Annotated in this window: 51 protein-coding genes and 2 pseudogenes; 42 read left to right on the top strand and 11 right to left on the bottom strand. The window is 54.9% G+C overall.

Annotation, left to right across the window (positions count from 1 at the left end):
* Window positions 1-52 precede the first annotated feature (52 nt).
* Window positions 53-1,435, bottom strand: a complete 1,383-nt coding sequence (locus F7C11_RS03965; RefSeq protein ID WP_297091184.1) for an acetyl ornithine aminotransferase family protein — start codon at window positions 1,433-1,435, stop codon at window positions 53-55.
* Between the two features lie 40 nt (window positions 1,436-1,475).
* Window positions 1,476-3,029 carry a sodium:alanine symporter family protein gene (locus tag F7C11_RS03960; protein ID WP_297091182.1) on the bottom strand — a complete coding sequence of 518 codons (1,554 nt, stop codon included), beginning with the start codon at window positions 3,027-3,029 and terminating at the stop codon, window positions 1,476-1,478.
* Window positions 3,030-3,340: 311 nt separating this feature from the next.
* Between F7C11_RS03960 and F7C11_RS03955 the strand changes: the two genes are divergently transcribed.
* The 10 genes from F7C11_RS03955 (at window position 3,341) to F7C11_RS03910 (ending at window position 11,761) form a co-directional block, all read left to right on the top strand.
* Window positions 3,341-3,604: a hypothetical protein gene (locus F7C11_RS03955; protein ID WP_297091180.1), complete on the top strand. Its 264-nt coding sequence runs from the start codon at window positions 3,341-3,343 to the stop codon at window positions 3,602-3,604.
* A gap of 357 nt (window positions 3,605-3,961) precedes the next feature.
* On the top strand, window positions 3,962-4,237 hold the full coding sequence (locus F7C11_RS03950; RefSeq protein WP_297091178.1) for a winged helix-turn-helix domain-containing protein: 276 nt from the start codon (window positions 3,962-3,964) through the stop codon (window positions 4,235-4,237).
* 153 nt (window positions 4,238-4,390) lie between these two features.
* Window positions 4,391-4,930, top strand: a complete 540-nt coding sequence (locus tag F7C11_RS03945) for a TasA family protein (protein ID WP_297091176.1) — start codon at window positions 4,391-4,393, stop codon at window positions 4,928-4,930.
* Between the two features lie 32 nt (window positions 4,931-4,962).
* The gene (locus tag F7C11_RS03940; protein WP_297091174.1) at window positions 4,963-5,667 is read left to right on the top strand and encodes a hypothetical protein; all 705 of its coding nucleotides are present in this window, start codon (window positions 4,963-4,965) and stop codon (window positions 5,665-5,667) included.
* Between the two features lie 71 nt (window positions 5,668-5,738).
* On the top strand, window positions 5,739-6,032 hold the full coding sequence (locus tag F7C11_RS03935; protein ID WP_297091172.1) for a hypothetical protein: 294 nt from the start codon (window positions 5,739-5,741) through the stop codon (window positions 6,030-6,032).
* Window position 6,033: 1 nt separating this feature from the next.
* A complete protein-coding gene (locus F7C11_RS03930) occupies window positions 6,034-6,636 on the top strand; it encodes a hypothetical protein (protein ID WP_297091170.1) in 603 nt (200 codons plus the stop codon).
* A 4-nt stretch (window positions 6,637-6,640) separates the two neighbouring features.
* Entirely contained in the window at window positions 6,641-7,570 is a 930-nt protein-coding gene (locus F7C11_RS03925) for a signal peptidase I (protein WP_297091169.1), read from the top strand.
* Window positions 7,571-7,610: 40 nt separating this feature from the next.
* A complete protein-coding gene (locus tag F7C11_RS03920) occupies window positions 7,611-8,585 on the top strand; it encodes a DUF5305 family protein (protein WP_297091167.1) in 975 nt (324 codons plus the stop codon).
* Window positions 8,586-8,650: 65 nt separating this feature from the next.
* Complete coding sequence (alaS, locus tag F7C11_RS03915) at window positions 8,651-11,380, top strand: alanine--tRNA ligase (RefSeq protein ID WP_297091165.1); 2,730 nt, start codon at window positions 8,651-8,653, stop codon at window positions 11,378-11,380.
* A 30-nt stretch (window positions 11,381-11,410) separates the two neighbouring features.
* Window positions 11,411-11,761 carry a hypothetical protein gene (locus F7C11_RS03910; RefSeq protein WP_297091163.1) on the top strand — a complete coding sequence of 117 codons (351 nt, stop codon included), beginning with the start codon at window positions 11,411-11,413 and terminating at the stop codon, window positions 11,759-11,761.
* Here the strand turns inward: F7C11_RS03910 and F7C11_RS03905 are convergent.
* A complete protein-coding gene (locus tag F7C11_RS03905; protein WP_297091190.1) occupies window positions 11,748-12,500 on the bottom strand; it encodes a Nif3-like dinuclear metal center hexameric protein in 753 nt (250 codons plus the stop codon). The genes F7C11_RS03910 and F7C11_RS03905 overlap by 14 nt on opposite strands.
* A 98-nt stretch (window positions 12,501-12,598) precedes the next feature.
* Between F7C11_RS03905 and F7C11_RS03900 the strand changes: the two genes are divergently transcribed.
* The 3 genes from F7C11_RS03900 to F7C11_RS03890 all read left to right on the top strand — a co-directional run bounded on the left by F7C11_RS03900 (window position 12,599) and on the right by F7C11_RS03890 (window position 15,606).
* The gene (locus F7C11_RS03900) at window positions 12,599-14,374 is read left to right on the top strand and encodes a tRNA uridine(34) 5-carboxymethylaminomethyl modification radical SAM/GNAT enzyme Elp3 (protein WP_297091161.1); all 1,776 of its coding nucleotides are present in this window, start codon (window positions 12,599-12,601) and stop codon (window positions 14,372-14,374) included.
* Window positions 14,375-14,493: 119 nt separating this feature from the next.
* Window positions 14,494-15,069, top strand: a complete 576-nt coding sequence (locus F7C11_RS03895) for a hypothetical protein (protein ID WP_297091159.1) — start codon at window positions 14,494-14,496, stop codon at window positions 15,067-15,069.
* Between the two features lie 9 nt (window positions 15,070-15,078).
* Complete coding sequence (locus F7C11_RS03890; protein ID WP_297091157.1) at window positions 15,079-15,606, top strand: hypothetical protein; 528 nt, start codon at window positions 15,079-15,081, stop codon at window positions 15,604-15,606.
* On the opposite strand, the gene F7C11_RS03885 is transcribed toward F7C11_RS03890, so the two are convergent.
* The gene (locus F7C11_RS03885; protein WP_297091155.1) at window positions 15,603-15,887 is read right to left on the bottom strand and encodes a hypothetical protein; all 285 of its coding nucleotides are present in this window, start codon (window positions 15,885-15,887) and stop codon (window positions 15,603-15,605) included. The genes F7C11_RS03890 and F7C11_RS03885 overlap by 4 nt on opposite strands.
* Between F7C11_RS03885 and F7C11_RS03880 the strand changes: the two genes are divergently transcribed.
* The 3 genes from F7C11_RS03880 to F7C11_RS03870 are packed head-to-tail and all read left to right on the top strand — an operon-like array spanning window position 15,886 to window position 17,556.
* Window positions 15,886-16,401, top strand: coding sequence for a YkgJ family cysteine cluster protein (locus tag F7C11_RS03880; RefSeq protein WP_297091153.1), 516 nt, complete (start codon window positions 15,886-15,888; stop codon window positions 16,399-16,401). The genes F7C11_RS03885 and F7C11_RS03880 overlap by 2 nt on opposite strands.
* Window positions 16,402-16,428: 27 nt before the next feature.
* Window positions 16,429-17,010, top strand: a complete 582-nt coding sequence (locus F7C11_RS03875) for a hypothetical protein (RefSeq protein WP_297091151.1) — start codon at window positions 16,429-16,431, stop codon at window positions 17,008-17,010.
* A gap of 39 nt (window positions 17,011-17,049) precedes the next feature.
* On the top strand, window positions 17,050-17,556 hold the full coding sequence (locus F7C11_RS03870; protein WP_297091188.1) for a PUA domain-containing protein: 507 nt from the start codon (window positions 17,050-17,052) through the stop codon (window positions 17,554-17,556).
* Between the two features lie 35 nt (window positions 17,557-17,591).
* Here F7C11_RS03870 and speD read toward each other — a convergent pair whose 3' ends face one another.
* Window positions 17,592-18,023: an adenosylmethionine decarboxylase gene (gene speD / locus F7C11_RS03865; protein WP_297091149.1), complete on the bottom strand. Its 432-nt coding sequence runs from the start codon at window positions 18,021-18,023 to the stop codon at window positions 17,592-17,594.
* Window positions 18,024-18,354: 331 nt separating this feature from the next.
* Between speD and F7C11_RS03860 the strand changes: the two genes are divergently transcribed.
* The 15 genes from F7C11_RS03860 (at window position 18,355) to F7C11_RS03790 (ending at window position 33,941) form a co-directional block, all read left to right on the top strand.
* Window positions 18,355-19,272, top strand: a complete 918-nt coding sequence (locus F7C11_RS03860; RefSeq protein WP_297091147.1) for a protein translocase subunit SecF — start codon at window positions 18,355-18,357, stop codon at window positions 19,270-19,272.
* Window positions 19,269-20,792, top strand: coding sequence for a preprotein translocase subunit SecD (locus tag F7C11_RS03855; protein WP_297091145.1), 1,524 nt, complete (start codon window positions 19,269-19,271; stop codon window positions 20,790-20,792). Before F7C11_RS03860 ends, F7C11_RS03855 begins: the two co-directional genes overlap by 4 nt.
* Window positions 20,792-21,484, top strand: a complete 693-nt coding sequence (locus F7C11_RS03850; RefSeq protein WP_297091143.1) for a TrkA family potassium uptake protein — start codon at window positions 20,792-20,794, stop codon at window positions 21,482-21,484. Before F7C11_RS03855 ends, F7C11_RS03850 begins: the two co-directional genes overlap by 1 nt.
* A gap of 146 nt (window positions 21,485-21,630) precedes the next feature.
* Window positions 21,631-21,942 carry a V-type ATP synthase subunit H gene (locus tag F7C11_RS03845; RefSeq protein WP_297091141.1) on the top strand — a complete coding sequence of 104 codons (312 nt, stop codon included), beginning with the start codon at window positions 21,631-21,633 and terminating at the stop codon, window positions 21,940-21,942.
* Between the two features lies 1 nt (window position 21,943).
* Window positions 21,944-23,920, top strand: a complete 1,977-nt coding sequence (locus F7C11_RS03840) for a V-type ATP synthase subunit I (protein WP_297091139.1) — start codon at window positions 21,944-21,946, stop codon at window positions 23,918-23,920.
* Between the two features lie 15 nt (window positions 23,921-23,935).
* Entirely contained in the window at window positions 23,936-24,424 is a 489-nt protein-coding gene (locus F7C11_RS03835) for a V-type ATP synthase subunit K (protein WP_088181426.1), read from the top strand.
* A 40-nt stretch (window positions 24,425-24,464) separates the two neighbouring features.
* Window positions 24,465-25,076: a V-type ATP synthase subunit E gene (locus F7C11_RS03830; RefSeq protein WP_297091135.1), complete on the top strand. Its 612-nt coding sequence runs from the start codon at window positions 24,465-24,467 to the stop codon at window positions 25,074-25,076.
* A gap of 5 nt (window positions 25,077-25,081) precedes the next feature.
* Window positions 25,082-26,182, top strand: coding sequence for a V-type ATP synthase subunit C (locus F7C11_RS03825; RefSeq protein ID WP_297091133.1), 1,101 nt, complete (start codon window positions 25,082-25,084; stop codon window positions 26,180-26,182).
* Entirely contained in the window at window positions 26,179-26,487 is a 309-nt protein-coding gene (locus tag F7C11_RS03820) for a V-type ATP synthase subunit F (protein WP_297091131.1), read from the top strand. The genes F7C11_RS03825 and F7C11_RS03820 overlap by 4 nt, the downstream gene beginning before the upstream one ends.
* 6 nt (window positions 26,488-26,493) lie before the next feature.
* Window positions 26,494-28,251, top strand: a complete 1,758-nt coding sequence (locus tag F7C11_RS03815; RefSeq protein WP_297091129.1) for an ATP synthase subunit A — start codon at window positions 26,494-26,496, stop codon at window positions 28,249-28,251.
* Window positions 28,252-28,256: 5 nt separating this feature from the next.
* Window positions 28,257-29,648 (top strand): ATP synthase subunit B, encoded by a 1,392-nt coding sequence (locus F7C11_RS03810; RefSeq protein WP_297091186.1) that lies wholly within the window; start codon window positions 28,257-28,259, stop codon window positions 29,646-29,648.
* Between the two features lie 27 nt (window positions 29,649-29,675).
* Window positions 29,676-30,329 carry a V-type ATP synthase subunit D gene (locus tag F7C11_RS03805; protein WP_297091127.1) on the top strand — a complete coding sequence of 218 codons (654 nt, stop codon included), beginning with the start codon at window positions 29,676-29,678 and terminating at the stop codon, window positions 30,327-30,329.
* A 48-nt stretch (window positions 30,330-30,377) separates the two neighbouring features.
* Entirely contained in the window at window positions 30,378-31,601 is a 1,224-nt protein-coding gene (locus F7C11_RS03800; protein WP_297091125.1) for a DHHA1 domain-containing protein, read from the top strand.
* Between the two features lie 136 nt (window positions 31,602-31,737).
* Window positions 31,738-32,757, top strand: coding sequence for an ABC transporter permease subunit (locus F7C11_RS03795; RefSeq protein ID WP_297091123.1), 1,020 nt, complete (start codon window positions 31,738-31,740; stop codon window positions 32,755-32,757).
* Window positions 32,754-33,941 (top strand): ABC transporter permease, encoded by a 1,188-nt coding sequence (locus F7C11_RS03790; RefSeq protein WP_297091121.1) that lies wholly within the window; start codon window positions 32,754-32,756, stop codon window positions 33,939-33,941. The genes F7C11_RS03795 and F7C11_RS03790 overlap by 4 nt, the downstream gene beginning before the upstream one ends.
* Before the next feature lie 46 nt (window positions 33,942-33,987).
* Here the strand turns inward: F7C11_RS03790 and F7C11_RS03785 are convergent, their stop codons facing one another.
* From F7C11_RS03785 to F7C11_RS03765, 5 genes and pseudogenes are all read right to left on the bottom strand, one after another.
* Window positions 33,988-34,803, bottom strand: a complete 816-nt coding sequence (locus tag F7C11_RS03785; protein WP_297091118.1) for a 7-cyano-7-deazaguanine synthase — start codon at window positions 34,801-34,803, stop codon at window positions 33,988-33,990.
* 31 nt (window positions 34,804-34,834) lie between these two features.
* Window positions 34,835-35,533, bottom strand: a complete 699-nt coding sequence (locus F7C11_RS03780) for a hypothetical protein (protein WP_297091117.1) — start codon at window positions 35,531-35,533, stop codon at window positions 34,835-34,837.
* A gap of 338 nt (window positions 35,534-35,871) precedes the next feature.
* A pseudogene (locus tag F7C11_RS03775) lies at window positions 35,872-36,768 on the bottom strand (radical SAM protein); the annotation flags it as partial.
* Between the two features lie 47 nt (window positions 36,769-36,815).
* Complete coding sequence (locus F7C11_RS03770; protein WP_297091114.1) at window positions 36,816-37,517, bottom strand: dihydroorotate dehydrogenase electron transfer subunit; 702 nt, start codon at window positions 37,515-37,517, stop codon at window positions 36,816-36,818.
* Entirely contained in the window at window positions 37,501-38,727 is a 1,227-nt protein-coding gene (locus tag F7C11_RS03765; protein WP_297091112.1) for a dihydroorotase, read from the bottom strand. Before F7C11_RS03765 ends, F7C11_RS03770 begins: the two co-directional genes overlap by 17 nt.
* Window positions 38,728-39,121: 394 nt before the next feature.
* On the opposite strand from F7C11_RS03765, the gene F7C11_RS03760 reads away from it, so the two are divergent.
* The 8 genes from F7C11_RS03760 to F7C11_RS03725 all read left to right on the top strand — a co-directional run bounded on the left by F7C11_RS03760 (window position 39,122) and on the right by F7C11_RS03725 (window position 48,422).
* Window positions 39,122-41,566: an ABC transporter substrate-binding protein gene (locus tag F7C11_RS03760; protein ID WP_297091110.1), complete on the top strand. Its 2,445-nt coding sequence runs from the start codon at window positions 39,122-39,124 to the stop codon at window positions 41,564-41,566.
* 180 nt (window positions 41,567-41,746) lie between these two features.
* Window positions 41,747-42,802 carry an ABC transporter permease gene (locus tag F7C11_RS03755; protein WP_297091108.1) on the top strand — a complete coding sequence of 352 codons (1,056 nt, stop codon included), beginning with the start codon at window positions 41,747-41,749 and terminating at the stop codon, window positions 42,800-42,802.
* Window positions 42,803-42,813: 11 nt separating this feature from the next.
* Window positions 42,814-44,274 (top strand): ABC transporter permease, encoded by a 1,461-nt coding sequence (locus F7C11_RS03750; RefSeq protein ID WP_297091105.1) that lies wholly within the window; start codon window positions 42,814-42,816, stop codon window positions 44,272-44,274.
* Window positions 44,275-44,284: 10 nt separating this feature from the next.
* Window positions 44,285-45,244, top strand: a complete 960-nt coding sequence (locus tag F7C11_RS03745) for an ABC transporter ATP-binding protein (RefSeq protein WP_297091104.1) — start codon at window positions 44,285-44,287, stop codon at window positions 45,242-45,244.
* A gap of 10 nt (window positions 45,245-45,254) precedes the next feature.
* Complete coding sequence (locus F7C11_RS03740) at window positions 45,255-46,262, top strand: ABC transporter ATP-binding protein (protein WP_055429941.1); 1,008 nt, start codon at window positions 45,255-45,257, stop codon at window positions 46,260-46,262.
* 25 nt (window positions 46,263-46,287) lie between these two features.
* Window positions 46,288-46,770: a hypothetical protein gene (locus F7C11_RS03735; RefSeq protein ID WP_297091099.1), complete on the top strand. Its 483-nt coding sequence runs from the start codon at window positions 46,288-46,290 to the stop codon at window positions 46,768-46,770.
* Window positions 46,767-47,528, top strand: coding sequence for an NAD+ synthase (locus F7C11_RS03730; RefSeq protein WP_297091096.1), 762 nt, complete (start codon window positions 46,767-46,769; stop codon window positions 47,526-47,528). The genes F7C11_RS03735 and F7C11_RS03730 overlap by 4 nt, the downstream gene beginning before the upstream one ends.
* A 9-nt stretch (window positions 47,529-47,537) precedes the next feature.
* Entirely contained in the window at window positions 47,538-48,422 is an 885-nt protein-coding gene (locus tag F7C11_RS03725; protein WP_297091094.1) for an EamA family transporter, read from the top strand.
* Here the strand turns inward: F7C11_RS03725 and glnA are convergent.
* Entirely contained in the window at window positions 48,419-49,750 is a 1,332-nt protein-coding gene (gene glnA / locus F7C11_RS03720) for a type I glutamate--ammonia ligase (protein ID WP_297091092.1), read from the bottom strand. The two genes, F7C11_RS03725 and glnA, sit on opposite strands and share 4 nt — an antisense overlap.
* A gap of 220 nt (window positions 49,751-49,970) precedes the next feature.
* Here glnA and F7C11_RS03715 point away from each other — a divergent pair, with 220 nt between their 5' ends.
* From F7C11_RS03715 to F7C11_RS03705, 3 genes and pseudogenes are all read left to right on the top strand, one after another.
* Window positions 49,971-50,378, top strand: coding sequence for a DUF61 family protein (locus F7C11_RS03715; RefSeq protein ID WP_297091090.1), 408 nt, complete (start codon window positions 49,971-49,973; stop codon window positions 50,376-50,378).
* The gene (locus F7C11_RS03710; protein ID WP_297091088.1) at window positions 50,378-50,659 is read left to right on the top strand and encodes a hypothetical protein; all 282 of its coding nucleotides are present in this window, start codon (window positions 50,378-50,380) and stop codon (window positions 50,657-50,659) included. Before F7C11_RS03715 ends, F7C11_RS03710 begins: the two co-directional genes overlap by 1 nt.
* Window positions 50,660-50,701: 42 nt before the next feature.
* Window positions 50,702-51,561: pseudogene (locus F7C11_RS03705) on the top strand (hypothetical protein); the annotation flags it as partial.

Here is a 51,561-nt window from a genome sequence, read left to right as displayed (position 1 = left end):
TTAGCTTAAATGGTTAGCGGATGAAGAAATATTGAAAAGAATCCCGAGGTACTCAATGCCACGTCACGACCCTGTGGGTCACCCTGCCAGCCAGCGCGTCCTTCAGTGCGGTCTCCATTATCTCTAAGCCCCTCTCTGCCAGCTCCTCGGTTATCACGAGCGGCGGCGTTATCCTGATAACGTTCCCGAACATTCCGTAGCTCGGCAGGATGAGGCCCAGCTCGAAGGCGCGCCAGCAGATTTTACCCGTCAGCTCGGGGTCAGGCTTTCCGTCCGGCTTGACTATCTCCGCTCCTATCATTAGACCCCTGCCGCGGACGTCTCCAATTATCCTGTACTCCTCCTGCATCTCCCTCAGGCGCTTCCGGATGAGGGAACCGACGCGCAGGGCGTTTTCTAGCAGGTTCTCCTCTTCGATTATCTTCAGCGTGGCGTAGGCGGCCGCAGAAACCACGGGGTTTGCAGCAGGCGTGAGGAGCGCCGACCCGCTTGTAAGCCCTTCCATCAGTTCCCTTCTCCCGATGACACCGCTGAGGCCCATCCCACTGGCCACCCCCTTGCCAAACGCCAGCAGGTCCGGCTCGACTCCAAACCACTCGCTCGCGAACCACTTCCCGGTTCTTCCGATTCCGGTCTGCACCTCATCCATAGCCAGAAGTATTCCGTGCTCATCGAGGAGTTTTTTGAGCTCAATGAAGAAGTCATCTGGGGGCACCACTATCCCCGCATCGCCCTGTATTGGCTCGGCTATTAGAACTGCAGTTTCCTCCGGGGGGAGGACGTGGGCAAAGATGTAGCTCTCAAGATAGTCTAGGAAGCGGTTTATCAGCTCGTCTGGCTCTTCGTAGCCGTTTATTCCCCAGACGTTCCGGTAGGGGTTCGGGTAGGGCACCCACACGACGTTTGGGACGAGCGGGGAGAGCCCCCTCTTCTGAGAGCTCTGGAATGCCGCTATCGAGGTGGCACCGTAGGTCTGTCCGTGGTAGGCTCCGATAAACGCTATCATCCACGGTTTTTTCGTGGCAAACCTTGCGGTCTGCATGGTCAAATCCATCGCGTCGCTCCCGCTCAGTCCGAACAGGATCAGGGGGTCTTCGATTGGGGCCCTCTTCGCAAGTATCTCTGCCACTTCGATCGCCCTTTTGCTGTACGTGTAGCCTATCATCGAGTGCTGTATCCTCGCGACCTGCTCCTGGACTTCCTTTACGAGTTTTGGGTGGGCGTAGCCGGTTGAAGCCGCCGCCGCTCCGGCAAGGAAGTCTATGAAGACGTTGCCATCGACATCCTCTATCAGTGCCCCGTAGCCCCTTTCAGGGACAACGGGGAAGAGCTTGACGCCGAGACCCGGCGAGATGACCCCTTTTTCCCTCTCTATCAGTTCTCTGGCCTTTGGGCCGGGTGAAGTGACAACTATTCGCGGATACTCAGAAGACATAGCTATCGCCCCGGGATGCTAAAGAGAAAAAACGAAAAGGTCACGGGTTGGCCGCGACGAACTCGTCCGTCTTTTCTCTGACGAACCAGAACAGCACGAGCAGGCCTATGAGGTTCGGTATCGCCATCAGTCCGTTCATCATGTCTGAGAACGTCCAGACGGTCTCCAGCTTCGTTACGGCACCGACGTAGATGAAGACGACGAAGAGCAGGTTGTAAACGAGGTGCAGCTTCGGATAGAGCCTTGCGAACTTCTCAGGATCCTGCTCAAGCCACTTGGCGAGGTACATGACGTTCTGCCTGCCGTAGAACGACCAGGCGAGTATTGTCGAGTAGGCGAAGAGTATGATGCCTATGGCGACCATTATCTCTCCCGCGTGTCCAAAGGCGGCGGCGAAGGCTGCCTGGGTCAGCGGTGCACCGTTGAGGTCGGGGTACATGCTGTAGGCCTCCGTAACAACTATGGAGACACCGGTTAGGGTACAGATTATCAGGGTGTCGATGAACGGGCCGAGCATTGCGACGTGGGCCTGCCTTGATGGGTGGTCAGTCTTGGCCGCGGCGTGGGCGAGGGTTGCCGTACCGAGACCAGCTTCGTTGGAGAACAGTCCCCTCTTGACACCCCAGAGGATTACCTGGCCTATTGCCCCACCGGCGACGGCCTTTCCTGTGAACGCGTCCTGGAATATCAACGCGAACGCTGACGGCAGCTTTCCTGCAAACTTGATCCAGACGCCTATGGCGAAGAGGAAGTAGACTATTGCCATGAATGGCACGAGCATCTCGGCGACTTCACCGATCCTCTTGATACCTCCTATGACGACTATGAAAGTCAGTATTGCCAGTATGGCGCCGGATACCCATGGTGGGACGTTGAATGCGGTGTTTACTGCATCCGCGACCGAGTTGGACTGGGTCATGTTACCTATACCGAAGGCCGCTATGGCTGCAAATATTGCAAACAGCACCGCGAGAACCTTTCCAAGCGTTGGATATGCGTCGTCCTTGAGCAGGAACAGCCCGAGTATCGCAAAGAGAATTGCCACGATTATTGCACCGATCTGAAGCGCACCGCTGAAGCCCGTAGCTGAGTATCCTATGAACACTGCAAAGAGGAGCGTGAATATCGAGGCTATGTACTTGCCGGTCTTGGGGATATTCTCCATGGCGAAGCCCTTCTCAAGGAAGTTGAAGGTTCCTCCTATCATCGTGCCGTCGGGCAGTTTGTCCCTGAACGCGACACCGAGAAGGCCCTCGGAGTACCTGGTGGCCATGCCGACCAGGGCAGTGACCCACATCCAGAAAAGGGCTCCGGGACCACCGTAGTGGATTGCAGTTGCGACACCGGCGATGTTTCCGATACCGACGGTTCCAGATATCGTTGCCATCAGCGCCTGGAACGGGGTGATGTCACCCTCGCCGCCTTTCTTCCTGCCCTCGAAGAGGGTGAACCTTATTGACCACCCCAGACGCCGGAACTGAATTGCCCTCAGTATTATTGTCAGGAAAAGTCCTGTGCCCACCAGCAGCACTATCATTGGCAGGCCCCAGACTTCCCCATCCAGCCAGTTGATAAAGTCCACCAACATACCCATTGAGGCACCCCCATATAAGTTCATTCTAGTGCATATAGATGCCTTGTGCCACGTTTACTGACGTCAGTGTACTTTAACGTTAATGGTTATGAACCTCATAGGTTTTAAGGTTTGTGAAGCATAATATGGATATAATATCATATATTTGGCATGCTTTCAATTGTGTTTGTAAAAGTTGATATAACCGCTGCGGGGGCACCCGGTGGAGCCCTTGACCTGGATAACATTATTAACTCCCGAGACCAACTACCGCCGGGATGATGAGTCTGGAGCCCCCTGAGTGGTGATGAGGTTTCGCGGGGCTGACCACAATGATACGAAAGCGCATCTGCCGTGAGTATCTGGAGGAGATTGAACGTCTTGAGCGTTCAATTCGAGAGCTTGAGGAGGAGATAATCGAACTCCGTATGCAGCTCAACCTGAAGGTCGATGAGGCCAATCGACTCGCCATAGAGAACGCCAGCCTGAGGCATAAGCTTGAAGTTCAAAAGAGAACCTACAAGAAGATGGTCGAACTGCTGAAGAAGGTCAAGTTCCCGATAATACTCCTGGATGAGGATGACCTTGAGGAGTGATGGTTAACGTTATCCAATTTTGCCCTATGATAACACCACTATAATTCGTTGGAATAACTACAAAGTTTTGTCGGATTTAAGGGAATATTGTTCAGTAATATGGTTACGGTGTTGCCGTTTTTGTAACACTGGATGTAACTTGGGCTACATCTGGAGGTTATTGTTATATTTTTTGCAATACACATCTTTCTTTGGAATGTACTTGGCTGAAAAAACATCCAAATCGTTATAATATACGCAAAGCTTAAATAACATGACAATTTAATCTAAACGGTTCAACCATGATTGATACAATCTGTTTTGTGTAATCCACTTGACTCAAATGTCTCCGATTACATCGGTACTGGGGTGATTGCTGTGAGAAGGTCGAAGGTTGAGATAATAGCAGATATACTGCGCTCTACCAACGGCACCGGTGCAACCAAAACCCAGATAGTTTACAGGGCAAACCTGAACTTTAAGCTGGCAAGCGGCTACATAAAGTACCTCCTCAGGAAGGGCTACCTTGTGGAGATCGTCGAGAACAACAGGAAAATTTACAGGGCAACCGATAAGGGGCAGGCCTTTCTGAGGGAGTTTTTTACAATAATCAGGGAATTGGATGATCTGTTCAGTATGGAAAGTTTGCTCTAAGACTAAAATAAGGCCTCAAATCAACTGAACACTGTTCCGTAACATTGTTCCGTAATCCAACTAAGAAAGAGCGTTTCTTCTTCCTTAAATATGTGAAATTGGATATTTACTAAGGGCCCTGGTATGAAGGGGCCCTTTCGGAGGTGTTCGAAAATGAAAGGTGCACTGCTGAGTTTGGTTTTGGTAGGTATGGTAGTGATGGGGCTTGGCGCAGGAACCTGGGCGTACTTCAGCGACACCGAGACCAGCAGCGGCAACTACATTATGGCGGGAACCCTCGACTTGAGCGTCAACGGAGCTGGCAGTGTTACCCAGAGTGTTGACGGTGATGGTGTTGCACCCGGTGACTCAGGGAGCTGGACAATCGCAGTGTCTAACGATGGTACCGTTGATGGACATCTCTACGTGACAATCTCAAATGTCAATCCTGCAGAGAATACTCCAAACTCAGTTGATTCAGGCACTTGGAGTATTGAAAATGCAGTTATTCTCACCATCTATGACACCAGCGGGAACCCAGTTATAACTGACACTCTGGCAAACTTGGAGGGACAGCAGCTGGATCTCGGTTCACTTACCGCCGGACAGAGTGTGAACATACAGGTCGATTGGGAAATTGACTCAAACGCCGACAACGGAATACAGGGCGATAGCGTTACCTTTGATATGGACTTCCTGCTTGAGCAGAGCTGATCCCCTTTAGTTCTTTACAGGGGTGACCAGCAATGCGGAGCATTGCAGTAACTTTCCTCCTCATCGGCCTGCTGGTTGCAGTGATGGGCTACGGCACATGGGCGGTCTATCAGGATACGGAGACCAGCAGCGGCAACTACATAGAGCTCGGAACGCTTGACCTCCTTATTACAAACACTATCCTTGACCCAAACGGTCAGTGGATAATAAGCAACGGATACCCAGGTCAGCCAGGGTTAACAACAGGTGACGGAGAAATAAAGATATATAACATAGGGGACGTTGATGCAGGTAACGTGAAGGTCTGGTTCACCTTTGACTGTCACGAGGACGACAATGGAAATCCAGCTGACGGGGACAACCCCGGTCCCGAGTCTGATACGGATCTGACGGGAGTAGGGAGCTGGCTCAAGGAAATCAAAGTTACTCAGATAAAGTATAGTGATGGCACCGGCAACAATCCTAACATCCTCATAGTCTGGAACTCGGGTAACGACTGGGATAACACTTACATTCAGGATGTGGATAACGATGGAAATATAACCCTCTATGACCTATCCCAACAGGAGATCACGGGCCTTTACCCACCACAAACAGAGGGAAATCCCAGTTTGATTTCGGGATACACCGCGTTTGAGCTTGAATTCCAGATTATTGACACAGGGAAGCCCCAGAACTACTGGCAAGGCGACTATTGCATTATGACCGTACACGTCAAGCTTGAACAGGAGACCTGAGGGTCGGGCCGATGAGGTCGCTTTCCATAATCTTTCTTTTTGTTGTTATGGGCTTTCTGGTGTACACCACAATGATTTATGGGACTAGTCAGGCCTCTGGCTCCAATCCAATCCTCCTCATGGAAGGGAGGACCGAAACGCCCAAACCTTCGAACACCAGCACGGCTTCCATCGACATACCGCTGATCGATGTCTCAAACAACTCGCTGGTGAACTACGCGAACGTCCTGGTGGATCGCCTGGCCTCTGCCCAGGTATCCTACTCGCAGATTCTCAGGGGAATCGAAGTGGTTAGTAAGATGGCACTCGTTGTGATCGCCCTTGCGGTGTCACTCTCGCTACTCTCGGCACTGGTGGTGAGGTAAAATGAGAAAGCTCCTGCTCATTCCCCTCGTTGTGGTGCTCTTTTCTCTCTACATCAATCAGGCTTCTTTTTCCTACTTCTCCGACACCGAGACCATAACTGCTGAACTGACCGCCGCGATCCCGCCCTCCAGCGTCACCATTCTTTATGAAAACGCGACGCTCACTTTTCTCTGCCACGTCCCCTGCTGTGATCATGGCGGCAGTTCGGATGTCTCCGAGGTTGAAGGGATAATATCCACCGCAAAAAACGACCCTGATAGTCTGGAACACTCCCCCGAGTGCTTCAGAAGAATATGCAGTGAGGCGGTTCTCAGCGGCGTATATGTTGACAACATGGGCAGGGACGTCGTTCTTAAGGGGGTTGTCGTGAAATGGTGGGGTGGCGGAAGGCTTAACTACCTGAAGATAGACAATAGGACGTTTAATGTCAACTCCACCTCCCCTGCGGAGGTTGAAATTGGGGTGGCGCTGGGGGGCGGGCCTCATCCCCTTGAGCTTGGGTTCGGGTCTGTAGTTTCGGCCGCCTTTGAAATAACCTTCGTCTTCGACGACCACGTTGAGGAAATCTACCTCATCCCGTGCATCAAGTTTAAGTGGGTGTAGCCCGATGAGGGTAAAATACCTCGTACTCCTCGTTTTCCTTGCACCAGCCTTTATTCTCCTTCCCCACTTGGGGAATCTTGACCTCCTCGTGGTTCTCAGCGGGAGCATGCAGCCCCTCTTCAACCCGGGAGACATGGTGGTCGTTGAGAGGGTTGATCACAGCACGGTGGGAGTTGGGGACGTCATAGCGTTTCACCCCCCCGATGCTAAAGACAGGAAAACACTGGTCACCCACAGGGTCGTTGATGTGATCACCAACGGGAGCCGCAGGTACTTTCAGACCAAGGGCGACAACAACGACGATCTTGACCCCTTTTTGGTTCCTTCAGAGAACGTCGTTGGGAAGGCTGTATTCTCGGTTCCCTACCTCGGATATCTCACAAGGCACAATCCTGACAGGACTGTCAAACTCGCTGTGTATTTCCTTCTCGTAGTTGTTCCAGGTCTCGTAGTTCTGTACAGCGAGCTCTCGTACCTTATGAGATACTCTCCAAAGACTGAAAGACAGGAAGAGAAGCTGAAACGCTGGAGGTCGAGGACCGTGGAGGAAGTGCTTCCCCTGCGGGCTGTTGGAATATTCGTTATCTCCCTCGCCGTGCTTACCATAATGCTCCATCCACTGCTGGAGACAACAACCCGGGGGGTCACTAATACGGGCACGTTCCCAGTTCTCCTGCTTAGAAAAGACGTGCCCGACTACGTCTACCTCCCTCCGGGTGAAACGTACGCCGGAGACTACGAACTTGCCGTTAACTCAGTCCTCCCCGTGATGTGGCTGGTCAGGGCGTACGAGGTCAATCCTTTTATACTTGAATCGCTGAACGTTATAATATCCCTCCTGCTGACGCTCGTAACGTTTCCCCTGTGGGTGAGGGAGTTCCCGGATATAAAAAGCCGGGTAAGGAGGCGGCACCATGGAACTCTGGGAATATAACCTGCTCTCTCGGATAAAACGGCGTTGGGTGCCTCTAACCGTGATCTTTCTGCTTCTGGCGGTGGCTTTTGGGTACGCGTACATCACGACTCCGACAGCGGTTGCCACGAAGGATACGGTCACCAGAACCCTGTACCTCTGGTCGGGTGGGATTGAAGGAAAGGGCGTTGTAGTTCAGCCCAACCCAATATGGGACGTTGGAAGAAGAGTTGGACTGCCGATATACCCCGTGTCCATAATGCCTGCGGCCGAGGTGGAGCTTCACTTTAACATAAGCGGGGAGAACGTCAACGTCAGATTCGAGAGGGAGCTGAGGGTTGTTTACTATCTCTCCTACGACAAGGAGAGGGTTGTGGAGGAGACGTACCGGGCGATTTCTAACTCCTCAACGGGGAGCTCCTTCGTGGATAGGCTGCTTCTCAACGTCAGTGATGTCTTTAACAGGATAGAGCTCACCAGGAACATCCTGAGGCTTCCCAGGGAGAACGTCGGGGTTGAGCTCATCGGGAGGATCAGGTACTCCGGCACCGTTAACGGCAGACCAGTGGAGGGCACTCAGGAGTTCAGGGGTAGTATAAGCTTCCCTTATGAGGGGTTTTACAGCATCACGGGTGACCTGAAAAACGGCACCCAGACGTTTACCGAGACTATTACCGAAACCCGGGTCGTAAATCAAAGAAGACGTGCCTTGTTCCTGGCACTCTCAGTGCTCTTTGGTGTTCTTTCGGGAATTGTGGTGGTTGCAGGCTGGAAGTTCGACCCAACGGCATACAACGTCGAGGAGATGAAACTTGAGCGGGAAAAGAAAAAGCTTGCCAAGTGGATAAGCTCGGGAAGCCTCCCTAAGCGCCTGCCCGCCGAGAGGGTGAAGCTGGCTTCTCTTACCGATCTTGTTGAAGCCGCCATAGATATGAACAAACGCGTGATCCACGACCCCGACGAAAGCATCTACTTCTTCCTGAACGAGGGGGTGCTCTACTACTTCCAGGAAAAGGGTGCTGAAGGGAAGAAATGAAGTTCAAACGAAAGTCTTTTTTAGCATCACCGTAGCATAGGCTTAGGAGTAAGAAGGTGAGGATCATGAGCATGGACATGACCACTAAAATGTTTGAAGAGGAAGGATGGATACGAAAAACGTGTAAAGTGTGCGGTAAGCCCTTCTGGACGCTCGATCCAGACAGGGAGACCTGCGGCGACCCGCCCTGTGACGAGTACGCCTTCATAGGAAAGCCGGGAATACCTAAGAAGTACACCTTGGAGGAGATGCGCGAGAAGTTCCTGAGCTTCTTTGAGAGGCACGGCCACGGCAGGGTGAAGCGCTACCCAGTTCTGCCGCGCTGGAGAGACGATGTGCTCCTCGTTGGGGCGAGCATAATGGACTTTCAGCCGTGGGTAATCAGCGGCGAAGCCGACCCGCCCGCGAACCCCCTCACAATAAGCCAGCCCTCAATAAGGTTCACCGACATAGACAACGTCGGAATAACCGGCAGGCACTTCACGATATTTGAAATGATGGCCCACCACGCCTTCAACTACCCTGGAAAGCCGATCTACTGGATGGACGAGACGGTTGAGCTGGCCTTCGAGTTCTTTACAAAAGACCTTGGGATGAAGGGCGAGGACATCACCTTCAAGGAGAACCCGTGGGCCGGTGGGGGAAACGCGGGGCCTGCCTTCGAGGTACTCTACCGCGGTCTGGAGGTTGCAACCCTCGTTTTCATGCAGTACAAGAAGGCCCCCGAGAACGCCGACCCCAGCCAGGTCATTGAGATAAAGGGCGACCGCTACGTGCCGATGGAGACGAGAGTAGTTGACACCGGCTACGGCCTTGAGAGGCTCGTCTGGATGAGCCAGGGGACTCCGACGGCCTACGATGCCGTCCTCGGCTACGTCGTCGAGCCGCTGAAGAAGGCCGCGGGGATAGAGAAGATAGACGAGCGCATCCTCATGGAGAACTCCCGCCTGGCGGGAATGTTTGACATCGAGGACATGGGAGACCTCAAGGTTCTCCGTCGGGAGGTGGCCAGGCGCGTCGGCATAAGCGTCGAGGAGCTTGAGAGAGCCGTCAGGCCCTACGAGCTCATCTACGCGATAGCGGACCACACAAAGGCGCTGACCTTCATGCTGGCCGATGGTGTTATCCCCTCCAACCTTAAAGCCGGCTACCTGGCGAGGCTCCTCATAAGGAAGAGCATAAGACACCTCCGCGAGCTTGGACTGGAAATGCCGCTGAGCGAGATAATGGCGATGCACATCAAGGCACTCTCCCCGACGTTCCCGGAGTTCAAGGAGATGGAGGAGGTAATCCTCGATATAGTCGACGTCGAGGAGAAGCGCTATCACGAGACCCTCAAGCGCGGAAGCGACCTCGTGAGGAGGGAGATAGCCAAGCTCAAGAAGTCGGGCAGGGAGGAGATACCCCTCGAAAAGCTCATCCTGTTCTACGAGAGCCACGGCCTAACCCCTGAGATAGTCGCGGAAGTTGCTGAGGAGGAGGGGATTAGGGTTCACATACCGGACAACTTCTACACCCTCGTCGCCAAGGACGCCGAGAAGACCGCCAGGGAGGAGGCCGCCAAATACGTCGTTGACTTCGAGCTCGTCAAGGACCTGCCCGACACGAGGACGCTCTACTACGAAGACCCGTTCATGAAGGAGTTCGACGCAGAGGTTCTCAGGGTCATAGACGACTGGGTCGTTCTCAACCAGACCGCCTTCTACCCAGAGGGCGGCGGTCAGCCCTGTGACCTCGGAGAGCTGAACGGAGTGAAGGTCCTGGACGTCCAGAAGGTCGGAAAGGTAATCCTCCACAGGGTGGAGAGGCCCGAGGCCTTCAAGGAGGGGGCTAAGGTTCACGGAAGGATTGACTGGGAGAGGAGAATACAGCACATGCGTCACCACACAGGAACCCACGTCCTCATGGGCGCCCTTGTGAGGGTTCTCGGCAAGCACATCTGGCAGGCCGGGAGCCAGCTCCACACCGACTGGGCGAGGCTGGACATTTCCCACTACAAGCGCATAACCGAGGAGGAACTCAGGGAGATAGAGCGCCTTGCAAACCGCATCGTCATGGAGAACAGGCCGGTCAGGTGGGAGTGGCTGCCGAGGACCGAGGCCGAGATGAAGTACGGCTTCCGCCTGTACCAGGGTGGCGTTGTTCCCGGCAGGGTGATCAGGATACTCAACATCGAGGACTGGGATGTCCAGGCCTGCGGTGGAACCCACCTGCCGAACACCGGACTTATAGGTCCTATTAAGATTCTAAGGACGGAGCGCATACAGGACGGAGTCGAGCGTATAATCTTCGCCGCTGGTGAGGCAGCGGTCAGCTGGATGCAGGAGACGGAGAGGATACTCAAGAGGACGAGCGAGGTCTTCCGCGTGCCGCCGGAGAAGGTTCCCGAGACGGCGGAGAGGTTCTTCAACGAGTGGAAGCAGGCCAGAAAAGAGGTGGAGAAGCTGAGAAAAGAACTCGCAAAGCTCCTCGTTTACGAGCTTGAGAGTGAGGCCGAGAAGGTCGGCGACGTCGAGTTCATCGGAGCCGTGGTGGAGGGGACTATGGATGACCTCCGCGAGGCCGCCAACAAGCTCAGGAAGGACAACAGGGTCATCGTCCTTATCAGCAGGGAGGGACATTTCGTCGTTGCTGTTGGGGACGGCCTCGACCTCAAGGCCGGGGAGCTCGCAAAGGTGGTGACCTCCGTCGCCGGCGGTGGTGGCGGCGGACGGAAGGAGCTCGCCCAGGGCAGGATAAAGAACCCGCTCAAGGCGGAGGAAGCTATAGCCGAGGTGAAAAAGCGCCTCGGCTGATTCAAAATCTTTGGGGTGGTTGAAATCAGGGTGAAGGCTCTGACCAAGGAAGCGGCTGAAATAGCCCGGGGAATGGGGTTGATGGCGGTTCCCGAGTATCGAACGGCCGACGGCACCAGGATTGACCTGGCGATACTGAGCGATGGGAAGAAGCTGCTCGCAATCGAGTTCGAGAACTCCTACAAGTGGATCCGTCAGAGGCTTCTTTACAACATCGTCAAGGCTTCCAGGGCCGGTTTCTCGGAGCTCTGGGTGGTGTACCCGTTTCAGGTGCCACCCCTCGGCTGGATAAACGAATACGCCCTGGAGCTGGGCGTGGAGCTGAAGATCCTTGAGCCGGAGGAGTTCAGGGAAAAGATAAGAAGCGTCAGAGCCCAGTAGGCTCGTCTATGAAGAAAACATCAATTCCAAACTTTTCTTTTATGACCTCCATCAGGGCCTTAACCCCGAGCGTCTCGGTCTTGTAGTGTCCGGCGACGGCAACGCTTATTCCCAAGTCGAGTGCGGTTAGGTAATCCGCGTGTCCGAACTCGCCGGTTACGAAGAGGTCAACACCCTTCCTCTTGCCCTCCTCGAGTGCAAAGGCTCCGGCGCCGGTTATTGCCCCAACTACTCCTATCTCCCTCTCCCCGAACTCGTAGGTTCTGACGGTCGTGCCGAGCCTCTCGGCCAGAATCTGGACGACCTTTTCTATGGGCTGCGGCTCCTCAAACTTCCCGAGGAAGCCGATGGTTGCTCCCCTGTATTCCCCAAAGGCCTCCTTTGGCTCAAGGCCAAGAAGTTCCAAAAGCTGGACGTTGTTTCCGACCTCGGGATGGGCGTCCAGGGGAATGTGTGCCGCGTAGAGGTTCATGCCCGCATCGAAGAGCGCCTTCAGGCGCCTGTAATGGATTCCGGTGACGTGGCTCAGCCCGCCCCATATTATGCCGTGGTGGACGATGAGCATGTCCGCCCGTCCCCCGGCGGCACGTTCTATGGTCCTCAGAGTAGCGTCAACCGCAAAGGCGACCCTCTCGACTTCCGCCTTCCCCTCCACCTGGAGGCCGTTGCTCGACTTGTCGGGGTAAGCCTGAACGTTGAGGTATTCGTCAAGGAAGGCCACCAGCTCGTCGCGGTTCATTGGCATCACCATACTCACCTGTTGAACTATTCACTGACTGAATATCTCCGGCAAACCCTTTTAAAACCGAGCCTCAACTCCAGCCGAGAGGTGTTGGGATGGGTGATGGTGAGTTTAGGAAGGCCGTTGAAGAACTCGCGAGGGCCGTCATGAACGGCGAGATAAAGAGCCGTGAGGAGCTCAACAGGTACAAGATAGCCGTATCCAGGAAGTATCATCTCTCAAGGATTCCCGGTAACTCGGACATCCTCAAGGCCATCCCGGAGGACAGGCGGGATGAGTTCAGGGATCTGCTCAGGAGAAAGCCGACGAGAACGATAAGCGGCGTCGCTGTGGTCGCCATGATGACAAAGCCCTTCCCGTGCCCGCACGGCCGCTGCATCTACTGTCCAGGGGGCCCGAGCGTCGGCTCCCCTCAGAGCTACACGGGGAAAGAACCTTCCGCCCTTCGTGCCGTCCAGAGCGCCTACCACCCCTACATAATCATGATGCGCCGCCTCAAACAGCTCACGGACATAGGGCACGACGTGGACAAGGTGGAGGTCATAATCCAGGGCGGCACCTTTCCGGCGGTTGACCTGGACTACCAGGAGTGGTTCGTCAAGTGTGCCTTCAAGGCCATGAACGACTTCCCGCACTTCAAAGACATCGAAAACCTTGAGGAGAAGCTCGTACGGCTGATACTCCACAGAGATGAGTCCGTCTTTGATGAGGATCCGGAGTTCAGGGAGGCCTGGGAGAAGACCCACTCAAGGCCCTACTACTACCTTGAAGACGAGCAGAGGAAGAACGAGAGGGCCAGGGTCCGGATGGTCGGCTTGACGATTGAGACTCGCCCGGACTGGGCCTTTGAGAGGCACATAGACAGGATGCTGAAGCTCGGGACCACGAGGGTCGAGCTTGGAGTGCAGACCATATTCAACTTCATCCACGAGAGAACCAAGCGCGGGCACGGCGTCGAGGAGATAGTCAGGGCGACCCAGCTCCTCCGCGATGCCGGTCTCAAAATCAACTACCACATAATGCCAGGCCTTCCCGGGAGCAACTTTGAGAGGGATCTGTATACCTTCCGGGCGATCTTCGAGGACTCCCGCTTCAGGCCGGACATGCTGAAGATATATCCAACGCTTGTTACGGCAGACGCGCCGCTCTATCGTCAGTGGAAGGAGGGCAGGTACCGCCCCTACCGTACGGAGGAAGCGGTGGAGCTCCTCGTCGAGGCCTACAGGCTCTTCCCGAAGTGGGTTCGCGTGATGAGAATCCAGCGCGACATACCCGTTCAGCTCATCGTTGACGGCGTCAGGCACTCCAATCTGGGCCAGCTCGTCTTCAACGAACTCGTGAAGCGCGGGATAAGGCCCAGGGAGATAAGGTTTAGGGAAGTCGGGCACATGATGGAGAAGTTCGGGATAGAGCCGGAGACCGAGCACATAAAGCTCCTCCGCGAGGACTACGAGGCCGCCGGCGGCAGAGAAATATTCCTGAGCTTTGAAGATACCCGGAACGACATCCTGATCGGCTTCCTCCGCCTCAGGATTCCGAGCGAGAAGGCCCACAGGAAGGAGATAAACTGCTGCCCTTCGGCCATAGTCAGGGAGCTCCACATTTACGGCCCGCTCGTTCCCATCGGCGGAAAGCCCCGCTACGAGTGGCAGCACAGGGGCTACGGAAGGGAACTGCTTGCCGAGGCCGAGAGGATAGCGAGGGAGGAGTTCGACGTGAAGAAGATGCTGGTCATCAGCGGCGTCGGCGTTAGGAACTACTACCGGAAGTTCGGCTACCAGAAGAACGGGCCGTACGTGGCGAAGAGGCTCGACAGGGGCTACGCTGACTTCGAAATCCGCGGGCACTTCGACGGCCACTTAAACACGTGAGGGGTATTTTATTCTTCCTCGGCTTTGGTTTATTTCCCCACCCGGTTCGTTGGAAAAACCTTTTCTCGTCAGTAAAACTTTTAAACACTGATGAACAACTATGGGCTGAGGTGGCCTGAATGGGCAAAAGCCGTAAGCCGCGAATATCCTACGAGACAAGCTTCCGGGCCAAGGTTCTCATCCTGGCTCTCATATTTGGCATCGCCATCTTCATGATAGTTTATTACCCCCTGCTGAGCCATCAGATCAACCCCTGGGGGGTTGCGGCGCCCAAGGGGCAGATCGTTCTTGCCCAGAACTTCACCATCGGTTCCGTGAACTACACCAACGCCGTCCCGGTAACGTCCCAGAACAACATACTCGTGCTCAAGGGCAACGACGACGCCGGGGACACACTGACAATGAGGATGACAACTCCCGGATGGTGCATCGACGTCTGGGTGTGGGGAGGCTCATCGAAAGGCTGGGGGCAGAAGTACGACTGCGCCAGGGAGGTTCAGCTGAGCCAGTATGCCTTCAAGAGGATTCCCACCCACGAGGCAAATGAGATACTCTACTGGTATCTTGAAACCGGCTACGTTATAGTCTTCCACAAGGAGGGTTCGGTTCAGAACTACGAGCTGGTCAACTTCACGGTGACCTACGGTGGGGAAACCGACTGGGGGGCCTTCAAAGTCTCCCTTGAAAGGTCGTGAGGTGATTCCATGCGGATTTCTTATGAGACGGCGTTTCGGCTCAAGGTTCTCTTCATAGTCCTCATTTTTGGTATCCTCATCTTCAGGATAGTCTACTACCCGCTCCTCACACACAAAACCGTGCCCTACGGCGTTGCCGCCCCGAAGGGACAGATTCTTCTGCTTGATAACATAACACTGGGCAACTACACCTGGGAGAACGCTGTGGACATGCAGAATCACCTCATACTGAAGGGCAGCGAGGACTACGGGGACTCAGTGTTCCTGGAGATTCAGACGCCGGGATGGTGTGCGGACGTTGCCTTCTGGGACGGGCAGAAGTTCATCGTGAGCGAGAAGTGCGTAAGGAAGCTGTCGATCTCCAAGTACTTCTTCGTGGTAACTTCGGCCTTCTACTGGTACGTGGAGCCCGGTTATCACCTGATCTTCTACAAGCCCGATGGAAAGCCTGAGAAGTACGAGCTGGTCAACTTCACGGTGACCTACGGTGGAGAAACCGACTGGGGGGCCTTCAAAGTCGCCTACGGAAAAAGTTAGAGGGCATTAAAGCCCGGCCTCTGCCTCTTTTTCATTGACCCTGCGCCGAGCGACATAACGATGAAACTGGCGCCCGCGGCTATAAGCTCAACGGCTACAAAGATTCCTCTGACCCGCGGACTCCACTCAGGCCAGTTGGCCAGTATCATAGCGTCGATGAAGAAGTCTATGACGCCGGAGAATATGACCAGCCCGCCGTTCTGAACCTCAGAAACCTCCGTGGCATGGTTTTCGAAAATATTCCGATGCGTTTTTAACCGGTCCCATAGATGAGATTCCATGAGGTTCGAACCGAGACCCTTCATTGAGCCGGTGTCCTTCAGGTGCCTCTATTGCCTCGACTGCTGCAGGGGGAGGCACGTGTATCTGACGCTGAGGGACATAGAGGGAATAGCAAAGGCCGGCCACGACCCACAGGAGTTCATCACCTTCTCAATAGAGGGGGATAAAATCCGCTTCGTTCTCGCGGTCAGGGAGTGGGATCTGGGCTGCGTCTTCCATGACCCGGAAACCGGAAAATGCAGAATTCACAGAGTCAATCCGATAATCTGCCGGATCTACCCTTTCATGGTGTCGCGTAAACCTCTTGGGATTGAGGGCGAGAGGCCCTTCGAGTATGAGGGGGAAGAGCTCTGGCTGTACTACGATGCCTCCTGTCCGGGTATAAACCCGGAGGAACCCGAGATCCGCATAACCCCTGAGGAGATTGCGCGGCTCGGTCTTGAATTCGAGAGGGAGTTTGAGAAAACTGACATGGAGGGTCTCGCAGAGCTCATGGACAGACTCGAAAGGTAAATATGTACCCAGTGACTACCTTGAAACATGAAGGACTGGAGGCTCATACTGCTCCTCGGCTCTTTCCTCGTACAGGCAGTGCTCAACCTTGTGTTCTACGGGATTCCTGCCATAATGCTCTCCAAAATGCTTCCCGAGTTCTTTTACCCTGAGCTGGCGTGGAGCCTCAAGCTTTTCATCCTCTGCTACTTTTTAACGGCCTTTATCTCCCTTTACTACCTTGGAATCTCACCCAGGCCGGAACGGGGCAGGCTCTTCGGGACGGTTTACTTCACAGTCGGCATGGTCGGTGCGGCATTGGTCATTGTGAGGTTCCTCTCAGATGCGGAGACGCCCCTGTTATTCGTTGCCTTCGGTGTGTGGTTTGCCGCATCTCTCTGTGGAATCATAGCCCTCTGGCTGGTGGAGGAAAGGATTCCCGAGGCGGCCGCCGCGGTGGTAATGGCTCTTCTTGGCGTCTCCGCCCTGATAAGCATCCTCCTTTCCGAATGGGTCGCGGTGGATTACTACGTCCACACTCGCATGGTCGGGGGCATGCCCGAGAACGCCACGGTGATCGCGGGTCATCCTGTTGAAGTGCCCCCCAACGCCACCAACGCAACGGGCTAACCTTTTAAGCCCGCCGTGAAACTAGTGACGGTGCGTGAAATGGTGGGGGAACTCAGGTATCGCCGTGCTTCATCGTGGGAGTACGATTTAATCCTCCGCGAGGCCGAGAAGTACGGCGAGCTCAGGCATCATTTTTTTGCCGTCGTCGAGGGAAAGTTCCGCGACGTTTACGCCGTGAACGAGAGTCTGTGGCGGGAGATTGAGCGAATGAAGGTTAAGCCCTACGCCTACGGAACCTTCATCGGCACGATAAAGGTCGATAAAAACCTCGTGGAGAAGTTCTATCCCAACGTGGAGTTCTTCTACTTCGTGAGGGTTGAGAGGAACTACGCTGTTCTCAGTCCAAAGGCGGGATTCCTCTTCACGACGGGAAAGGATGTCCCGAGGAGCGGTGTGAGGAGATACATCTGGCAGGGTACGAAGAAGCTGGTGGTCTACGACGAAAACGGTGTTATCCTTGGCATAGGCAGGATAAACCCGGAGAGCAAGAGGAAGTTCATTCTGAACGTTACCGATGTTGGAGAGTTCATAAGGAGAAAACGCTAATCGGGCAAAGGAGGTATAAGAGAAAGAATCCTGCTTCAGTCATTCTCGTTGTTCTTCCTTTCGAGTTTCTCCTCCCACGTGAGTATCATGTGGGTGAATGTCTCGTCTTCCTCCTCTATCCCGCGCTTTATCTCGGAAACGTGGGCGTACTGGGCGCGGAGCTTGTCGAGGATGTAGTCGACAGCCTTCTCAGGATCTGCGGTGGTTCCGCAGGTGTAGACGTCCAAAGCCGCGTAGCCCTTCTCCGGCCAGGTGTGTATCGAGATGTGGCTCTCGGCGACGATGACCATTCCGCTGACGCCGGTGGGGGAGAACTTGAAGAAATAGCTCGCTTTGACCTCCATTTTACCGACCTTGGCTGCTTCCAGGAATATTTCTCTTATCCTGTCAGCGTTACCGAGGATTTCGGGATCGCAACCGGCGGCCTCAACAACGTAATGGAACCCGATCGTCTCTATCTCAGCCATGGCTCTCACCTCTTGTTGCTCCTATTACGAACCCTTTTTAAAGTTAAGCCCCAAAGCGGGGAACTGTGAACGGGCCGTTTTGGTGTTGAACTGCTCTGAATTGGTCTGGAATTTATTGAGCGGTGGTGTCCTTCCCGTTATGAAAATTTTCCAAAAGCTCGTGGAGGATTCTCCACAATTCCGATTTGAAGGCTCTTTCATGGGTTAAGCCCCTTCTGCGCCCAGTTTAATCCTGCTCACCGGTGACCTTTTTTAGGCGTGAACCACTAATTTTAAAACTCGTACCTCCAACTAACGACAAGTTTACTAAAACTCACGAAGGGGTGAAGGTATGTCGAAGCCTAAATCAAAGGCAAAGCCCACGGCAGGGGATGCCGTGAGGGCGAAGAAACAGGAAAAGCTGAGCTTCCTCGCAAGGATGGAATACAGGAAGATGATAATGTACCCGCTCGCGGTCTTCGTGATAGCCCTGATACTTCTCGCGGTCAACTTTCCAACGCTGGGGATAGACCTCCGGGGCGGTGTCGTGGTTACCGCCTACGGGGTTAACGCGAATCCCGATGAACTGGCCAAGTACATAAGCGATAAAATCGGCGTGGAGGTTAGGGTCGAGAGCTTCACCGGTGTCGAAACCAGCGGTGTCAGGGTGTACGCTCCCATAGGCACCGACCCGCTCAAAATAATCGACGTCATGAAGGAGAGATATCCGGACGCTGAATACACTCACAGTGAGGTGCAGCCGACCTTTGGAGAGATAGCCCAGCAGCAGGGGATAAGGGCGCTGGTGTTTGCATTCCTCGCCATGGCTGTCGTGGTCTTCCTGTTCTTCAGGAACCTGGTGCCGTCCCTCACGATAATATTCTCCGCACTCTCTGACATGACGATAGCCGTTGCCCTGATGGGCATCTTCGGAATCGAGCTCACCACCGCCACGATAGCGGCCCTGCTAATGCTCATAGGTTACACCGTCGACAGCAACATACTCCTGACGACCAAGCTCCTCAGGAGAAAGGAGGACTCAATAGACAAAGCCTACCTCTCGGCCGTTTCGACGGGCTTCACCATGAGCACCACGACGCTCGGTGCCCTGCTGATCCTCTGGATAATCTCGACCTCACAGACCATAGACAACATCGCCATAGTCCTCATCTTCGGTCTGCTCGCCGACTTCATGAACACGTGGGTTCTCAACGCGGGCGTGCTCAGGTGGTACCTCACCAGGGAAGCTACCAGGGGTGGTAAGGCATGAAGAGAAGAACCAAAAAGCTCCTTCTAAACTGGAGGATAATCCTGCTCACGCTCTTCCTCATAGGCTCGATAGCGACCCTTGCCCTCAGGCCTCTCACCTTTGGTATTGACATAAGCGGCGGTGTTGCGCTCGTTGCCCAGACAGAACACCCCGTCGACACAAAGACCATGCAGCTCGTCGTTGATTCACTGCAGAAGAGGCTTAACACCCTCGGCCTTAGGGACATAACCGTTGAGGCCCAGGGAGACCAGATAGTCCTCATTAAAGTTGCCAACGTTACCTCCCCGGAGGAGGCGAATCAGATAAAGAGCGTCATCGAAAGCCAGGGTGTCTTCTACATGGAGTTTGCGGGCACAATCTTTGGAACTGGCAACGACGTTGAGTACGTTGGCATCTACAAGATAAATCCCGACAACAGCTGGAGTGTTCCCTTCAGGATCTCCAAGGCCGCCGCCGAGAAGTTCGCCGAGCTTGCCAAGGGTAAGGCCGGCTGGCCGGTTGACATGTTCCTTGACCCACCGGTCAACTCCCTGATGGTCGTTCCCGAGAGCGTTTACAAGGCTATGAACAGCTCGGAGTTCAACGCCGAGGCCCCGGAGGCACCGACGCTTCTGGAGAGGGTCACCAAGGCCTTCAACATAAGCGTCGTCGCCTACGCCAACCAGAGCGCCGACGAGATAGCCAAGCTTGCCCAGGGCAAGGACAAGATCGTTCTCGTTGACGTCCCGCAGGAGCTTCAGACCCAGCTTGAGGGAATGAACCTCACGGTAAGGTACGTTCCGAGGGCCCAGGGCGAGAGCGACCACGCGCTCATAGTCAGGGTTCTTGGCCTTTACGGCCCGTACTCCCTCGGCGAGGGCTTGACCGTTGGACAGCCACAGCAGGACGTTCAGATAACCGGAAGCGCCCCCGACAGGCTCACGGCCGAGCAGGAGGCGAGCACCATATACACCGTTCTTAAGAGCGGTTCGCTTCCCGTCAAGCTCAGCGTCGTGGGAATGGAGTTCATATCTCCGAGGCTCGGTGAGGGCTTCAGGACCCAGGCCCTCTACGCGGGCATAGGTGCGCTCATAACCGTCCTGCTCATCGTCTACTTCCACTACAGGAAGTGGAAGATAGCCATACCGGTCGCCTCGACCAGCCTCTTTGAGGCGATAATCATCCTGGGCTTCGCGGCTCTGATCAAGTGGAACCTCGACCTGCCCAGTATCGCCGGTATCATCGCGGCCATAGGTACTGGTGTCGACCAGCAGATAGTCATAACCGATGAACTCCTCGGAGGGGAGAAGGCCACGAGGATAAGCAGGCGCTCAAGCATGCTCAAGAGAATGGGGAGGGCGTTCTTCGTCATCTTCGCCTCGGCGGCAACGACGATAGCGGCCATGAGCTTCCTGCTGGTCTACTTCGTCGGAACGCTCAAGGGCTTCGCCTTCACGACGATACTCGGAGTGCTCATCGGAATCCTGATAACCAGACCGGCCTACGCTGAAATAGCCAAATACCTCCTCGGTGAGGACTGATGTTCGTCGTGATAATGGGTGCCGGAAGGGTCGGCTTCCTGGTCGCCAAGATGCTTGAGGAGGAGGGACACGACGTAACGATAATAGAGATGAACAAGGAGCGCGCCAAGGAGCTCTCCCTCCTCATCAATGGTCTGGTCATCGAGGGCGATGCGACCGATCCGAAAACGCTGGAAGAGGCCAACATAAAGCAGGCGGATGCCTTTGCAGCCTTGACGGGCAAGGACGACGCCAATCTGCTTGCCTGCATACTGGCGAAGCACCTCAACCCAAAGATAAAGACGTCGCTCAGAATAAGCAACCCTCAAAACAGGCGCATATTCGAGGAGGTCACCGACCTCAAGCGGTACTTCGACTTCGTGATCTCGCCGGAGGAAATAGCCGCCGAGTACATCAGCAGGAACATAGTCACGCCGGGCTTCGACCGCGTTTTGTTCCCGAAGGAAGGCGCTGAGATAGTTCGCTTCAACATCAACGGGGACAGTGAGATAGCGGGCAAGCTGGTCAAGGATCTGAAGCTGCCGAGGGACGCGCTAATGGTGGCGGTTTACGACGACAAGGGCAACCTGCTAATCCCATCGGGCGATACCAAGCTTCCGGAGAGGGGACAGGTCATAATCTTCGCCAAGAATAGTGTTCTCGACGACGTGAAGAGGCTTTTGGAGAAGAAAAAACCCAACAATGAAAGTTAATATGACATTTTTTTCAACTTTCATGTTCATTTTTGTTCCTTCCTCGTCATATCCACTGTTCACAGGCCAAAAACTATTTAAACCGATTAGGGAAGCCAAAGGTGGCGTGAGGATCACCTGTTTTCGGTGTCATTGGGGGGCTAATCATGGAGGACGTCATCAAGCAGATTGTTGACGCAGAGAAACAGGCTGAAGAGAGGATCGAGAGGGCCAAGGAGGAAGCCAAGGAGATAGTCCTCAAGGCCCGTGAGGAGGCCAAACTTCTCGAAAGGAGCATAGTTGAGGAGGCCGAGAAGAACGCAGAATCCCTCATTGAAAAAGCCCGCCTTGAGGGGGAGCAGGAAGCGAGGAAGATACTGGAGGCGGGAGATTCCGAAATTGAGGAGCTCAAGGTAAAAGCCACCAACAACTTCGAGAAGGCCATCTCCGCGGGAATAGCGCTCGTGAGAGGGAGCTGAGATGTTCAAGCCTGAAGAGATGGTCAAGATAGAGGTCATCACCCTTAACCGGTACAAGGACAGTCTCCTGACGTACCTCCACGAGAACGGCGTGGTGGAGATAAGGGAGCTCGACGTCAAGATTGCACAGAAGGACTCCCCAAACGAGTACCACAGAAAGGCCGCTTCGTACAGCATAACCATTTCGAGGCTCGCTGACTTTCTTAAGGCCTACAGAAAGTCCACGGCAGGAGGCATCAAGGAGTTCATATTCCCGAAGGAGAAGGAGAGAAAGAGGTACAGGTACGAGGGGATAGAGAGGCTCATAAAGGACGTTGAGCGCTTTCTGTCCACGGTTGAGCCTGAGATAAAGGCCGTTGAGGGCAAGATAACCGCCACCCAGACGGAGATAGAGAGGATAAAGGGCGACATAGCGATACTGGAGCTTCTCTCGGTTCTCAACATCGACGTGTCATACCTCAAATCAACCGATATGCTCGAAATCGTCGTTGGAACCGTTGACAGGAACAGGTTTAAGCCCCTCATTGATGAGGTCACAGAGGCCACGGAGAAGAGGGCAGTTATAGTTTCAAAGGAACTGAAGGACAAGGTTTTGGCGGTATTCGTCTTCCTCAAGGCCGATTACGACAGGGCAAACCCAATCCTGGCCAAGTACTCCCTTGAGAGGCTTGAGGTTCCCGAGGGGGAGGGAACGCCGAGGGAGCTCATAGCCGTCTATGAGGAGAAGCTCCGCGCCAAGGAGGAGGAGCTTGAGAGCGCCAAGAAGGACGCGGAGATGCTGGCTGAGAGGTACTACGAGGACGTTGTCTTCTACCAAGAGCTTATGGAGAACGAGCGCGACAAGTCAACTGTACTGCCGATGCTCGCCAGAACGAACATGACCTTCGCCTTGACCGGCTGGCTTCCCAGGAGCGACGTTCCGGGGGTTCTGGACGGCATCAAGAGGGTGACCAACGGTACGGCCTACATCAACATCAGGGAGCCAACCGAGGAGGAGCTTGATGAGATTCCAATAAAGCTCAAGAACCCCGGCTGGGCCAGGCCCTTCGAGATGCTCACCGAGATGTACGGCGTTCCAAAGTACAACGAGATAGACCCCACCCCGATAATAACGTTCACCTATTCCTTCTTCTTCGGCTTCATGCTCACCGACTTTATGTATGGCCTCATAATAGCGATAATAGCCGCGCTCCTCGTCAAGGGACACAGGAAGTTCAACGACGGCACCTACAAGTTCGCCTACACCCTGCTGATAAGCTCCTTCTTCACCATGGCGATGGGCGTTATCTTCGGCAGCTACTTCGGCAACGCCCTTGACCTCGCAGGGCTCACTGTCCCGCGCGTCTGGGACACCTTCCAGGATGCCCTCGTGGTGCTCCAGTTGGCTCTGGCCATAGGCATAGCCCACCTCTTCACCGGCTACACCGTCGGCTTCATAGTCAAGCTCAGGAACGGCGAGATAAAGGATGCTGTACTCGACCAGCTCTCGTGGATGCTCATAATACTCGGACTAACCTTCCTGTTCCTGGCGAGCAGGGATCCGGGGCTGAGCATGCCAGGCAAGGTGCTCTTCGGCGCTGGTCTGGTGCTGTTCATACTCAGCGAGCTCAAGAACGGTGCACTGGCGGCTCTCCTGGTCATCTCCGACTTCTTCGGCTTCGTGGGCAGCTGGCTCAGCTACGCAAGGCTCATGGCACTCGCTTTGGCGACCGCGGGAATCGCGATGGTTGTGAACATACTTACCCAGATGGTCTGGGGCGTAAGCATCGGCCCCGTTCCCATAGGCATAGTCATTGGAATCATACTGTTTGCCGGCGGCCAGCTGTTTTCGGTCGCCATCAACGCCCTCGGAGCGTTCGTTCACTCGCTCCGTCTTCAGTACGTTGAATTTTTCGGCACGTTTTACTCAGGTGAAGGTAAACCCTTCCAGCCCTTCAGGGCAAAAAGAGAAGTATCTGAGTTGGAGTTTGAAGCTTAAGGAGGTGCATGAAAGATGGATCCGATAGTTTACGTATCCCTCGGTGCGGCCCTTGCCGCAGGAATAGCTGGAGCAGCTTCGGCCTTTGGTGTCGGTATAGCCGGTGCCGCAGCGGCCGGAGTCGTCGCCGAGGATGAGAGGAACTTTAAGAACGCCCTCATCCTTGAGGGTCTGCCAATGACCCAGAGTATATATGGCCTCATTACCCTGTTCCTCATCCTGATGGTCTCCGGAATCCTCGGTGGCGGCTTCAAGTTCACCGACCCGACCAACATGGACAACATCGTTAAGAGCGCCATCCTCCTCGGTGCAGGATTGACCGTTGGCCTTACCGGCCTCTCGGCAATACCGCAGGGAATCATCGCCAGCGCCAGCATTGGTGCCGTCGCCAAGAACCCGAAGACCTTCACCCAGGGAATCATATTCTCCGCTATGGCGGAGACCATGGCAATCTTCGGTCTCGTCGGCGCTCTGATCATGATAGTTACCGGAGTCGGCTTCTGACTCCCACAAACTTTCTTTATGGCAACGGGGAGGAAGGAAGATGGATGGAGCAGAGCTGATCATTCAGGAGATAAACAGGGAAGCGGAGCAGAAGATACAGTACATACTCAGCGAGGCCCAGAAGGAGGCGGAGAGGATTAAGGAAGAGGCGAGAAAGAGGGCCGAAGCGAGGGCCGAGTGGATACTCAGGAAGGCCCAGACCCAGGCGGAAACGGAAAAGCAGCGCATAATAGCTAACGCGAGGCTTGAGGTCAGAAAGAAGCGCCTTGAGGTTCAGGAAGAGCTCATCCAGGAGGTAATAACCGCCCTCAGGGAAAGGCTCGCGGAGCTTTCCGAGGAGGAGTACTTCCCGATGCTCATCGACCTCACCGTTAAGGCCCTTGAGGAGCTCGGCGGGGAGGCCTGCCTTGTCCGCTCCAACGAGAAGACCTTGAAGCTGCTTGAGAGCAGGCTGGAGGAGTTCAGGAAGTCTGTCACGGCAAGGCTCGGAAGGGACGTTGAGATAAGCCTCGGTGAGCCGATATCGACCATAGGCGGCGTCATCGTTGAGACCCCCGACGGCTCTGTTAGGGTCGACAACACCTTCGAGGCCAGGATAGAGAGGTTTGAGAGTGAACTGAGGGCAGAGATAGCCAAGGCTCTCTTCGGGTGAGGTTAATGGAAGCAGGAGCCGTAAGCGGGATCCTCAACACGACGCTGGCTGTAGTGTTTGTGTGGGTGGGATACAAGACGGCCAGGATAGTGTGGAAGTACACCCCCTATTCATACCCCAACGCAAGGATAAAGGCCATGGAGGCGAAGCTCCTCACCGAGCAGCGCTTCAACGAGCTGGCCGAGAGCAGAACGTTGCAGAACTTCGTCGTCAGCCTGGAGGACACCGACTACAAGGACTACCTCACCAACGTTTCGACCTACACCATCGAGGAGATAGAGAGGGCCCTGGAAAAGGCCCTTGCCGGAACCTACGAGCTGATGATTAAGATCCTCCCGAAGAGGGTTAACCCGTTCTTCAGGCTTATGCTTGAGGAGTGGGACGTCAGAAACATAGCCAGCGTGGTCAAGGCCAAGTTCTCGGGCGAAGTTGCCGGCGACTACGTCATGGAAATAGGCCCCATGCTCCCCAAGGTCAAGGCCATGGCAGAGGCAAAGACCATGGAGGAGATACTTGTTATCCTTGAGGGCACCCCCTACGAGGAACCCTACCAGAGGCTGCTCCTCGGGGAGATATCACTTCAGGAGTTCGAAACCGAGCTCTACAGGATGCACTACGGAAAGCTCCTTCGCTATGCCCTCTCAAAGAAGGACGATGAGCGCGTCATTCTTGAGGAGTTCATCAGGCTTAAGATCGATAAGACCAACATACTTACAGTCCTCAGGGCGAAGTCGGCCGGAATGACCGCGGAGGAGATAAGACCGCTGATAATTCCTGGGGGAAGCATAAAACTCGACCCGCTCCTCCACGTCGACGACCTGAGCATGGCTTTAGCTGAGCTTGATTCCACCAAGTACGGAAAGGTCATCAGGGACGTCAGGGAGGACGTCGAAAGGGATCTCAGTGTCCTTGAAAAGGCCCTTGAGAGGCACATCCTTGAGAGGATGAACGAGCTCAACAGGTTCTGCCCGCTCAGCGTCGCTGCACCGCTCAGCTACATCCTCCAGAAGGAGAGGGAAGTGCGGAAGCTCAGGGCCATAGCGAAGCTCATCGAGGACGGGGTTCACCCCGAGAGGATAAAGCAACTCGCGGGTGATGTTGCATGAAGATAGCCGTGCTTGGCGATAAGGACACCGCGCTCGGCTTCAGGCTGGCCGGTGCCCATGAGGTTTATTCCTTCGACGACACCCCGCTTGATATGGAGAGGCTCCGGAACAAGCTGAAGGAGCTCGTCGAGAGGGACGACATAGGAATAATCCTGATAACCGAGAGATTCGTTCAGAAAGTTGAACTTCCGGAGGTTACCCTTCCAATCATCCTTCAGGTGCCGGACAAGTCCGGCTCCAAGCTTGGTGAAGAGGCGATCAAGGAGATAGTTAGAAGGGCAATTGGTGTTGAGCTGAAGAGGTGAAGGGAAATGGGAAGGATAATTCGTGTTACCGGTCCGCTCGTCGTTGCCGACGGAATGAAGGGCTCGAAGATGTACGAGGTCGTCCGCGTCGGCGAAATGGGACTCATAGGAGAAATCATCCGCCTTGAGGGTGATAAGGCCGTTATCCAGGTCTATGAGGAGACCGCAGGCATAAGACCGGGTGAGCCGGTTGAAGGAACCGGCGCTTCACTGAGCGTCGAGCTCGGTCCCGGACTGCTCACCGCTATGTACGACGGTATTCAGAGGCCGCTTGAGGTTCTCAGGGAACTGAGCGGCGACTTCATAGCGAGGGGTCTCACCGCCCCCGCCCTGCCGAGGGACAAGAAGTGGCACTTCACCCCGAAGGTCAAGGTTGGAGATAAGGTCACTGGCGGCGACATCCTCGGTGTCGTCCCCGAGACCAGCATCATTGAGCACAGGGTTCTCGTCCCCCCGTGGGTCGAGGGTGAGGTAATCGAGATTGTCGAAGAGGGCGACTACACCATCGAAGAGGTCATAGCCAAGGTCAAGAAGCCCGACGGAACCATCGAGGAGCTCAAGATGTACCACCGCTGGCCCGTCCGTGTCAAGAGGCCCTACAAGAGGAAGCTTCCGCCCGAGGTTCCGCTCATCACCGGCCAGAGGACGATAGACACCTTCTTCAGCCAGGCCAAGGGTGGAACGGCCGCCATCCCGGGACCCTTCGGTTCGGGTAAGACCGTCACCCAGCACCAGCTCGCCAAGTGGAGCGACGCACAGGTCGTCGTCTACATCGGCTGCGGTGAGCGCGGAAACGAGATGACGGATGTGCTTGAGGAGTTCCCCAAGCTCAAGGACCCGAAAACAGGGAAGCCGCTCATGGAGAGGACGGTGCTCATAGCAAACACCTCGAACATGCCTGTTGCTGCCCGTGAGGCGTCAATCTACACCGGAATCACCATCGCCGAGTACTTCAGGGACATGGGCTACGACGTGGCTCTGATGGCCGACTCAACCTCCAGGTGGGCCGAGGCGCTCCGTGAGATTTCTGGCCGTCTTGAGGAGATGCCCGGTGAGGAGGGTTACCCGGCCTACCTCGCGAGCAAGATAGCCGAGTTCTACGAGCGTGCCGGCCGTGTCGTTACCCTCGGAAGCGACGAGAGGATTGGTAGCGTCTCTGTTATCGGTGCCGTTTCACCGCCCGGCGGTGACTTCAGCGAGCCCGTCGTCCAGAACACCCTCCGTGTCGTCAAGGTGTTCTGGGCGCTCGATGCCGACCTCGCGAGGAGGAGGCACTTCCCGGCAATCAACTGGCTCAGGAGCTACTCACTCTACATCGATGCCATCCAGGGCTGGTGGGAGCAGAACGTTGACCCGGATTGGAGGAAGATGCGCGACCAGGCAATGGCACTCCTTCAGAAGGAGGCCGAGCTCCAGGAGATAGTCAGGATCGTTGGTCCGGACGCCCTGCCGGACAGGGAGAAGGCGGTGCTCATCGTTACGAGGATGCTCCGTGAGGACTACCTCCAGCAGGATGCCTTCGACGAGGTCGACACCTACTGCCCGCCGAAGAAGCAGGTAACGATGATGCGCGTAATCCTCAACTTCTACGAGAAGACCATGGAGGCCGTTGACAGGGGAGTCCCCGTTGACGAGATAGCCAAGCTCCCTGTCAGGGAGAAGATAGGCCGTATGAAGTTCGAGCCCGAGATAGAGAAGGTCGCGGCGCTCATCGATGAGACGAACGAGCAGTTTGAGGAGCTCTTTAAGAAGTACGGAGCGTGATGTCGATGCCGGGAATGGAGTACTCAACCGTTAGCAAGATTTACGGGCCGCTCATGATCGTCCAGGGCGTCAAGGGTGTGGCATACGGTGAGGTCGTCGAGATTGAGACCGAGAGCGGCGAGAAGAGAAAGGGGCAGGTTCTTGAGGCCAGGCAGGACATGGCGATCGTCCAGGTCTTCGAGGGCACGAGGGATCTCGACATAAAGACCACCCGCGTTCGCTTCACCGGTGAGACCCTCAAGGTGCCCGTCAGCATGGACATGCTCGGCAGGGTCTTCAACGGTATCGGGAAGCCGATCGACGGAGGCCCGGATATAATCCCTGAGGACAGGCGCGATGTCCACGGTGCCCCTCTAAACCCGGTCGCGAGGGCCTACCCGAGGGACTTCATCCAGACCGGTGTGAGCGCGATAGACGGAATGAACACCCTCATCCGCGGTCAGAAGCTGCCCATATTCAGCGGTTCAGGTCTCCCGCACAACATGCTCGCGGCCCAGATAGCCAGGCAGGCGAAGGTCCTTGGCGAGGAGGAGCAGTTCGCCGTCGTCTTTGCGGCGATGGGTATCACCTACGAAGAGGCCAACTTCTTCAAGAAGAGCTTCGAGGAAACCGGTGCAATAGAGAGGGCGGTTCTCTTCCTGAACCTTGCAGACGACCCGGCCATCGAGCGCATCATCACCCCGCGTATGGCCCTCACCGTGGCTGAATACCTCGCCTACGACTACGACATGCAGGTTCTGGTTATCCTCACCGACATGACCAACTATGCCGAAGCTTTACGTGAGATTTCAGCCGCTCGTGAGGAGGTTCCCGGAAGGCGCGGTTATCCGGGTTACATGTACACCGACCTGGCTACCATCTACGAGCGCGCCGGAAGGGTCAGGGGCAGGAAGGGTTCCATCACGCAGGTGCCCATCCTGACGATGCCCGACGACGACATCACCCACCCGATTCCCGACCTTACCGGCTACATTACCGAGGGCCAGATAGTCCTCAGCAGGGAGCTCCACAGGAAGGGCATCTACCCGCCAATCGACGTCCTCCCCTCCCTCAGCCGTCTGATGAAGGACGGTATCGGTAAGGGAATGACCAGGGAGGACCACCCGCAGCTCAGCCAGCAGCTCTACGCCGCCTACGCCGAGGGACGCTCCCTGAGAGACCTCGTGGCGGTCGTCGGTGAGGAAGCCCTCAGCGAGACTGACAGGAAGTACCTCAAGTTCGCGGACCGCTTTGAGAGGGAGTTCGTCGCCCAGAGGTATGACGAGGACAGGAGCATCTTCGAGACCCTCGACCTTGGCTGGGAGCTTCTGGCAGAGCTTCCGGAAAGCGAGCTCAAGCGTGTCAGGAAGGAGTACATCCTCAAGTACCACCCCAAGTACAGGAAGAGGGAGGACTGACCTCCCTTCAACCCTTAGGTGGTCGAGATGGCAGAGCTGCTCAACGTCAAGCCCACCCGTATGGAGCTCCTGAACCTCAAGAGGCGCATTAAGTTAGCCAAGAAGGGCCACAAGCTCCTGAAGGACAAGCAAGATGCACTGGTCATGGAGTTTTTCACGATATACGATGAGGCTCTGAGCCTCCGTGAGGAGCTGGGCAGGAAGATGGCGGAGGCCTTTGCGAGCCTCCAGGCGGCGGAGATAGACGTCGGAACCCTGCGCCTCAAGGAGATAGGCCTCTCAGTGAAGCCCAACAGGGAGGTCGAGATAAGAAGGAGGAACGTAATGGGCGTTCCAGTTCCGCTCATCGAGGCGAAGTCCTTCAGGAGGAGCACGAACGAGCGTGGCTACGCCTTCGTTTCCAGCTCGGCAAAGGTGGATCTGGCGGCGGAAAAGTTCGAGGAGGTTCTCGACCTGGCGGTTCGCCTGGCTGAGGTGGAGGAGACCCTCAAGAGGCTCGCGAAGGAAATAGAGGTCACCAAGAGGCGCGTTAATGCCCTTGAGTACATCATAATCCCGCGCATGGAGGCGACGGTGAAATTCATCAAGCAGCGCCTCGACGAGATGGAGCGCGAGAACTTCTTCCGGCTGAAGAGGGTCAAGGCCCTCATCGAGGCCAGAACCCAGGCGGAGGGTTCGTGAAGCAACAACCCTTTTATTTCCAGCCTCCCTTTTTCTTCCGGTGGTGACATGACGGAAAGGCTGTTCTATCAAAATGCCTACCTCTGGGAGGCCGGCGCGAGGGTTGAGAAGGTTGAGAAGAGGGACAAGAAGGTGAGAATCCTGCTCGACAGGACTATCTTCTACCCCGAAGGCGGTGGCCAGCCTTCCGACAGGGGGATAATCGCCGGCGAGGGCTTCAGGATAACCGTCGAAAAGGTCGGGGGAAAGGAGGAGATATGGCACGAGGGGAAGCTTGAAGGACGCCTCCCCGAGCCGGGAGAACCTGTGAGGCTAATCCTCGATGCAGAGTGGCGCTACGAGAACATGCGCCAGCACACCGGCCAGCACATCCTCTCGGCGGTCTTCAAGGAGCTGTACGACGCTAACACGACCGGCTTTCAGATATTCAAAGGGTACAATAAAATAGAGATAGACTACCCGGGCGAGCTGGACTGGGACATGATTCTGGAGGTCGAGAGGAAGGCGAACGAGGTGGTCTGGAGGAACCTCCCGGTTCAGGTGGAGGTCTACGAGGAGCTCCCTGAGGAGCTGAAAGAGAAGCTCAGGAAGGAGCTCTCCGACAAGGTGAAGCCGCCCATAAGGATAGTCTCCATTCCGGGAGTTGACGTCATCCCCTGCGGCGGAACGCATGTGAGAAGTACCGGAGAGGTTGGCATCATAAAGGTCGTCCGCTTTTATAGAAAGAGCAGGAAGCTCTGGCGGGTAGAGTTCGTCTGCGGAAACAGGGCTTTGAGGTACTTGGATGAGCTTATAGCAGACTACTGGCGGAGTCTCGATGAGATGCCGAACAAGAACCGCCCCCTCATCGAGCGGGTGGGGGAGCTCAAGGCGGAAATCGAAAGGCTTGAGGGGGAAAAGGACGGCCTCAGGAGGGAGCTCTGGAGGTGGAAGGCCAGGGCACTCTTGGACAACGCAGAGGAAATCAGCGGGATAAAGCTTGTATCGTACATAGAGGATGCTCCGATGAAGGACGCCCAGGCTTTTGCTGTTTACCTCGTTGACAAGAACCCCGGCACTGTGGTTATGGCGGCCGGCGAGAACTACGTGATATTCGCCAAGAACAGGGAAGTTGAGGGTCTCTCAATGAACGACCTTCTGAGAACTGTCCTGTCAGAGGTCGGTGGCGGTGGCGGCGGCAGTGAGACCCTTGCGAGGGGAGGGGGGTTCAAGGTAGCACCCAAGGATGTCCTAAAGGCCGCCCGCAGGGCTCTGCGCGCTTACCTTGAGTGACGTTTTTCTTTTGGCAGTCTCTCCTTTTGGGACTTGTTGCTGGGGGTTTAATTAAAAGTAAAACTTTTTAAAGGTTGTCGGTTATTTTTACCGTTGTGAGTTAGAACCGCGTGCGCCTCCTTGAGGGGGTGTGTCCTTGTCCCTGGGGAGGATGGTACTCAGATACGCGATAGTAACCCTGCTGGTAGCCGTTGTGCTCGGGTATGCCATAAAAGGCGTTGTGGAGAAGAGGGCGTACTACGAGGCGGTTAGTTTCTTCCAGTACAATCCCAACGCGGGGAAGGTAATAGCCGCGGCAGAAAGACTGGGCATGGACCCAGTTGAGTACTACGTCAGGTACATTGCCCCGAATACCTATCCCGAGCTTGCCAAGTCTTCCATGCAGGTGGGTTTGGAGTACATGGCCGCAACTGTACGGGACATCCTTGGGCTCTCCGGATCACAGGGCTCGCGGAGCTTTCTCTACGGCATGGTGCGCCCCACATGGGGGCATGTGTACCGGACTCTCCTGTTTCTCGTTCTCGCGGATGTCTCTGTCGTTCTCCTTGCGCTCCTCCTGTCGTTTAAGGCAGTGAAAAGCGAGAGATTCTACACGTCCCTTCAGATGGCGGCCAGAACTTTCAACGGAATCCCCGTATGGTTCTTCGTTGTCCTCTTCTTCCTGCTCATAATATACTCCCCGATACCCTCGGAGCTTGCCAACGGCCTCAAAGGCTCCGGTTGGGAGATGCTCACTTACTTTATCTTTCCCGTTCTCTCGGTGCTCCTAGTGGCATCGTGGGGACTCGCGGAGGGCATAACCGTTGTTATGAGGGAAGAGTTCGGACAGCCGTACGTTGAAGCAAAGAGGGCCATGGGACTGCCCGAACGCCGCGTTAAGAGGCACGTTATCAGGGCATCGATAGTGCCGGTCATGCACATCTGGCTTCAGAACTTCATTGAAATTCAAACGCTGGTTCTCGTCGTTGACTACCTCTTCAGGCTCAACGGCCTTGGGACACTGCTGGCCTCGACGCTCATCATAACCCCCGACAACGTGTTTTTCTATGCGATGACATTTTCCTTCATCGTCACACTGCTCGTTCTCCTGAACTTTGTGGTCTCAATTGCGGTTGAGGTGCTCTCCATAATACTTGAGCCGAGGGGGATGGGATGAGGAGGAGAAAAGTGGGTGCACTGCTGCTGGCGGCGTTCTTCCTGTTCACGGCCGTTTCCTACGCCACACTCGATAAGACCAAGCTCAGAAACTGGGATAACTATCTGTTCTGGGTCGACTACCCGCGGGGCGCCAAACCCCTGTGGCTGGGTGACTCTTCGAAGTCGGTTCAGTTCAGGGGGCAGACTGAGTACATTGTAACAGGAAAGGCTCCCGTCAACATGATTTTCTGGGGAAACGGAGAGGTTTCGGTCACGATATTCCGTCCAGATGGTAAGGTCGTCCGGCTGAGTGGCGAGATAAACGGAACAACCAGCATGAACTCAAACATAGACCTCGTCCTCCAGGCGAGGCGCTTTGCCCTCCGGGTGCTTGGCCTTAGACGGGAGGACCTTGCGTTCATCACACCCACCCAGGCGCTTTTTATGGATGAAAACCGCAACCCCCTCCCCGGAAACTACACCATTCAGGTTTACCCTGCCAGCGTCGAGGTGCAGCTGATAGGGGACACCTACGGAGTTCTCGGTACCGACTACAAGGGCAGAGACCTCTGGGTCGGCTTCGTCGGTTCGACCGTCAACACGTTGGTTCTGGCGTTTTTGACGACGGTTCTAGTTATACTGATCGGTGTTCTCCTGGGTATAGGTTCCGGCTATTATGAGAGCCGGTTTGGGGATGCCCTCTCCGTTCTGCTTGAGGCCCTGAACTCTATCCCCTACCTCCCTCTGGCGATAGTGATTATATTCGTGCTGTCTTCAACGGGCTTTTATGGAAAGCGTGAGATGGGGACGGCTGAACTGGCGGTCATACTGTCCCTGCTTCTCGTCGGCAGATTTGCGAGTGCCGTTAGGGGCATAGTCATGCACGAGAAAGTTCAGGAGTACATAGAGTCTGCCAGGGCGCTGGGGGCAGGGGATATGGCTATAATCCTCAGACATATTATGAAGGCTGTGATTCCGTACGTCCTTTCGTACTCCACGCTCCTCTTCGCCCAGATTATAGCCGTTGTCTCCATACTCGGCCTGTTTGGAATAATTCCAGGAGTCAACTGGGGCTCCTTTGTGGCGGAAGCGTTTACCCAGAACGCCATCTACACCCTCTGGTGGTGGCCGCTCTCGCCCTCGGTTGCAATAGTTCTGGTGAGCATAGGACTGACGCTTCTTTCGGACGATTCACTACGTTAGGAACTCTTTTTCCGTGCTCAGGTCTAATGTGAATGTAGCTGAGGATTCATCCAAGACCTAAACGTTGCATAACAATCTTCCTCTGGAGCTCCGGGACACTGGGTTTTGACAGCTCCTTCTCCGCCTTCTCCCTGTCCATGAGGCCGTATCTGACGAGCGCCGCTATCCTCCTGTGCTCGAAGCTGTGGCCGTGTTTTTCCCAGTATCTCTCAAGTGCTGGCCCGAGGACGAGGCAGTTGGTGGTATAGCCCGGCAACTCCGGGAATTCGAAGGGAAGGCCTTTGAGAAGCTCAAGCCTCTCCTTCTCGGGCATCATGGAGAGAAGCCTTATCTGAGTGATCCCCCCTTTCATGGGTCTGTATGGGTGGTGGCCGAAGGGGAGCTCGTGGCCGGTGATTATGTAGCGGTAGCCGTTTCTGAGGGCGTATTTATGCAGCCTTTTCAGGGTTCTCCTGGAACAGCGCCTGCAGGGGGAGTCCCCCTTGAGAAGGGCTTCCCGGAAAATGTCAGAGTAATCGTAGCGCAGAACCGTGAATTGAACGTCAAGTGCCCTGGCAATCCTCTCCGCGTTTTCTATGGCCTCCTTCGCCATAAGCCCGTGGTCGACCATCACCGCCTCCAGTTCCGGCACTTTGTAGACCTCTTTTGCCAGATACAGCGCAACAGTGCTGTCCTTGCCGCCGGAGTATGCGACGATTGCCCTGTCAACGTTCTTCATAAGCTCCTCAAGTTCGGCGCGGATTTTTTCCCTATCGATGGGATGCTTCAGATAAACCTGGCACTCCCTGCAGATTGGCCTGCCGTCGATTATGTCTATCTTCGCGGTTCTCTCGTCGTGGGTGCAGAGTGAGCACTTGAGCATGGTGGGAGAAAAGAGGCGGATTTTAAAAAGGTTATTTTCTCAGCCTTGGTAACCCTGACTTCAATTTTTTGGTCGTGTTTCTGGCCCTGCCTATCGTCTCGTCCGTCTTTTTCTTGCCCTTTCTGGTTGCAAAGAATCCGACGACTGCTATGGCATTCTGGAGGAGTATTCCCCGGTTGTTCCTAGCTATGAACCAGCCGAAGAGTGCGCCGAAGGCAAGGCCTGCGAGCCACAGGGAGAGGATGAATGTGTTAGCGCTCATGCCGCCCGGACTCAGCGTCACCGAGAGCGCCTTGTACGCGAGGGTGAAGGCCACCACGAAAACGGTCTCCAGAAGTATCGACAGCTTGGTGGCCGTTCCCACTATTCCCAGAAGCCTGCTGTCTTCGGTATACTCTTCGATTATCCTCTGATCATGGAGACCGTAGACGAGGGTTCTCGCTATATTCGCCCCGCTCCTGAAGGCGAGGAAGCCGAAGAGAGACGCCACCAGGCCGGTTAGGCTCCAGTCCCAGAGTTTCAGAACGGCCCATGTGCCAATGGCTAGCCAGATAAGGGTAAAGGCTCTTTCCCAGCCCTTCTTCTCGTTCTTCGGGATGTCAAGACGGAGAACCTTCCTCCAGGTCATTCCGGCCAGGCTGCCGAAAACCCGCATAAGCATCAGGGATAGGTTGATGAAGAGAAAGGCCGTCAGAAACACGAGGGCCAGTATCTCGCGTATCATAACCATCCCCAGCTATAAAAATTGGGGGAGGGAGTATTTAACGCTTCTCTTCCCAGCGTTCCAAAGAGGCCGTGGAGCTGTGCAGTTAGGACTATGGGTTAATCCAGGTTGCTCTTGAAATATCTGCTGTAAATCTCCCTCGCTTTCTCTTCCCCAACGCCCTTTATCAGCACCTTCCCGCTTTTAAAGACCATAACCTCCGCGTTTCCGTCCCTGAACCTGAGGGTGCCTTTTTTCATCGTGTATTCAACCCCCAGGGCGCTCAGCTCTGACGCTAGCTCTTCCATGTTTAGCCCTTCGACGCTGGCCCTGAACGCTCCGTCGCAGGTTTCCTCTATCTCCGCCCGCTTCCTCTTTACTATTGGTGCGACGTCCCTGGCAACGCGCCTCGCGCTGAAGAGCGTCAGCGGGTCCATCGTCCTGTATATCGCCAGCTGACAGCCGCTTATGCGGACGTCGATGTATTGCCCTGCCTCCATCGCCGTCTTCAGGTACTCCCTTATGCTCTCGGCCCTCTCGAAATCCAGCCCAGCTTTCTTAAGCCTCTCGACGTTGAGTTCGTGTATTGTGAGGGGCTGGAGCATCATCTCGTCCACACCAAGCGAGGCGGCCAGCTCGGCTATCTTGGGTATATCTTCGTCGTTTATGCCGGGCATGAATATCGTCCTGACGATCGAGCGGACGCTTTTGTCTGAACCGACTATTCTAAGCGCGTTCACTACGTTTTCAAAGGTGTCGGCGTTGGTTATCATCAGATGCTTCTCCCTGCTTGCCGCGTCGAGGCTTATCATCACCAGGTCAAAGTCCAGCTTGCCCCACAGCTCCTCGGTCAGAAGCGAGCCGTTGGTCTGCAGGTCGAGCCTTGCCCCCGGGAACCTCTCCCTGAGCATCCTGTTGACCTCGACTATGCGCGGGCTGAGCAGCGGCTCTCCGTACTGTGACACAGTTATCGCGTAAGGCCTGTCCCAGCCGTAGTAGCCGGGCTTCGGGGCCTTCCCGAGCTTGACCGCAACGTTCGAGTAGCAGAATACGCAGTCGTGGTTGCATGCCGGAGTCAGCTCGTAGCTCGGGTGGTGGACGGGATTCGGGTTGCCCAAATCCAGCCCCTGACAGCCCTGACAGTGAGTGGGGAACTTTAAATCCATCACGAACTTCTTTAACAGTCTCGCCTCTCTGTTCTCAAGGATCTGGGGCTCGACCCCCATGCTCCTCGCGAACTCCTCCCAGCTCATCCTCTTCATTATCTCACCGGCCGAAACGGAGAAAAGGGGTTTAAAAAGCTCACTGGTCAGAGCAGTCCCCTCATCTGGAGACCATTGAAAACCGGGCCGTCCCTGCAGACGAGGTACTTCCCGAGGTTGCAGGAGCCACAGACACCTATACCGCACTTCATGTAGCGCTCCGCTGAGACCTGAACTTTCTCATAGTCCATCACCCGAAGGACTGCCTTCAGCATCGGCTCCGGGCCGCAGGCATACACCCCGTCAAATTCGCCCTTTCTTTCGGCGAGAACCTCCGTGGGAAAGCCCTTTCTTCCGGCCGAGCCGTCATCGGTCGTGATAACCACTTCGTCCACGTAGTTCTCGATGTCCATCAGTGCGAGCTCGTCCTCTGAGCGGGCGCCGTAGATCAGAGTTACGTTCTCAAACCTATCTTTGTTCTGCCTCGCGAAGGCGTAGAGCGGAGGTATCCCTATTCCCCCACCTACAAGGGCTACACTCTCCCCCTTCGGCTCGAAGCCCCTCCCGTAGGGGCCGCGAATCCAGATGTGGTCCCCCTCCTCAAGCTCGAAGAGCCTCGACGTAAAGGGGCCAACGCGCTTGACCACTATGAGGTCTTTCCAGGCCAGGCTGAAGGGCTTTTCCCCAACGCCGGGAAGCCAGGCCATGATGAACTGGCCTGCGGTGAATTTTAGCCTCCTATCGAAGCGGAAGGCTTTAACGTCCTTTGCAACATCCCAACCTTCCCTGAGCTCAACCCTTTCCAGCATTTATCCTAACCCCCCGGGGCTTTCCGATTATCTCGTCCTCCTCCATAACTATTTCGCCGTGCAGAACCGTCATCACGACCTTTCCCCTGAGTTTTCGCCCTTCCCACGGGCTCCACTTGGCCTTCGTGTAGAATTCCTCTGGTTTGACTGCCCACTCCCTCTTGATGTCGACAATGGTAAAGTCCGCGTCCTTCCCGACCTCCAGCCCTTTGTTCCTTATTCCAAATATTCTAATTGGATTCCAGTGCATCTTTTCCACTATGTCCCGGAGCTCCAGCATGCCCCTGTTTACGGCATCGAGAAGGAGTGCCACCTCTGTCTCAAGACCGGGTATTCCAGCTGAGCCTTTTTCCTTGTCCTCAAGCGTGTGGGGCGCGTGGTCGCTCGCAATTATCGGGATCCGTGAAAAGTTCTCCCAGAGCGCCCTCCTATCGCCCTCGCCTCTCAGCGGCGGATAAACTTTGAGGAGGGGATTTCTCGCGTAGTCCCTCTGTGTGAGGAAGAGGTGGTGGGGCGTTACCTCAAAGCTCACCCACGGCAGGCCGGCTTCAAGTATCGCCTTTGTCCCTTCGGCCGTTGAGACGTGGCAGACGTTGAGAGGTTTCCCGATTCTTTCTGCCGCCCGTAGGGCCCTCTGGACTGCGCGAACCTCGGCTTCGGGAGGCCTCTCCGGGTTTTTTAATATCACTTCGGAGTCCTCGGCGTGAACGCTGACGGTCTTTGGGGCACAGGAGTAATCGCTTTCAAAGTCCCTGGAAAAAATCCCGCTGGTTGAGGCGCCCATGAATATTTTGTAAAAGTCCGCCTGGGCTTTTTTGGCTTCGTCGCAGTTGCCGCTCAGGAGAAAACTTAGCGCATAGTCCGTATATGCCATGCCCCGGAACGCTTCTTCCCTCCTCCTGAATGTCTGTGAGTCGAGTACCGGCGGATCGGTGTTTGGCATGTCAAAAACCGTGGTTATGCCTCCGTGGAGCGCCGCCATGGTGCCGGTTCGGATGGTTTCTTTGGAACGCTGCCGAAAATCCCTGAGATGGACGTGAACATCTATGAGACCCGGAAGAATGACCCCTCCGCTTTCAATCTTAATCGTTTCTTCTCCCTTTAATTCTCCAATAGATATTCGGGAAATTTTGCCGTCAAGAACCGCTATGCTCCCGTCTATCAGTTTCCTACCCTTTAAGAATTTCCCTTTCAGGACAAGGTCGTACATAGCGCCCGCACTGGAGTGGATGCTACTCCATTTTAAGTTTTTTGCATACAATTCCTCAACTTGAAGCAAAAAAGTGGGTGCTAACGATTTTTACGGCTTTCCTCAACTATCTACTGTCTTCTTAGTTCATTATGTGGCTTTTTTCAGTTTGTTTTTTGAATTTAAGCATCGTTGACAACGCAAGATACTATTGGAAGATAAGTAGGCGTTATGAAATCTTTTGGAGTCTGTAGGGGGCTTTTCTAAAGCCACTACTTTTACAAGAACGTAACCCTTAAATAGGCTTTCAATGTATATCTTCATGCCATTATACACCATATGTGGCAACATTGCCAAAAAGTGAAGGAGGCAGTGGAGTATGAAGAAGGCTTTGGGATTGTTTATTATGGGCTTGATGTTGTTTAGTATTTTTGCCGTCCATGCAGTCAGCGCGGCTGACTACACCCCCAAGGACATACCCCTGAACAGCGACGAGGCCAAGGCCCGCTTCAAGGCCGACCTCCAGTGGTACCTCAAGTACGGCCACTTCGTTATCAGCAATGGTCCGTACATGCTCGTCATGTACTCCCCGGAGAACCTCTATCTCAAGCTTGAGAAGTTCACCGGCCCGAGGACCATCTACACCGACACCCTTCCGAAGGACGGCTATGCCGATGTTATTGAGTACCAGGGTGTCCAGAACCCTGAGAACGTTATCCTCCAGATCGCCAAGGGTGAGTACGACCTTGGTATGTTCTCCTTCCCGGCTGGAAAGTACCAGGGTCTTGGTGAGGACGTTCTTGCCAACCTCAACCTGTACAAGAGTGCCAGCTCGTACAATGAGCTGACCTTCAACACCTACCACGACCCTGACAAGGACGCTCCGATCGTCACCGTCGGTGACCAGGTTTACTTCAACCCCTTCGCCATCAGGGAAGTTAGGTTTGCCATGAACTGGCTCATCAGCAGGGACTACATCGTCCAGAACATCTACCAGGGTAGCGGTGCCCCGATGCTTGGCTGTATCAGGCCGAGCCACCCGGCCGACAAGTACTTCGAGCCGGTCTACAAGGCCCTCGGCCTCAGCGGTGCTGGCAACGAGGAGCTCGCCCTTAAGATCATAGCCAGCGCCATGGACAAGGCTGCCCAGGAGGTTGCCAAGTACGGCCACACCCTTGAGAAGAAGGACGGAATGTGGTACTTCGATGGCCAGCCGGTTACCGTCAAGTTCATCATCCGTATCGAGGACGAGAGGAAGGACATCGGTCTCTATGTCGCCGACCTCCTTGAGAAGAAGGTTGGCTTCAAGGTTGACAGGCTCCTTTGGGACAGGCAGAAGGCCGGTCAGGTCGTCTTCGCCAAGCCGCCGAGCAACTACGAGTGGAACATCTACACCGGTGGATGGGGTACCAGCGGTATTCCGAGCGTCTGGATTGACGACTACACCGCCTGGTTCTACGCCGCCTGGTATGGATACGTTCCGGGTGCCGTTGAGCCCAAGCACGTTAACACCGTCACCGTTGAGGAGGCCCTCAAGTACATCGGCAACGGAGACGTCAACGCTGGACTCCAGAAGATAGGTGCCGAGTACTACACGAGCGCCGACAGCCTTGGCCCGATGCTCAAGTGGACCGAGGAGGAGCTTACCTACCTGCTGACCTACTTCGAGATTACCAAGGAGAAGGCCCAGAACACCCCGCACCTCAACCCCGACCTTGTCCCTGAGCAGCCGATCAAGATTACCACCAAGGAGCAGTACTGGGACCTCCAGAAGATAAGCATGCTCATAGGCATCCTTGAGAGCGAGAGGGTCTTCCTCATCGAGACTTGGGAGTTCTACCCGGCCAACAAGCAGAGGGTTATTAAGATCACCCCGGAGGCCAGCACCGGTATCGGCCAGCGCTGGAGCATCATGACCGCTGAAACCCCGGACAAGCACCTCAAGATCGCCCAGTTCGCCTCAACCGGTGCCATGTTCATGAGCGCCTTCAACCCGGTCGGTGGTCTGAGCGACGTTTACAGCGTCCGTGTCTGGAACCTCATCAGGGACTACGGTGCGACCACCAACTTCGACGGTATCGTCACCCCGTACAGGTGCAAGTGGAACCTTGAGCGCGGTGAGTTCACCGTTCCGGACGATGCGGTCATCTACAACCAGACCCAGGGCTGGATTCCCGAGAACGCTGGCAAGACCGCCAAGGTCAAGGTTACCGTCACCTGTGACTTCGGCGAGTGGCACAACGGCGTTAAGGGCAACATCGACGACCTCAAGTACTACGTCGCGTTCCTCTACACCTGGGCATACAAGGACGGCGCTGACGACCCGTACTACGATGAGAGCCTCGGTGGAACCGCCGGAACCCTCGCCAGCATCCTTGGCTGGCAGTGGACCAACGACGGCTACGTCGTCTACGGTACCTACGAGCACCCGCTTGCCGACGACATGACCGCAGGATTCTACGTGTTCTACCCGCAGCTTCCGTGGGAGCTCTACTGGGCCATGGGCGAGCTCGTAGCCAGGAGCAAGGACTACGGCATCGACAAGACCTACTCCTTCAGCAGCGGTGCTGAGGGTGTCCTCTGGCTCGACCTCCTCACCAAGGAGCACGTCGACGACCTCGCCAAGGTCATGCTCAAGATCTCAGGCCTCACCTGGGACGATATAACCAAGACCACGACCACCCAGCCGCCCACAACCAGCAGCCCGAGCCCGACCGAGACAACCAGCAGCCCGAGCCCGACCGAGACCACGACCACCACGACCCCGGCTGGAGGAACCAACACCACCACCTACGTCGTTGTCGGCCTGGTGATAATCATCATCGCCGCGGCCGCCTGGTACTTCACCAAGAAGAAGTGAAGTAGTTTCGTTCTTTCCCCTCTTTTTTGAAATTTTGTCCCAAATCCGGGTATCCCTGGCGGAGTTCTGCGGTGCACTTCTATGAAAATGTGCACATCTATGCAGTAAGATATATAAAGTCAGTTTTACAATGCTGAAAAAGATACATTAAACACGAGCAACCTACGTGGGGGTGGAAAAATGGGGTATCTAAAGTACCTGGTGTTTAGGATTCTAAACGCCATTCTCGTCCTGTTGATAGTGACCTTTATTATCTCGGCGCTGTTCGTTAAGGTTGCCGAGCAGAGCAACAGATCCAAGATGTACGAGGAATTGATGCTATGGGAAAGAACTGAGGGTGCTAAAATCAAGCAGAGTCAGGGTTTAGAGGCCTTTGAACAGGCCAAGGCCGCAAAGCAGGCATCTCTTGAAGAGAAATATGAACTGAACATTCCCTACTGGCAGAAAGTTTACAATAAGGCTTTGCGTACATTGCGGCTGGACTTCGGAACGACGAGCATGCCTATTTTCGGTACAAACAACGTCGCCGATATCATCAAGGTCGCCGTTCCCAGGAGCATCCTGCTCTTCACGACGGCTACGATAATAGTCATTATATTAGGTATCTTCCTTGGAGTTAGGGCCGCGAGGCACGCGGGCAGTCTCTTCGACAGGGGTCTCTCCATCTTCGCACTGCTCACCTACAGTCTGCCGATGTGGTGGACTGGAATGATGTTCCTCCTGATATTCGCATTCAAGCTCGGCTGGTTCCCGCTCAGCTCAATGTTTGACCCGCAACTCACGGGCTGGGCGCATGTTAAGGACGTTCTCTGGAAGCTCGCCCTCCCGGTGTTCACCTACGTCTTCGTCGTCTTCGGTGGCTGGGCGTGGACGACCAGAAACATCATGATAGGAACCCTCCAGGAGGACTTCATAATGGCCGCCAAGGCTAAGGGTATCCCCGAGCACAAGATCATCTACGGTCACGCCCTCCGTGCCGCTGCCCCGCCGATAGTTACCATGATCATCTTCGCCCTCCTTGGATCACTCGGTGGTGCAATCATCAGTGAGCTCGTCTTCAACTATCCGGGAATGGGCAGGCTCTACTGGGTTGCCCTCCAGCAGAACGAGACCAACCTCCTCATAGGGCTGACGTACTTCTTCACAGTGCTCTACCTGAGCGGAGTCGTCCTTGCCGACATGATCTACGGATTCCTCGACCCGCGTGTCAAGGTCGGTGCTTCCGCCAAGATGTGAGGTGATTCACGATGAGATGGGTCGACGTCAAAGAAGGATTTAAGGAATTCCTCGAAGAATTCAAGAGGGAGAAGACCGGCATAGCCGGTGTCATTCTCCTCGTCATCCTTGTACTGGTCGCACTTACCGCACCATACACCACCATGCCAGACCTTCCGCAGAAGTGGAGGAGCTCCGCATACTGGGAGGACAACCCCAAGAACGTTCCTCCGACCTGGTACAACATGTTCACCTCCCAGAAACTTGTTCCCCAGGAGGTTTACTACCTCAACGACCTCAAGATCACCCACCCGAACGATACCACAACCATAGTTGAAGCGGACTACACCTTCCCGGACGGCTATTATCTCGGACCCCAGGGCATCATAATAAGGGGCCTGAATGTGACGCTTAATTCGCCGTCCCAGACCCCGATCATAAACGTTTACCTCCTCAGGCCAGACGGAAAGACCGTGCCGCTCCTCACCAACAAGCCCCTCAGTTCGAGCACCACCATCTCAGTTGGAAGGGACAGCACGATCTCATCCAACATCTACATATGGCTCGTCAACGTCACAGAGGGCAGGAAGATAACGATGTTCGAGGTGCCGCTTCAGACGATACTCATCAGCGACATGGTTGCCCCGCTGTTTGCAAGGGTTGAGCCGGGAATGAACGTAACCCAGATTATCCAGAGCCCACAGCCCCTTTACGGTGACTACAAGCTCATCCTCAAGATTGACAACCCTGCCCCCAATGACAACCAGATCACCTACGACAACATTAAGGTAGTGTTCCTCGGAAGGAGCTACGGAACCATGGGTACTGACTACCTGGGCAGGGACCTCTGGGCCGGTATCATCTGGGGTAGCAGAGTTTCATTGACCATTGGTATACTAGTCTCTGTCCTCAGCACGGTGATAGGCCTCATTTACGGAGTTACCAGTGCGTACCTCGGTGGAAACGCCGACGAGTTCATGATGCGTATCAACGAGATATTTGCCTCAATCCCGAGCCTGCCGATACTTATCCTCATTGGAGCCACGATGGGACACATAACCCTAATGTTCATAGTGTTGCTGTTGGTCATCTTCGGATGGATGGGAATAGCGAGGATTTCGAGGAGTATGGCTCTCCAGATCAAGGAGCAGACGTACATCGAGGCTGCCAGGGCCCTCGGTGCCGGTAACGGCAGGATAATCTTCAAGCACATCCTGCCCCAGCTGCTTCCGTATGCCTTCGCGGTTATAGCCCTCAGCGTTCCGGGTGCGGTTATCGCGGAGGCTTCGCTGAGCTTCCTTGGTATCGGTGATCCGACCGCCGTTACGTGGGGTCAGATACTCAATGCGGCTCAGGCACAGTCAGCAACGACCAAGGGCTACTGGTGGTGGGTTCTCCCGCCTGGGCTTGGAATTGCTGTCGTCGGCCTTACCTTCGTCCTCATAGGTACGGCCCTCGATAAGATACTCAACCCGAGGCTCAGGAGGCTGTGAGGTGGTATAAATGGCTAGGAACGTACTCGAAGTTAAAGACCTCAAGATGTATTACTTCACCAGCAAGGGTGTCGTCAAGGCCGTCGACAACATCACCTTTAACCTCAGGAAGGGTGAAGTGCTGGGACTTGCCGGTGAGAGTGGATGCGGCAAGTCCTCCCTTGGTTTTACCCTTATGGGAATGCCGACTCCCCCGGGCAAGATAGTCAGCGGCAGTGTGAAGATTGACGGAAGAGAGATAGTCGGCCTTCCGGAGGACGTCCTTAGAAAGGAGATTCGCTGGCAGAAGATATCCATGATATTCCAGGGAGCAATGAACGCCCTGAACCCCGTCTACACCGTCGGTACCCAGATGACCGAACCGCTGATACTCCACAAGGGCATGAGCAAGGATGAGGCCCTCGACAGAGCCCAGAAGTACCTTGAGCTCGTCGGTCTCGACCCCGAGATAGTCTACCGTTACCCACACGAGCTTTCAGGTGGTATGAAGCAGCGTGTCATCATAGCAACGGCTCTCCTCCTTGAGCCCGACGTCGTTATCGCCGACGAGCCAACAACGGCTCTCGACGTCGTTGTTCAGGCTCAGATCATCAACCTCATGAAGAAGCTGAAGAAAGAGCTCGGCCTCTCAATGATATTCATCACCCACGACCTCAGCATCCTCGCCGAGATCAGCGACAGGGTCGCCATAATGTACGCGGGTAAGATCGTTGAGATAGGAGACAGCGAGAAGGTCTACTACGAGCCGGCCCACCCGTACACCCAGAAGCTCCTTGCGGCAATACCGAGGCTGCATGAGGACGTCGAGAAGCTGGAGTTCATCCCGGGACAGCCCCCGAACCTCATTACACCGCCGAAGGGATGCCGCTTCCACCCGAGGTGCCCGTACGCAATGCAGGTTTGTAAGGAGCAGGAACCCGAGCTGAAGGAAGTTGATAAGGACCACTATGCCGCATGCTGGCTGCTGTGAGGTGTGAGAGATGGCGGAGCCAATACTCAAGGTTGAAAACCTCAAGAAGTACTTCCCGATCAAGAGGGGCTTCATTGACACGATCAAGGGTGCCCCCCAGAAGAAGGTTCATGCGGTGGACGGCATTAGCTTTGAGATATACAAGCAGCAGGTCTTTGCCCTCGTCGGTGAGAGCGGCTGTGGTAAGTCCACCACCGGAAAGCTGATCGTCAAGCTCCTTGAGCCTACGGACGGCAGGATATACCTAGAGGGTAAGGACGTCACCAACGTCAAGACCAAGGAGGAGATACTTGACTACAGAAGACACGTGCAGATGATCTTCCAGGATCCGTTCAGTTCGATGAACCCGAGGTTCAGGATATTCGACATCCTGGAGGAGCCGCTCCTCATACACGGCATCGGTGAAACCAAGGCCGAGCGTGAGGAGCTCATCTACAAGGCGCTTGAGATGGTCAAGATAACACCGCCCGAGGACTACGTCGGCAGGTTCCCACACATGCTGTCTGGCGGTCAGAGGCAGCGTGTGGCAATAGCCCGTGCACTGATACTCAATCCGACCTTCATTGTCGCCGACGAGCCGGTTTCGATGCTCGACGTTTCAATCCGTGCGGAGATTCTCGAGCTGATGAAGGAGCTCAAGGAGAAGATGGGCGTCACCTACCTCTACATCACCCACGACATGTCCACAGCGAGGTACTTCGCCGACTGGATGGCGGTCATGTACCTCGGAAGGATAGTCGAGATGGGGCCGGTCGAGAAGGTCATCGACAACCCGCTCCACCCGTACACCAGGGCTCTCTTAGCGGCCGTTCCGGAGCCCAAGCCGGAGCGCAGGAACGTAATCAAGGAGCTGCCCATCAGGGGTGAGGTGCCCAACGCCGTCGACATACCACCCGGATGCCGCTTCCACCCGAGGTGTATCTACGCCCAGAAGGGACTCTGCGACACTAAGCACCCGCAGCTCGTCGAGTACGAGCACAACCACTGGGCCGAGTGCCACCTCGTTGGCAAGTACTGACCTCTTCCTTTTCTTTCTCTAGGTGATGGAGATGGGAACGCTCAGGGACGCGATGGGTTATCCTCTTCTGAGGGCTGGTCTGGTAATGCTCATTCTGGCATTGCTGATATCAGTTGCCGGTTTTTATCGTGTTAGCAAATTCTACTCCGCCAGCGGGACTCTTGGCGAGGGCATGCACTACCTGGGAGACGATAAGTTTGAAACCGAATATCTCTACCACAACAGAACCCTGATTCTCTCATCATCCGATGCAAACCTCTCGCTTATCCAGGGAACCAGGATGACGAACTACACCCTCGTTAACCGTGAGATAACACTCCATCCCGGGGAGAGACCGGTGATATATGTTTTTAACGGAAGCGTGAATTATACCTATAGGGCGACTGCCGTCGATTACCCCTACGCGGTCTACTCGGTCTTCGCTTTCGTGCTGATGCTGGTGGGGGTTGTTATGGCTTTCATGGGTTACTCCCAGTTCCTGAAGGACGTGAAGGAGGGTAAGAAATGAGGGAGCTTGATTACGGTGCCGCCATCGATAGGATAACCGGATTCATCCGTGAGAAGGTCGGGGAAGCTGGTGTAGGCGGTGTTGTCGTTGGGGTAAGCGGGGGCATAGACAGCGCTACGGTTGCATACCTCGCAGTGAGGGCGCTTGGGGAGGATAAGGTCCTCGGCCTGATAATGCCGTACTATGAAAACGGCGACCTCGAAGATGCCAAGCTCGTCTGCGAGAGCCTGGGGATCGAGTACAGGGTGGTCAGCATAAAGTCCATTGTGGATGAGTTCGAGAGGGCAGTCGGTGAGCTTGACGTTAAGAGCAGGGGCAACGTGATGGCAAGAACCCGGATGGTTCTGCTGTACGCTCACGCCAACGCTATGAATCGCCTCGTCCTTGGAACCAGCAACAGGAGCGAGGTCCTTACTGGGTACTTCACCAAGTGGGGGGACGGTGCCAGCGACTACGCCCCGCTCATAAACCTCTACAAGACCGAGGTCTGGGAGATAGCAAAGCTCCTCGGAGTCCCGGAGAGGATAATCAAAAAGAAGCCTACAGCCGGGCTGTGGGAAGGCCAGACCGACGAGAACGAGCTCGGAATAAGCTACCGCCTCCTCGATGAGATACTCTGGCGCATGGTTGATCTGGGGAAGGAAAAGGCTGAAATTGCGGAGGAGCTTAAAATACCCCTGGAGAGGGTCGAATACGTTGAGAAGCTGGTAAAGGGCAGCGAACACAAGAGACGCCTTCCAGTTGGCCCTATTTTTTGAGGTGAGTCCATGAAACGCGGCTATATCTTCGTTTTTTTAGCCGCCTCCATGTGGGGCACTCTCGGCATATTTGCCAAATACCTCGACGGCTTTGGATTGACACCCTTTACGATGGTGTTCTACAGAGTTTTTTTCGCCATAGCCCTTCTGGCCGTCTATCTCAGGCTGAGGGGCATGGGTTTTTCCATTGAGCGCTCCCGCCTTAAGTTCTACGCGCTCTACGGCTTCTTCAGCATCTTCCTCTTTTACACCCTCTACTTCTATACGGTAACGATATCGTCGGTCTCGTTTGCCGTTCTGCTTCTCTACACGGCCCCGGTGTATTCAATAATCCTGGGGAAACTGGTCTTCAATGAGCCGTTGGTGAGGGAGAAGATCGCCGCCCTTGGGATGGTGATGCTTGGCGTTCTCCTCGTGAACTGGGGGGATGTCCAGTTTTCCACAAAAGCCCTGATCTTCGGGCTTCTGACTGGTCTGACCTACGCCCTTTACGGTGTTCTGGCGAAGTTCGCCGTTAGGGACGACGAACCAGAGAAAGCGCTCTTTTACACTCTGTTCTTTGGCATGCTTTATCTTCTGCCCTTCTCGGACTTCTCGGTGCCCTCTGGTGCGGTTCCGTACCTCTTTGCCCTGGCCTTCTTCCCGACCTTCCTAGGGTACATACTCTACAATCACGCCCTGAGGGAGATCGAAGTGAGCAGGGCCAGCATAGTTGCCACGATTGAACCTGTCGTGGCGATAACACTGGCGTTCCTTTTATTTGGTGAGACCCTCACCGTTGAACAGCTGGTCGGGGCGGCGCTCATAATTGGGGGCTCGACTCTGGTACACCTAAAGGAGAAAGAAAAGCCCGGGGAGGCCATTGTTGAAGAGGTGCTTGAAGAGGTCCATTAGACATGGAAGTACCTTTCCAGCTCCCATTCAGTTACCTCTTTCGTATCCTCGGGGAGACCCTTAGCACCCAGGTACTCGAGATACCTCTCCCACTCAAGCTCCTTGTATGCCAGGAAGTTCCTGTACGCACCTCCTAAGGCTCCCCTGACAACCTTATCCCTCTTCAGCTCTTCGAGGGCCTCGCCAAGGCTTTCCGGCAGTGTGTCTATACCCATGCTTTCTCTCTTGGAGTCATCCATTTCATAGACGTTTTCCTCCACGTATGCTTCGGGTTCGATTTTTCTCTTTATCCCGTCAAGCCCGGCCATAAGTATCGCCGCAAATGCCAGATACGGGTTGGCGCTTGGGTCGGGACAGCGGTACTCTATCCTGGCGCCGTTGCCCCAGAAGGCCGGGACCCTTATCAGCGCACTCCTGTTTCTGTAGCCCCAGCTGATGTATACCGGGGCCTCGTATCCCGGAACCAAGCGCTTGTAGCTGTTCACAGTGGGGTTGGTTACGGCCGTCAGCGCCTTTGCATGGTCGAGTATGCCTCCAAGGAAGTAAAGCGCCGTCTCGCTGAGTTCTTCCTCGCCAATGAACGCGTTCTCCCCGTCCTTCCAGAGGCTTATGTGGAGGTGCATCCCGTTTCCTGGAAAGCCGTAGATGGGCTTTGGCATGAACGTGGCGTAAAGTCCGTGCATCTCGGAAACAGCCTTCACAATGTATTTGAAGCTGAGTATGTTGTCGGCGGTTCTGAGGGCCTCATCATAACGGAAGTCTATCTCGTGCTGTGCCTTTCCGACCTCGTGGTGGAGAACCTCTGGGACGAGTCCAAGGGAGGGCATGTGGAGGGCTATCTCCCTGCGTATTCCCCTGGCCTTGTCGAGGGTCACGAGGTCAAAATAACCGCCACTGTCGGGTATTTGAAGCTCCCAGGAACCGTTCTTCTTGAAGAGGTAGAACTCCGGTTCTGGCCCTATATACGCCCTGAATCCTGCCTTTTCGAGCTCTTTAAGGGCATCCCTTAAGACACCACGGGGGTCGGCTGGGTAGGGTTTTCTGCCCTTGTATATGTATCCGTAGACCCTTGAGATACCTTCCCACGGGATCTCCGCATAGGTCGATGGATCCGCTTTAAAAATCAAATCGCTATCTTCTATTCCTTCAAATCCCGGAATCGAGGAGCCATCAAAGGCTATGCCGTCTTCTATTGCCTCGTCGTATCTCCCTATGGGGATCTCCATGCCCTTTGGAACCCCGTTCATGTCAACAAAGATAAGCTGGATGAATCTCACCCTCCTGGATTCGATGGCTTCTACCTTTCCAGACGTGCTCAAGCTGTTCATATTTATCACCCTTTATTGTCCTAATGTTCAGTATTAATGCCATTTTATTGAACGATTATTCCAATAAAAGCCTTTCCACTGAATTTTTGTCATTGTGACGATGATACTGTCTGAACTCCCGCTGGTTGACAAAAGAATGTCATTTTTGCCGCCTATCTTTTCTAATTTTAACAAATATATGCTAAGCAAAGGTTTATTGGATTCGTGAGTAGGCACAAACATGCCAAAGGCTGAGGACATACTCAACAGGGAAATAGCACGGGTAAACCTCCACCTTCCAGCAAACAGGCCTACCCTGAAACAGCTGCTGGAGGCAAGGGAGCCGAAGGTCAGGCTGCGCGATGGAAGCTATCACCACTTCAAGCGCTCCGAGCTGGAATACCTCCGTTCCCTCCTCGATGGGGGGGAAGAGGAACGTCTGAAGATACCCATAGTGCTTGAAATAAGCACCCTGTACAGGGGCTACTTCAGGGTAAGGGGCAGGACGGAAGTTAAGGTCATTGAGAAGATCCTCGGCACTTACGATATTCTGGATGAAAAGATAGAGGAGCTCTATCCGAGATACCTCCTCCCGAAAATCAGAAAAGCCCTCCCAACGACAACGACATATGCGTTTATAGCGGAGTGATGGATATGGATGAAGACCTCAAAGTTCTCCGGGACTACCTGATGTTCACGGTTCCCCACGTTACCGTACTCGCCGGTGCCCTCCTGGGGGTTCTCCTGATAATGGGGGTTCAAGTTAACACCGCCCTCGGAATATTCACAGTATTCTACGGGCTCATGCTCTTCGTTCTTGGCCTCGTGATAGGCCCTCACTTTTCTAAAGTGCTCTGGTATCGGCTTATGATGGTCTTTTTCGCCTGTTTGATGCTTCTGGGGGTTGCTCTCCTGTTATATGGAGAGTAGCCTTTATATGGGAAAATGCACAACTAAACATGGTGGGAACGTATGCGGAAGGCAGTGGTTACGTTGATCCTCCTAACTCTGGTCACGGTACTTCTCCCGGGTTCTTCCGCCCAGTTTGTCACTTTTACAACACATGACGAAATTTCCCTGCTTCGCGGGGACTACAGCACCGGGACGATAATGCTGACAAACGCCGGTGGCTTCAGCTTTAAAATCGTCAGCTATCAGAAATTCTGGGTGGAAGATGAGAACGGCAACGTTATCCATGGTTTTAACCTGACCCTGACACCCACTATTTTCAGCGACTGGTCGTCCCAGAAGACCTACTCGGTGTCGTACAACATATCCTGTGCTTCAAATGTCTCAGGCGGGACGTACACGCTCTATCTTCGTTTCCTTGCGTTTACCTCGGACAACTCCATGTACATAGTTCACGCCACCGTGCCGCTCCACGTGATCGAAAAGGCCCTGGATTTTGGGGTAGCCGATGCCTATGTCAAGGAGCGTCCCGGATCCTCCTATGTCCTTAACGGAGAAACCATAGTGGTGTTCTCACACGTTAACAACATAGGGCACTCAAGCGTCACCATTCAGGCCACCGTCTCCTTTTCCATGGGGGGGAAGGTGTACTTCCTCGAAAACAGAACACTCAAGATGGCCCCCGGAGACAATCTGGTTCGCTTTGAAGTGCCCGTGGGGTATGAACTGCCCGAGGGAACGTACAGGCTGGAGTACGTGCTCAAATATGACGGCGGGACGTACAGATACTCCAGGGAAATCCCCGTCAAGTTTGGGGTTAATCTTGTGGGGGCTTCCCTTCAGTCGGAGACGGTAAAGCTCGGGGAAGAAAACAGAGCCTATCTAACCCTCCTTTCGGAGAGGAACGTTAACCTGAATCTCAC

Origin of the sequence: Thermococcus sp. (genome assembly GCF_015521605.1) — an archaeon.
Taxonomy (GTDB): Archaea; Methanobacteriota_B; Thermococci; order Thermococcales; family Thermococcaceae; genus Thermococcus.
The sequence above is the reverse complement of the archived record's forward strand: the minus strand, read 5'-3'. Positions and strand labels throughout refer to the sequence as shown.

Coding starts and splice junctions, on each gene's coding strand:
- F7C11_RS03755 (WP_297091108.1), top strand. CDS start 41,747: ATGGGGTATCTAAAGTACCTGGTGTTTAGGATTCTAAACGCCATTCTC.
- F7C11_RS03945 (WP_297091176.1), top strand. CDS start 4,391: ATGAAAGGTGCACTGCTGAGTTTGGTTTTGGTAGGTATGGTAGTGATG.
- F7C11_RS03825 (WP_297091133.1), top strand. CDS start 25,082: ATGGAAGCAGGAGCCGTAAGCGGGATCCTCAACACGACGCTGGCTGTA.
- F7C11_RS03725 (WP_297091094.1), top strand. CDS start 47,538: ATGAAACGCGGCTATATCTTCGTTTTTTTAGCCGCCTCCATGTGGGGC.
- F7C11_RS03820 (WP_297091131.1), top strand. CDS start 26,179: ATGAAGATAGCCGTGCTTGGCGATAAGGACACCGCGCTCGGCTTCAGG.
- F7C11_RS03890 (WP_297091157.1), top strand. CDS start 15,079: ATGCGGATTTCTTATGAGACGGCGTTTCGGCTCAAGGTTCTCTTCATA.
- F7C11_RS03885 (WP_297091155.1), bottom strand. CDS start 15,887: ATGGAATCTCATCTATGGGACCGGTTAAAAACGCATCGGAATATTTTC.
- F7C11_RS03735 (WP_297091099.1), top strand. CDS start 46,288: ATGGAGATGGGAACGCTCAGGGACGCGATGGGTTATCCTCTTCTGAGG.
- F7C11_RS03805 (WP_297091127.1), top strand. CDS start 29,676: ATGGCAGAGCTGCTCAACGTCAAGCCCACCCGTATGGAGCTCCTGAAC.
- F7C11_RS03760 (WP_297091110.1), top strand. CDS start 39,122: ATGTTGTTTAGTATTTTTGCCGTCCATGCAGTCAGCGCGGCTGACTAC.
- F7C11_RS03875 (WP_297091151.1), top strand. CDS start 16,429: ATGAAGGACTGGAGGCTCATACTGCTCCTCGGCTCTTTCCTCGTACAG.
- F7C11_RS03750 (WP_297091105.1), top strand. CDS start 42,814: ATGAGATGGGTCGACGTCAAAGAAGGATTTAAGGAATTCCTCGAAGAA.
- F7C11_RS03965 (WP_297091184.1), bottom strand. CDS start 1,435: ATGTCTTCTGAGTATCCGCGAATAGTTGTCACTTCACCCGGCCCAAAG.
- F7C11_RS03810 (WP_297091186.1), top strand. CDS start 28,257: ATGCCGGGAATGGAGTACTCAACCGTTAGCAAGATTTACGGGCCGCTC.
- F7C11_RS03895 (WP_297091159.1), top strand. CDS start 14,494: ATGGGCAAAAGCCGTAAGCCGCGAATATCCTACGAGACAAGCTTCCGG.
- F7C11_RS03745 (WP_297091104.1), top strand. CDS start 44,285: ATGGCTAGGAACGTACTCGAAGTTAAAGACCTCAAGATGTATTACTTC.
- F7C11_RS03935 (WP_297091172.1), top strand. CDS start 5,739: ATGATTTATGGGACTAGTCAGGCCTCTGGCTCCAATCCAATCCTCCTC.
- speD (WP_297091149.1), bottom strand. CDS start 18,023: ATGGCTGAGATAGAGACGATCGGGTTCCATTACGTTGTTGAGGCCGCC.
- F7C11_RS03905 (WP_297091190.1), bottom strand. CDS start 12,500: ATGAACCGCGACGAGCTGGTGGCCTTCCTTGACGAATACCTCAACGTT.
- alaS (WP_297091165.1), top strand. CDS start 8,651: ATGAGCATGGACATGACCACTAAAATGTTTGAAGAGGAAGGATGGATA.
- F7C11_RS03850 (WP_297091143.1), top strand. CDS start 20,792: ATGTTCGTCGTGATAATGGGTGCCGGAAGGGTCGGCTTCCTGGTCGCC.
- F7C11_RS03740 (WP_055429941.1), top strand. CDS start 45,255: ATGGCGGAGCCAATACTCAAGGTTGAAAACCTCAAGAAGTACTTCCCG.
- F7C11_RS03860 (WP_297091147.1), top strand. CDS start 18,355: ATGTCGAAGCCTAAATCAAAGGCAAAGCCCACGGCAGGGGATGCCGTG.
- F7C11_RS03800 (WP_297091125.1), top strand. CDS start 30,378: ATGACGGAAAGGCTGTTCTATCAAAATGCCTACCTCTGGGAGGCCGGC.
- F7C11_RS03925 (WP_297091169.1), top strand. CDS start 6,641: ATGAGGGTAAAATACCTCGTACTCCTCGTTTTCCTTGCACCAGCCTTT.
- F7C11_RS03715 (WP_297091090.1), top strand. CDS start 49,971: ATGCCAAAGGCTGAGGACATACTCAACAGGGAAATAGCACGGGTAAAC.
- F7C11_RS03900 (WP_297091161.1), top strand. CDS start 12,599: ATGGGTGATGGTGAGTTTAGGAAGGCCGTTGAAGAACTCGCGAGGGCC.
- F7C11_RS03815 (WP_297091129.1), top strand. CDS start 26,494: ATGGGAAGGATAATTCGTGTTACCGGTCCGCTCGTCGTTGCCGACGGA.
- F7C11_RS03855 (WP_297091145.1), top strand. CDS start 19,269: ATGAAGAGAAGAACCAAAAAGCTCCTTCTAAACTGGAGGATAATCCTG.
- F7C11_RS03955 (WP_297091180.1), top strand. CDS start 3,341: ATGATACGAAAGCGCATCTGCCGTGAGTATCTGGAGGAGATTGAACGT.
- F7C11_RS03940 (WP_297091174.1), top strand. CDS start 4,963: ATGCGGAGCATTGCAGTAACTTTCCTCCTCATCGGCCTGCTGGTTGCA.
- F7C11_RS03930 (WP_297091170.1), top strand. CDS start 6,034: ATGAGAAAGCTCCTGCTCATTCCCCTCGTTGTGGTGCTCTTTTCTCTC.
- F7C11_RS03765 (WP_297091112.1), bottom strand. CDS start 38,727: ATGTACGACCTTGTCCTGAAAGGGAAATTCTTAAAGGGTAGGAAACTG.
- glnA (WP_297091092.1), bottom strand. CDS start 49,750: ATGAACAGCTTGAGCACGTCTGGAAAGGTAGAAGCCATCGAATCCAGG.
- F7C11_RS03770 (WP_297091114.1), bottom strand. CDS start 37,517: ATGCTGGAAAGGGTTGAGCTCAGGGAAGGTTGGGATGTTGCAAAGGAC.
- F7C11_RS03710 (WP_297091088.1), top strand. CDS start 50,378: ATGGATATGGATGAAGACCTCAAAGTTCTCCGGGACTACCTGATGTTC.
- F7C11_RS03830 (WP_297091135.1), top strand. CDS start 24,465: ATGGATGGAGCAGAGCTGATCATTCAGGAGATAAACAGGGAAGCGGAG.
- F7C11_RS03880 (WP_297091153.1), top strand. CDS start 15,886: ATGAGGTTCGAACCGAGACCCTTCATTGAGCCGGTGTCCTTCAGGTGC.
- F7C11_RS03835 (WP_088181426.1), top strand. CDS start 23,936: ATGGATCCGATAGTTTACGTATCCCTCGGTGCGGCCCTTGCCGCAGGA.
- F7C11_RS03960 (WP_297091182.1), bottom strand. CDS start 3,029: ATGGGTATGTTGGTGGACTTTATCAACTGGCTGGATGGGGAAGTCTGG.
- F7C11_RS03730 (WP_297091096.1), top strand. CDS start 46,767: ATGAGGGAGCTTGATTACGGTGCCGCCATCGATAGGATAACCGGATTC.
- F7C11_RS03845 (WP_297091141.1), top strand. CDS start 21,631: ATGGAGGACGTCATCAAGCAGATTGTTGACGCAGAGAAACAGGCTGAA.
- F7C11_RS03790 (WP_297091121.1), top strand. CDS start 32,754: ATGAGGAGGAGAAAAGTGGGTGCACTGCTGCTGGCGGCGTTCTTCCTG.
- F7C11_RS03870 (WP_297091188.1), top strand. CDS start 17,050: ATGGTGGGGGAACTCAGGTATCGCCGTGCTTCATCGTGGGAGTACGAT.
- F7C11_RS03785 (WP_297091118.1), bottom strand. CDS start 34,803: ATGCTCAAGTGCTCACTCTGCACCCACGACGAGAGAACCGCGAAGATA.
- F7C11_RS03840 (WP_297091139.1), top strand. CDS start 21,944: ATGTTCAAGCCTGAAGAGATGGTCAAGATAGAGGTCATCACCCTTAAC.
- F7C11_RS03780 (WP_297091117.1), bottom strand. CDS start 35,533: ATGGTTATGATACGCGAGATACTGGCCCTCGTGTTTCTGACGGCCTTT.